Origin of the sequence: Paenibacillus sp. FSL M7-1414, from assembly GCF_038003195.1 — a bacterium.
Lineage (GTDB): Bacteria > Bacillota > Bacilli > Paenibacillales > Paenibacillaceae > Paenibacillus > Paenibacillus amylolyticus.
In genome coordinates, this window is record NZ_JBBOOS010000001.1 from 6055505 (window position 1) to 6113175 (window position 57671).

At 46.0% G+C, this 57671-nt stretch carries 61 protein-coding genes, 13 tRNA genes and 4 rRNA genes (2 of these 78 running past the window's edge); 3 read left to right on the forward strand and 75 right to left on the reverse strand.

What is annotated here, in order from left to right; all coding sequences use genetic code 11:
• The 10 genes from MHH92_RS26455 to ppc form a co-directional block, all read right to left on the reverse strand.
• Positions 1–43 carry the 5' end (the start) of an amino acid adenylation domain-containing protein gene (locus MHH92_RS26455; RefSeq protein WP_340907163.1) on the reverse strand. The gene continues 15020 nt to the left of window position 1, outside the view, so only the first 43 of its 15063 coding nucleotides appear in the window; the start codon lies at positions 41–43; the stop codon falls past the left edge of the window.
• Positions 44–168: 125 nt separating this feature from the next.
• Entirely contained in the window at positions 169–291 is a 123-nt protein-coding gene (locus tag MHH92_RS26460; RefSeq protein WP_301291299.1) for a hypothetical protein, read from the reverse strand.
• Between the two features lie 440 nt (positions 292–731).
• Positions 732–2015: a diaminobutyrate--2-oxoglutarate transaminase gene (ectB, locus tag MHH92_RS26465; protein ID WP_101314560.1), complete on the reverse strand. Its 1284-nt coding sequence runs from the start codon at positions 2013–2015 to the stop codon at positions 732–734.
• 1200 nt (positions 2016–3215) lie between these two features.
• Complete coding sequence (glmS, locus tag MHH92_RS26470; RefSeq protein WP_036668148.1) at positions 3216–5048, reverse strand: glutamine--fructose-6-phosphate transaminase (isomerizing); 1833 nt, start codon at positions 5046–5048, stop codon at positions 3216–3218.
• A gap of 749 nt (positions 5049–5797) precedes the next feature.
• Positions 5798–7138 carry a phosphoglucosamine mutase gene (gene glmM, locus MHH92_RS26475; protein WP_017692121.1) on the reverse strand — a complete coding sequence of 447 codons (1341 nt, stop codon included), beginning with the start codon at positions 7136–7138 and terminating at the stop codon, positions 5798–5800.
• Between the two features lie 72 nt (positions 7139–7210).
• The gene (locus MHH92_RS26480) at positions 7211–8704 is read right to left on the reverse strand and encodes a CdaR family protein (protein WP_340907164.1); all 1494 of its coding nucleotides are present in this window, start codon (positions 8702–8704) and stop codon (positions 7211–7213) included.
• Entirely contained in the window at positions 8697–9533 is an 837-nt protein-coding gene (gene cdaA / locus MHH92_RS26485) for a diadenylate cyclase CdaA (protein ID WP_017692119.1), read from the reverse strand. The genes MHH92_RS26480 and cdaA overlap by 8 nt, the downstream gene beginning before the upstream one ends.
• A gap of 315 nt (positions 9534–9848) precedes the next feature.
• Positions 9849–10463, reverse strand: coding sequence for a zf-HC2 domain-containing protein (locus tag MHH92_RS26490; RefSeq protein ID WP_036614042.1), 615 nt, complete (start codon positions 10461–10463; stop codon positions 9849–9851).
• 136 nt (positions 10464–10599) lie between these two features.
• Entirely contained in the window at positions 10600–11166 is a 567-nt protein-coding gene (gene sigW / locus MHH92_RS26495) for an RNA polymerase sigma factor SigW (RefSeq protein ID WP_036614044.1), read from the reverse strand.
• A 260-nt stretch (positions 11167–11426) separates the two neighbouring features.
• Entirely contained in the window at positions 11427–14219 is a 2793-nt protein-coding gene (gene ppc / locus MHH92_RS26500; RefSeq protein ID WP_253503530.1) for a phosphoenolpyruvate carboxylase, read from the reverse strand.
• A 577-nt stretch (positions 14220–14796) separates the two neighbouring features.
• Here ppc and MHH92_RS26505 point away from each other — a divergent pair.
• Positions 14797–15144, forward strand: a complete 348-nt coding sequence (locus MHH92_RS26505; protein ID WP_076328832.1) for a WGxxGxxG family protein — start codon at positions 14797–14799, stop codon at positions 15142–15144.
• 234 nt (positions 15145–15378) lie between these two features.
• On the opposite strand, the gene MHH92_RS26510 is transcribed toward MHH92_RS26505, so the two are convergent.
• From MHH92_RS26510 to MHH92_RS26600, 19 genes are all read right to left on the reverse strand, one after another.
• A tRNA-Gly gene (locus MHH92_RS26510) sits at positions 15379–15449 on the reverse strand.
• Between the two features lie 10 nt (positions 15450–15459).
• Positions 15460–15533: transfer RNA gene (locus MHH92_RS26515), tRNA-Pro, on the reverse strand.
• A 15-nt stretch (positions 15534–15548) separates the two neighbouring features.
• A tRNA-Arg gene (locus MHH92_RS26520) sits at positions 15549–15625 on the reverse strand.
• Positions 15626–15633: 8 nt separating this feature from the next.
• Positions 15634–15708 (reverse strand) — tRNA-Gly (locus tag MHH92_RS26525).
• 10 nt (positions 15709–15718) lie between these two features.
• Positions 15719–15799: transfer RNA gene (locus MHH92_RS26530), tRNA-Leu, on the reverse strand.
• A gap of 6 nt (positions 15800–15805) precedes the next feature.
• A tRNA-Lys gene (locus MHH92_RS26535) sits at positions 15806–15881 on the reverse strand.
• A 9-nt stretch (positions 15882–15890) separates the two neighbouring features.
• A tRNA-Gln gene (locus MHH92_RS26540) sits at positions 15891–15965 on the reverse strand.
• Positions 15966–15974: 9 nt separating this feature from the next.
• Positions 15975–16050: transfer RNA gene (locus MHH92_RS26545), tRNA-Val, on the reverse strand.
• A 7-nt stretch (positions 16051–16057) separates the two neighbouring features.
• Positions 16058–16129: transfer RNA gene (locus MHH92_RS26550), tRNA-Glu, on the reverse strand.
• A 10-nt stretch (positions 16130–16139) separates the two neighbouring features.
• Positions 16140–16212: transfer RNA gene (locus tag MHH92_RS26555), tRNA-Thr, on the reverse strand.
• Positions 16213–16215: 3 nt separating this feature from the next.
• Positions 16216–16291, reverse strand: a tRNA-Asn gene (locus tag MHH92_RS26560).
• Positions 16292–16375: 84 nt separating this feature from the next.
• Positions 16376–16492: ribosomal RNA gene (gene rrf, locus MHH92_RS26565) — 5S ribosomal RNA — on the reverse strand.
• Positions 16493–16566: 74 nt separating this feature from the next.
• A 23S ribosomal RNA gene (locus tag MHH92_RS26570) occupies positions 16567–19494 on the reverse strand.
• Positions 19495–19700: 206 nt separating this feature from the next.
• Positions 19701–19776, reverse strand: a tRNA-Ala gene (locus MHH92_RS26575).
• A gap of 22 nt (positions 19777–19798) precedes the next feature.
• Positions 19799–19875: transfer RNA gene (locus MHH92_RS26580), tRNA-Ile, on the reverse strand.
• A 36-nt stretch (positions 19876–19911) separates the two neighbouring features.
• Positions 19912–20028 (reverse strand): 5S ribosomal RNA (gene rrf / locus MHH92_RS26585).
• Between the two features lie 158 nt (positions 20029–20186).
• Positions 20187–21739: ribosomal RNA gene (locus MHH92_RS26590) — 16S ribosomal RNA — on the reverse strand.
• Together the 16S, 23S and 5S rRNA genes with 13 tRNA genes alongside form the textbook arrangement of a ribosomal RNA operon.
• Before the next feature lie 478 nt (positions 21740–22217).
• Positions 22218–22448, reverse strand: a complete 231-nt coding sequence (locus MHH92_RS26595) for a hypothetical protein (RefSeq protein WP_017692114.1) — start codon at positions 22446–22448, stop codon at positions 22218–22220.
• 155 nt (positions 22449–22603) lie between these two features.
• Positions 22604–23221: a stage II sporulation protein M gene (locus tag MHH92_RS26600; protein ID WP_036607221.1), complete on the reverse strand. Its 618-nt coding sequence runs from the start codon at positions 23219–23221 to the stop codon at positions 22604–22606.
• Positions 23222–23343: 122 nt separating this feature from the next.
• On the opposite strand from MHH92_RS26600, the gene pdaB reads away from it, so the two are divergent.
• Positions 23344–24120 (forward strand): polysaccharide deacetylase family sporulation protein PdaB, encoded by a 777-nt coding sequence (pdaB, locus tag MHH92_RS26605; RefSeq protein ID WP_253503532.1) that lies wholly within the window; start codon positions 23344–23346, stop codon positions 24118–24120.
• A 98-nt stretch (positions 24121–24218) separates the two neighbouring features.
• Here pdaB and MHH92_RS26610 read toward each other — a convergent pair whose 3' ends face one another.
• A complete protein-coding gene (locus tag MHH92_RS26610) occupies positions 24219–24851 on the reverse strand; it encodes a KinB-signaling pathway activation protein (RefSeq protein WP_253503535.1) in 633 nt (210 codons plus the stop codon).
• A 125-nt stretch (positions 24852–24976) separates the two neighbouring features.
• Between MHH92_RS26610 and gerD the strand changes: the two genes are divergently transcribed.
• Positions 24977–25729, forward strand: coding sequence for a spore germination lipoprotein GerD (gerD, locus tag MHH92_RS26615; RefSeq protein ID WP_047841116.1), 753 nt, complete (start codon positions 24977–24979; stop codon positions 25727–25729).
• An 89-nt stretch (positions 25730–25818) separates the two neighbouring features.
• Here the strand turns inward: gerD and MHH92_RS26620 are convergent, their stop codons facing one another.
• The 45 genes from MHH92_RS26620 to rpoB all read right to left on the reverse strand — a co-directional run.
• Positions 25819–26919, reverse strand: coding sequence for an Mrp/NBP35 family ATP-binding protein (locus MHH92_RS26620; RefSeq protein WP_301291300.1), 1101 nt, complete (start codon positions 26917–26919; stop codon positions 25819–25821).
• Between the two features lie 79 nt (positions 26920–26998).
• Positions 26999–27754 (reverse strand): N-acetylmuramoyl-L-alanine amidase CwlD, encoded by a 756-nt coding sequence (gene cwlD / locus MHH92_RS26625; RefSeq protein WP_036607212.1) that lies wholly within the window; start codon positions 27752–27754, stop codon positions 26999–27001.
• 68 nt (positions 27755–27822) lie between these two features.
• Entirely contained in the window at positions 27823–28992 is a 1170-nt protein-coding gene (gene sat / locus MHH92_RS26630; protein ID WP_253503538.1) for a sulfate adenylyltransferase, read from the reverse strand.
• Positions 28993–29015: 23 nt separating this feature from the next.
• Positions 29016–29708, reverse strand: coding sequence for a phosphoadenylyl-sulfate reductase (locus tag MHH92_RS26635; protein ID WP_076320297.1), 693 nt, complete (start codon positions 29706–29708; stop codon positions 29016–29018).
• An 809-nt stretch (positions 29709–30517) separates the two neighbouring features.
• On the reverse strand, positions 30518–30910 hold the full coding sequence (gene rpsI, locus MHH92_RS26640; RefSeq protein ID WP_017692105.1) for a 30S ribosomal protein S9: 393 nt from the start codon (positions 30908–30910) through the stop codon (positions 30518–30520).
• Between the two features lie 19 nt (positions 30911–30929).
• Positions 30930–31367 carry a 50S ribosomal protein L13 gene (gene rplM, locus MHH92_RS26645; protein ID WP_024633564.1) on the reverse strand — a complete coding sequence of 146 codons (438 nt, stop codon included), beginning with the start codon at positions 31365–31367 and terminating at the stop codon, positions 30930–30932.
• Positions 31368–31572: 205 nt separating this feature from the next.
• The gene (truA, locus tag MHH92_RS26650; RefSeq protein WP_017692103.1) at positions 31573–32346 is read right to left on the reverse strand and encodes a tRNA pseudouridine(38-40) synthase TruA; all 774 of its coding nucleotides are present in this window, start codon (positions 32344–32346) and stop codon (positions 31573–31575) included.
• Between the two features lie 159 nt (positions 32347–32505).
• Positions 32506–32871: a 50S ribosomal protein L17 gene (rplQ, locus tag MHH92_RS26655; protein ID WP_017692102.1), complete on the reverse strand. Its 366-nt coding sequence runs from the start codon at positions 32869–32871 to the stop codon at positions 32506–32508.
• Between the two features lie 34 nt (positions 32872–32905).
• On the reverse strand, positions 32906–33850 hold the full coding sequence (locus MHH92_RS26660) for a DNA-directed RNA polymerase subunit alpha (protein ID WP_017692101.1): 945 nt from the start codon (positions 33848–33850) through the stop codon (positions 32906–32908).
• A gap of 136 nt (positions 33851–33986) precedes the next feature.
• Positions 33987–34382, reverse strand: a complete 396-nt coding sequence (rpsK, locus tag MHH92_RS26665; protein WP_017692100.1) for a 30S ribosomal protein S11 — start codon at positions 34380–34382, stop codon at positions 33987–33989.
• Between the two features lie 19 nt (positions 34383–34401).
• On the reverse strand, positions 34402–34770 hold the full coding sequence (gene rpsM, locus MHH92_RS26670) for a 30S ribosomal protein S13 (RefSeq protein WP_036607200.1): 369 nt from the start codon (positions 34768–34770) through the stop codon (positions 34402–34404).
• A gap of 20 nt (positions 34771–34790) precedes the next feature.
• A complete protein-coding gene (rpmJ, locus tag MHH92_RS26675; RefSeq protein WP_003333770.1) occupies positions 34791–34904 on the reverse strand; it encodes a 50S ribosomal protein L36 in 114 nt (37 codons plus the stop codon).
• A gap of 152 nt (positions 34905–35056) precedes the next feature.
• Positions 35057–35272, reverse strand: a complete 216-nt coding sequence (gene infA / locus MHH92_RS26680) for a translation initiation factor IF-1 (RefSeq protein WP_017692098.1) — start codon at positions 35270–35272, stop codon at positions 35057–35059.
• 3 nt (positions 35273–35275) lie between these two features.
• Positions 35276–35584, reverse strand: a complete 309-nt coding sequence (locus MHH92_RS26685) for a KOW domain-containing RNA-binding protein (RefSeq protein WP_253503541.1) — start codon at positions 35582–35584, stop codon at positions 35276–35278.
• Between the two features lie 10 nt (positions 35585–35594).
• Entirely contained in the window at positions 35595–36347 is a 753-nt protein-coding gene (map, locus tag MHH92_RS26690) for a type I methionyl aminopeptidase (RefSeq protein WP_036607191.1), read from the reverse strand.
• A gap of 3 nt (positions 36348–36350) precedes the next feature.
• The gene (locus MHH92_RS26695) at positions 36351–36995 is read right to left on the reverse strand and encodes an adenylate kinase (protein ID WP_036607188.1); all 645 of its coding nucleotides are present in this window, start codon (positions 36993–36995) and stop codon (positions 36351–36353) included.
• 90 nt (positions 36996–37085) lie between these two features.
• Positions 37086–38384 carry a preprotein translocase subunit SecY gene (secY, locus tag MHH92_RS26700; protein WP_047841120.1) on the reverse strand — a complete coding sequence of 433 codons (1299 nt, stop codon included), beginning with the start codon at positions 38382–38384 and terminating at the stop codon, positions 37086–37088.
• Positions 38384–38824 (reverse strand): 50S ribosomal protein L15, encoded by a 441-nt coding sequence (gene rplO / locus MHH92_RS26705; protein ID WP_017692093.1) that lies wholly within the window; start codon positions 38822–38824, stop codon positions 38384–38386. Before rplO ends, secY begins: the two co-directional genes overlap by 1 nt.
• Before the next feature lie 43 nt (positions 38825–38867).
• Positions 38868–39053, reverse strand: coding sequence for a 50S ribosomal protein L30 (gene rpmD / locus MHH92_RS26710; RefSeq protein ID WP_017692092.1), 186 nt, complete (start codon positions 39051–39053; stop codon positions 38868–38870).
• Positions 39054–39066: 13 nt separating this feature from the next.
• Complete coding sequence (rpsE, locus tag MHH92_RS26715; protein WP_017692091.1) at positions 39067–39564, reverse strand: 30S ribosomal protein S5; 498 nt, start codon at positions 39562–39564, stop codon at positions 39067–39069.
• A gap of 27 nt (positions 39565–39591) precedes the next feature.
• Complete coding sequence (rplR, locus tag MHH92_RS26720) at positions 39592–39960, reverse strand: 50S ribosomal protein L18 (RefSeq protein ID WP_017692090.1); 369 nt, start codon at positions 39958–39960, stop codon at positions 39592–39594.
• 117 nt (positions 39961–40077) lie between these two features.
• Positions 40078–40620, reverse strand: a complete 543-nt coding sequence (gene rplF, locus MHH92_RS26725) for a 50S ribosomal protein L6 (protein ID WP_017692089.1) — start codon at positions 40618–40620, stop codon at positions 40078–40080.
• A gap of 30 nt (positions 40621–40650) precedes the next feature.
• A complete protein-coding gene (gene rpsH, locus MHH92_RS26730) occupies positions 40651–41049 on the reverse strand; it encodes a 30S ribosomal protein S8 (protein ID WP_017692088.1) in 399 nt (132 codons plus the stop codon).
• A 32-nt stretch (positions 41050–41081) separates the two neighbouring features.
• The gene (locus tag MHH92_RS26735; protein WP_013312154.1) at positions 41082–41267 is read right to left on the reverse strand and encodes a type Z 30S ribosomal protein S14; all 186 of its coding nucleotides are present in this window, start codon (positions 41265–41267) and stop codon (positions 41082–41084) included.
• A gap of 73 nt (positions 41268–41340) precedes the next feature.
• Positions 41341–41883: a 50S ribosomal protein L5 gene (rplE, locus tag MHH92_RS26740; protein ID WP_047841121.1), complete on the reverse strand. Its 543-nt coding sequence runs from the start codon at positions 41881–41883 to the stop codon at positions 41341–41343.
• 32 nt (positions 41884–41915) lie between these two features.
• Entirely contained in the window at positions 41916–42269 is a 354-nt protein-coding gene (gene rplX, locus MHH92_RS26745) for a 50S ribosomal protein L24 (RefSeq protein ID WP_017692086.1), read from the reverse strand.
• A gap of 39 nt (positions 42270–42308) precedes the next feature.
• Positions 42309–42677, reverse strand: a complete 369-nt coding sequence (gene rplN / locus MHH92_RS26750; protein ID WP_017692085.1) for a 50S ribosomal protein L14 — start codon at positions 42675–42677, stop codon at positions 42309–42311.
• Positions 42678–42712: 35 nt separating this feature from the next.
• Positions 42713–42979 carry a 30S ribosomal protein S17 gene (gene rpsQ, locus MHH92_RS26755; RefSeq protein WP_017692084.1) on the reverse strand — a complete coding sequence of 89 codons (267 nt, stop codon included), beginning with the start codon at positions 42977–42979 and terminating at the stop codon, positions 42713–42715.
• 48 nt (positions 42980–43027) lie between these two features.
• Complete coding sequence (rpmC, locus tag MHH92_RS26760; protein ID WP_017692083.1) at positions 43028–43225, reverse strand: 50S ribosomal protein L29; 198 nt, start codon at positions 43223–43225, stop codon at positions 43028–43030.
• Complete coding sequence (gene rplP, locus MHH92_RS26765; protein WP_017692082.1) at positions 43215–43649, reverse strand: 50S ribosomal protein L16; 435 nt, start codon at positions 43647–43649, stop codon at positions 43215–43217. Before rplP ends, rpmC begins: the two co-directional genes overlap by 11 nt.
• Before the next feature lie 2 nt (positions 43650–43651).
• Complete coding sequence (rpsC, locus tag MHH92_RS26770; protein WP_036607182.1) at positions 43652–44317, reverse strand: 30S ribosomal protein S3; 666 nt, start codon at positions 44315–44317, stop codon at positions 43652–43654.
• 15 nt (positions 44318–44332) lie between these two features.
• Positions 44333–44665 (reverse strand): 50S ribosomal protein L22, encoded by a 333-nt coding sequence (gene rplV / locus MHH92_RS26775; protein WP_017692080.1) that lies wholly within the window; start codon positions 44663–44665, stop codon positions 44333–44335.
• 35 nt (positions 44666–44700) lie between these two features.
• Positions 44701–44979: a 30S ribosomal protein S19 gene (gene rpsS / locus MHH92_RS26780; RefSeq protein WP_017692079.1), complete on the reverse strand. Its 279-nt coding sequence runs from the start codon at positions 44977–44979 to the stop codon at positions 44701–44703.
• 71 nt (positions 44980–45050) lie between these two features.
• Positions 45051–45881 carry a 50S ribosomal protein L2 gene (gene rplB, locus MHH92_RS26785; protein WP_017692078.1) on the reverse strand — a complete coding sequence of 277 codons (831 nt, stop codon included), beginning with the start codon at positions 45879–45881 and terminating at the stop codon, positions 45051–45053.
• A 30-nt stretch (positions 45882–45911) separates the two neighbouring features.
• Positions 45912–46202 (reverse strand): 50S ribosomal protein L23, encoded by a 291-nt coding sequence (gene rplW, locus MHH92_RS26790; protein WP_017692077.1) that lies wholly within the window; start codon positions 46200–46202, stop codon positions 45912–45914.
• Complete coding sequence (rplD, locus tag MHH92_RS26795; protein ID WP_017692076.1) at positions 46202–46825, reverse strand: 50S ribosomal protein L4; 624 nt, start codon at positions 46823–46825, stop codon at positions 46202–46204. Before rplD ends, rplW begins: the two co-directional genes overlap by 1 nt.
• A 25-nt stretch (positions 46826–46850) precedes the next feature.
• The gene (rplC, locus tag MHH92_RS26800) at positions 46851–47474 is read right to left on the reverse strand and encodes a 50S ribosomal protein L3 (protein WP_017692075.1); all 624 of its coding nucleotides are present in this window, start codon (positions 47472–47474) and stop codon (positions 46851–46853) included.
• A 46-nt stretch (positions 47475–47520) separates the two neighbouring features.
• On the reverse strand, positions 47521–47829 hold the full coding sequence (rpsJ, locus tag MHH92_RS26805; protein WP_017692074.1) for a 30S ribosomal protein S10: 309 nt from the start codon (positions 47827–47829) through the stop codon (positions 47521–47523).
• 436 nt (positions 47830–48265) lie between these two features.
• Positions 48266–49456: an elongation factor Tu gene (tuf, locus tag MHH92_RS26810; protein WP_017692073.1), complete on the reverse strand. Its 1191-nt coding sequence runs from the start codon at positions 49454–49456 to the stop codon at positions 48266–48268.
• Between the two features lie 95 nt (positions 49457–49551).
• Positions 49552–51630, reverse strand: coding sequence for an elongation factor G (fusA, locus tag MHH92_RS26815; RefSeq protein WP_047841122.1), 2079 nt, complete (start codon positions 51628–51630; stop codon positions 49552–49554).
• 49 nt (positions 51631–51679) lie between these two features.
• The gene (gene rpsG / locus MHH92_RS26820; protein ID WP_017692071.1) at positions 51680–52150 is read right to left on the reverse strand and encodes a 30S ribosomal protein S7; all 471 of its coding nucleotides are present in this window, start codon (positions 52148–52150) and stop codon (positions 51680–51682) included.
• A gap of 87 nt (positions 52151–52237) precedes the next feature.
• On the reverse strand, positions 52238–52660 hold the full coding sequence (gene rpsL, locus MHH92_RS26825) for a 30S ribosomal protein S12 (RefSeq protein ID WP_017692070.1): 423 nt from the start codon (positions 52658–52660) through the stop codon (positions 52238–52240).
• Positions 52661–52813: 153 nt separating this feature from the next.
• The gene (locus MHH92_RS26830) at positions 52814–53062 is read right to left on the reverse strand and encodes a ribosomal L7Ae/L30e/S12e/Gadd45 family protein (RefSeq protein ID WP_047841123.1); all 249 of its coding nucleotides are present in this window, start codon (positions 53060–53062) and stop codon (positions 52814–52816) included.
• A 205-nt stretch (positions 53063–53267) separates the two neighbouring features.
• Entirely contained in the window at positions 53268–56882 is a 3615-nt protein-coding gene (gene rpoC / locus MHH92_RS26835; protein WP_253503545.1) for a DNA-directed RNA polymerase subunit beta', read from the reverse strand.
• Positions 56883–56995: 113 nt separating this feature from the next.
• Positions 56996–57671 carry the end of a DNA-directed RNA polymerase subunit beta gene (gene rpoB / locus MHH92_RS26840; RefSeq protein WP_047841125.1) on the reverse strand. Its footprint extends 2870 nt past the window's final position, so only the last 676 of its 3546 coding nucleotides appear in the window; its start codon lies off the right edge, out of view — the gene reads right to left on this strand; the stop codon is at positions 56996–56998.

Below are 57671 nucleotides of genomic sequence, written 5' to 3' on the forward strand. Positions count from 1 at the left end.
GCTGAAGCAACGCTCCAGCCTCGCTCCTCTCTTTTTCAAACATCTAACAACAATATCAATGGCTTGCGCAACATCACGCTTCGATTGCCCGGTTGATCGCATGCGGCAATCCTCTGCCTAGCAGCTGTACCGCTCGGCTCCCATGCGTAAAGGACAACAAACATCGTTCTACGCAAGAGATGCGGCTGCTTCGGACTCCTCTGCTTCAATATGATTGTCGCGGACGAGCCACCCGAAGACGGGATTTGGTTTAACATGGGTTTCGGAATTGGATTTGGGGATAGACGACAAGGAATGTTCCTCCTGTCGATGTAAGGCTTGCCGCAGGGTTCCGGCCGACCAGCAGGAAGTCGACCGTACCTCCTGATTTGGCACCCGAGCTGCCTTTGACGAAGCCTATGTTTAAGGGGTATTGATACACTCTATGTACGATTTGATCATTCCCCCACAGCCCTGGTGTGGATAAGTAAAGATTCGGCTGCGGGGTAGTGAGCTTTTTTTGACGATTAAATTTAACGAGGGCACTGCATGAGACTCAAGGATTGCTCCGTATGGCACGAACGGGACTGCCCTTGGATTGCGGAGAATTCCATGCTGATTGACGTTACCGCAGGAGCATAAGGAGAAAGCCTTCCACTTAGGTGAAAGCGCTACCTTAACATCAAGTCCGCACACCCTCCGGAAGGCACTTTCATGCCTCTTGCCGGGGGCGGCCATCGGCTTGGCCAAGCTTAGGTCGTTACTAACAAATCCTTGGTCTCCTGAGAGATCACCCGCTGCATACTGGACTTGATAATGTCACAGCCGGCGGCCAGATGCTCCATCGAGACGGTCAGCGGAGGCATGATCTTCAGTACACAGTCTCCTCTGCCGGCTCTTTCAATGATGAGCCCGTTCTCGAAGCTGATATCCGTCACCCGCTTCGCCCCGGCTTCATCCATGAACCCCGAGACGTCAATGCCCCAGATCAGGCCGAGTCCGCGGATGGCGATGGACGGATGCAGAGGCTTGATTTCTTGATCAAGGAACGAGCGCACATACTCTTCCTTCTGCTTCACCTGAGCTTCCAGTTCGGTTCTGTCCCGGAACTCAAGAGCAGCCTTCGCGGCCACAAAAGCCAGCTGGTTGCCGCGGAAGGTGCCGTTGTGCTCGCCCGGCGTCCAGATATCCAGTTCGGGCTTCAGCAGCAGGAGGGACATTGGCAGGCCGTACCCGCTGATCGACTTCGACAGGGTAATGAGATCCGGCTCGATCCCCGCACGTTCGAAGGAGAAGAATTCGCCTGTCCGGCCGCATCCTACTTGAATCTCGTCTGTAATGAGCAGAATATCGTGCCTGCGGCAAATCTGCTGCAGCTCACGTAGCCACTGCGCGTCGACAACGTGAATTCCGCCTTCGGCTTGTACCGTTTCAAGCAGAATCGCGGCCGGCTTGTCGATTCCGGAGTGCGAATCAGTCAGGATATTCTCGATATAACCGAGCGTATCCATTTCTGCGAAAGCCCCGCTCGGGTGCGGCATGAACGTAACTCCGTCCAGAGGAAGCCCCGCCCCTTCTCTCATGGACTTGGAGCTTGTCGCCGACAGACTGCCGAGCGACATGCCGTGGAAGCCACCCATGAATGCGAATATTCCACTTCTCTTCTTCGCCTTGCGTGCGAGCTTCAGGGCCGCTTCCACCGCATTCGTCCCTGTTGGACCGCAGAATTGAAGCTTGTAATTCAGCTTCTTCGGCTCCAGGATCCGCTCGGAGAAGCTCTGGATGAATTCACGCTTGGCCATTGTATACATATCCAGACCGTGCATAATCCGGTCGGAGGTCAAGTAATCGAGAACCCGGTCTTTAATATAATCGTTGTTATGGCCGTAATTGAGTGCCCCGGCACCTGCAAAGAAATCAATATATGCTCTTCCGTCCTCAGAATATAAAAGGTCTCCCTTGGCCCGGTCGAATACCACCGGAAAGCTTCTGCAGTAAGATCTTACGTTGGATTCCAGCTTTTCAAAAATGCTCACTCGCTTCATCCTCCATCGGAATTGGGATAAGGTTGGCTCCATCTTTCTGAACCTTCCTTTCTAAACCTTCTGACGTCATGGAGCAACATATTCTAGGCTGTCATTTTCCACAATTGTTGGTCCCCACATGCCGGCTTGTTGGTAAGCCAGTATACTGGTCTCTCGCACACAGCTTGGATGGGTATAAAAAACCCTACAATTCCATTTATTAGAATAATAGGGAATAAGACCTAGGTTGAATTATATCAAAATTTACAAGAATGTATAGTGAAATTTTTGTTAAATATAGTCATTATATTGTTAAATTTGGTTCATAAAACATTATGTGTTAACATTTTTCGTTAAAAAGAGTGAATGGAGAAGAAACGTTGGGAATGATTTGACATCAATCGAGGAATTCGACGAGTGTTGACATTCAGTCATTTAACAGGTAAATTTGGTACATATTTCCTTTAAATATTCTTTGCCGGTGTTCCAATTCCTTGCACTTTGTAATAACTTAACATGATTACCTGACCAATTTCTGAAAGCCTGGCTGGAAACTGGCCACAGCGTCCACACGGATGGTAGCCGACATAGTTTTGTATCACGCCTTCTTCTCTGCACCTCTGTTAGAGTAAAGGGTGAATATATTTTGCTCCTCTTCATCAAATCGTACGTGAGATTTTCCTTCATACGCTTTCCGATGTCCTTCATTTATTTACATGCAGATTACAATCGCGTTCTGAGTCCGAATTGAACGGTCAGTAATTTTATTTCGCGTAATAAGCTCCTTCATCAAGCGCATTGTTGCTTCTTGGCATACCATTTTGTGAGTTGTTGAAAGATGTACCCGTCACGTTCAGTCATCTTCCTTTACCATTCAAATGATCTTTTATGCCCGATCCGCATCCTTCTTGGGGATATATTTGCACTTACGAGTTGCGAAGGTTAATGATTCTCTTTAAGAAGTTGATTACATTCGTGCACGAAGAATATTTCTCAAATGTGAGAATTACAAAAGGATACTCTTCCTAAGATACTTTATAATCTGATGGATTTTCGTCCAATGAATGACCGCAATTTACAATACACAAACACAAATAAGGTGGTTCTAATATTCAGAACCACCCTCCTGAAACATCAAAAAAGTCCTGATGACTTAGAGTCATCAGGACCATTATTTTGTCCATACTTTATTAGTTTACTGAATTCCTTACCTTACTCAACCGTTACACTTTTCGCCAGGTTACGTGGTTTATCTACATCATGACCCAGTGCCAGGGAAGCATAGTATGCCAGCAATTGCAGCGCAACTACAGACAAAGCAGGGCTAAGCAGTGGCAGCGTCTTAGGAATCGCAAACGCTTGGTCTACGGATTTCAGCAATGGTGCTACGTGCTCTTCATACGTAATTGCCAATACATCTGCGCCACGTGCTTTTACTTCCTTAATGTTGCTCACTGTTTTCTCAAGTACGTTCTCCTGCGTTGCCAGGGCAATAACAGGGATACCATCTTCGATCAATGCAAGCGTACCATGTTTCAACTCACCCGCAGCATACGCCTCGGAGTGAATATAAGAGATCTCTTTCAGCTTCAAAGATCCTTCTTGAGCTACTGCATAGTCAAGACCACGGCCAATGAAGAAGAGATGTTCATGTTTGGAGATTTGCTCTGCATATCCTTTGATTGCTTCCGCTTGCTCCAACATGGATTCCACTTGCTCAGGCAATGCTTGCATTGCTGCCAGCGTGTGTTCAATCTCTTCTGCAGATTGAGTACCACGAACTTGTGCAAGGTACAGACCAAGCAAGTTAAACGCAATCAATTGCGAAGTATACGCTTTGGTAGAAGCTACTGCAATTTCAGGACCTGCCAATGTTGCGATAACATCATCTGCATCACGTGCAATGGAGCTGCCCACTACGTTTGTGATTGCCAGTACATGTGCCCCATTGGATTGTGCTTCACGCAATGCAGCAAGTGTATCGGCAGTTTCACCGGATTGGCTCACTACGATTACAAGTGTATCTTTGTGCACGATTGGGGAACGGTAACGGTACTCGGAAGCCACATCTGTTTCAACCGGAATACGTACCAATTGCTCAATCACTGTACGTCCAACCAGACCTGCATGGTACGCTGTACCACATGCAATGATTTGAACGTTACGGATATTTTTGATTTGTTCTTCAGTCATTTTCAACTCAGGAAGTTGAACTTTTTTGCCTTCATTATCAATGCGACCCAGCATAGTATCACGATATGCTTTTGGTTGCTCATGAATTTCTTTCAGCATGAAGTGCTCGAATCCGCCTTTTTCTGCGGTTACAGCATCCCAATCGACACGAATCATTTCCCGAGAAATAAAGTTACCTTCAATCGTCATCAATTCGACAGCATCATGTGTCAATACAGCCATTTCACCATCATTCAGAATGTACACGTTACGTGTATGTTCCAGAATTGCCGGGATGTCGGAACCAATGAAGTTCTCGCCTTCACCAATACCAATAATCAATGGGCTTGCTTGACGCACAGCTACGAGTTTCTCAGGCTCATGCTCTGTCAATACACCCAGTGCAAATGCGCCACGCAACAACGTGATCACTTTTTGTACTGTTTTGACGATATCACCATTGTATTCACGTGCGATCAGGTGAGAGATAACCTCAGTATCTGTCTCGGAAGTGAACGTGTGACCTTGAGCCATCAATTCATCCTTCAGATCCAGGTAGTTCTCAATAATACCGTTATGCACAACAGAGAACTTCTGGCTTCCATCCGTGTGTGGATGAGAGTTCTCATCCGATGGTTTACCATGAGTTGCCCAACGTGTGTGTCCGATTCCGGCATTACCTACCAGTGGTGCACCATCCAGCTTGGCTTCAAGGTTCGCAAGACGACCAAGAGCTTTCGTGATTTGCAGACCTTCCGGTGTGAATACCGCGATACCTGCAGAATCATAACCACGATACTCGAGTTTCTTCAATCCTTCGACCAATACCGACTGAGTGTTCTTATTACCAATATATCCAACAATACCGCACATAATTTATTTCCTCCGTTTGTATATGAATACTGTGTCACGAAGAGAAACAGGCAGAGGCGGCACATCGGAAAAATGAGTGATTGCCTAGCGTTTCATGAATACTTGGTACTTATTCAATTATCAATGATCAGAGCGACCTCGTGTCGCCCCGCTGTCATCATAAGCTGTTATGAATGCAATCATGAATGTACATCATTTTCCCGTCCGCGTACTGTTTACGCTCTTCACGCACATTCATTTGAATTTTAGTTTAACTCTTGCACCTGCACCGGCGCGTTGTGTGGACAGTCACCTATCCATTTTCCGCAATCCGGTTTACGGCTCTGGTGCTTCACCGGGAGGTCCCCGCCGAACAATCCGAACACCTCCACCTCGTCAGCTTGATTGCCGTTGATCTTAATCAGCCGTTCTTCAACCTAGAAGAAATCCTGATCAACATCATCCCGCGCAACTCCAAGCTCTGGCGCTTGTGTAACTGTAACCTTACGTTCCTCACTTTCTGTGTCTGAATGACGACTCCACTCATTATATGCACGTCAGGTCCATTTTGCAATGGAGCAAAGTACCTGTGACAATTTTAGCATATTTACCTACAATCCCGACCGGATAAACGGACCTATGGTCTCATCAGGCCGGGACGCAGGAATATCCATGCATAAGTCCTAAATCATGTTATATTAAGCCTCGTTCTACACAACAATTCACTTAAGAAAACCGTCTGCAGAAGGTTACTCTTACATCTTCCAGTCCTATACCAGTTCTTTTTGCACTACATCTGCGATTTGAGACACAAATTGTTCAAGTTCGTCTTTATCTGGTCCTTCCGCCATAACACGGATCAGAGATTCAGTACCTGAAGCACGAACGAGTACACGTCCATTATCCCCGAGTTGTTGTTCTACTGTAGCAATAGCTTGCTCGATTGCAGCATTGCCCTCGTATTTACTCTTATCTTCAACACGTACATTCACCAATACTTGTGGGTACTGGGTCATTAGCGCTTTTAGTTCACTCAGTTTTTTACCGGAAGCCTTGAGCGTATCCACGAGTTGAATCGCAGTCAGCATACCGTCTCCAGTTGTATTGTAATCCAGGAAAATAACATGGCCAGATTGTTCTCCACCCAAGTTGTAACCGCCGCGACGCATTTCCTCCATCACATAACGATCACCTACTGCCGTTTTAGCTGTTTTCAGTGCAAGTTTCTCTGTTGCTTTGTAGAATCCGATGTTACTCATAACGGTCGATACAACAGTACTGTCCTTCAACTTGCCTGCACGATTCATCGCATCACCACAGATACACAGAATGAAATCTCCATCCACCTCAGCGCCTGTCTCATCAATAGCAATCAGACGATCCGCATCCCCGTCAAAAGCAAGACCCAGATCTGCTTTATGTTTGAGCACTTCTTGTTTCAGGTTCTCTGGATGAGTTGATCCACATTGCTCATTAATATTCAGGCCGTTAGGCTCAGCGCCAATGGCAATGACTTCTGCTCCTAGTTCACTAAACAATTTTGGTGCCAGTTCATAAGCTGCTCCGTTTGCACAGTCCAAAACAATTTTAAGTCCAGAGAACGATTCATTTACAGTTGTTTTCAGGAAATCAAGATAACGATAACGGGATTCCTCATCTGTTGTTACAGTACCCAGCCCGCCACCAACTGGCCGTGGCAATTGATCTGTCTCCGCATCCATCAGTTCTTCAATCCGGTTCTCTGTTTCATCAGACAGCTTGAAGCCATCTCCACCAAAGAACTTGATTCCGTTATCCTCAACCGGATTGTGGGAAGCCGAGATCATCACGCCCGCGTCAGCTTTCAACAAACGTGCAATATACGCCACTCCCGGAGTGGATACAACGCCCAGACGGATCACATCAGCGCCAATGGACAACAGACCTGCAACCAATGCGGATTCCAACATCAATCCCGAGATACGAGTATCCATGCCAATAACCACTTTTGGTCTTTCCACACCACCTGCAAGCACGTAACCACCACAACGTCCAATGCTGTAAGCCAGCTCTGCCGTTAACTCTTTATTGGCAACCCCTCTTACACCGTCTGTACCAAAATATTTCCCCATGATTTAACTCCTTCTATTCGCATCATATACGAGCACTATTATTATTTTTTGAGAATTTTAAAATTAGAACGTTTACGGATTAGCGCCACTTTTACTGCCAGTACCGCTGTTATTATTATTTAAATTACCTCGACTGCTTGTGCTCCCCTGTTGGCCCTGATCCTGAGTATCCGTATTCGATTCCGTTTCTTCTTCATCAGGAACAGGCTCTGTTTCCCCATTTTCAACCTCGGCTGGTGTTGGGTCAGGTGCTACCGTTCCCTCGTCCGTCGGTTCTTCGCCAGGAGTGGTCGTGGTATCTTCAGCCTTTTCGCTAATTTTGACCGTCGCACTCAATGCAGTGGATGATTCATCCAGTTTGGCATAACGGGGCAGGTCGGCTTCAAGCTTGATCTCATGCGTTCCGACCGCAAGTCCAGCAAGATCCCCGGTTAACGTGAGATCATCACTACTCAGACCCTCAAGCATACTTGCTGAGCCTGTAAGTGTGAGGTTCAGACCGCCGCTTCGAGGCGTAACCAGCGTCCCTTCCAGTCCATTCCCCTCACCGGTAAGTGTGATGGTGACGTTCGGAAAGACTTTGGTTGTCTCCTCTGCCTCGTCAAATGGTGATATGGTTACCTTGATCTGAATCGAACTAGGCTCGATTTTCTCAAAACCGGAAGGCGGCGTCAAGTCCACGTTAACTGTCGATGTACCCGACTGATCAAACTGTGTAAGATCAAGGGTTACTTGGTCGTAGGACTGTATACCTGCAAGCGCATCCTCTGATCCATAAACCGAGACTTCTTTCACGTTTGGCTCTACCGTGGAGAGTACCAGGCCTTCCGGAAGCTGTCCCGAATATTTGATTCTTAAGGGTACAGATGTATAGGGCTGATTGACCGGAACTCGGACTTCAACCGTTTGAGGCGTTATAATCGCATTTTCAAGGACCTTACCTTCAGCATCGTAGGCTTGAAGTTTCACTTTTTTCTGTATGACATCTTCCTTGGCATCTTTCACGCTCACACTGCCCTGGACCTTCGCTACAGCCTCGAGTTGCCCTTCGGGCAGAGTTACCTTAACCGGCGTCGAAGGTTCAGTTACGGGCGTTCCAGCGCTGTATCCGGCGGATGGTTCCCCTTCGGGTACAATATTCACATTGAAGGATTTGGTGCCCAATTTTTCTACGTTCACCGTAACCATTGAAGGTTCCATGCTGACCACTTCTACCCCGGAAGGCAAATCAGGTACAAGTGGCAGTGTATTGGACCCATCTTTCACCTGACTCAGATCGACCAGTACCTTGTAATCATCATTCGTAAAAATCGATGTTAGCATCGAGCGCTGTCCTTTGATCTCCAGCCGGACCTCATCCGTACTTAATGAAGTGAGCACATAGCTAGTGCTGTCTAATCCATAAGGTTGAACAGGCACCGTACGTTCCACAACCTTGTTGGTTGTCCCTGTTGTAATCGTAGGGGTGGTTGGTACTTCATCCAGATGAATCATGAACCAGAGCAGCAGGCTCACTGCAAGTGCAAGTATTTTGGCAAAGTTATTATTGTTAAACCACTTATCCATTGTTACGTCCTCCCTTCCGTTTCCAGAAGGTTGTCCAGCCATTCTTTTTCAGATTGGATGTTGGGCGCAACTCCTCATACAGTTTGGCAATCAGCGATTCTTCCTTAATATCACGAACGACCTGTCCATTCATTGCCAGTGACACTTGTCCTGTCTCTTCGGAGACAACCAAACAGATCGCATCTGCAACTTCGGTAATCCCGATTGCTGCACGGTGGCGTGTTCCCAATTCCTTACTGATAAAAGGATTCTCTGATAATGGCAAATAACAAGCTGCTGCCGAAATCTGTTTTCCCTGTATAATAACGGCTCCATCATGGAGTGGTGTATTTGGAATAAAGATGTTAATCATCAGCTCCGAGCTGACCAGAGAGTGCATCTTAATGCCCGATTCCGTGTAATCGTTCAGACCTGTTTCACGTTCGAATACGACCAAAGCGCCAATTTTACGCCGTGACAAATAATTAACTGACTTAATAATCTCACCAATTAACACCGTTAATTCTTCATCACTCGCAGCCGCTGAACGTCCAAACAGCTTACCGCGTCCCAATTGCTCCAGACCACGACGCAGTTCCGGCTGAAAGATAATGAAGACCGCAACGACACCAAACGTAAACATCTGGTTCATTAACCATTTGAGCGTATACAGATTTAGCCACGTACTTAATGCCCAGATCAACACAAGGAACAGAATCCCTTTCAGGAGCTGAACCGCACGTGTCCCCCGCACAAGCAAAATCAGTTTGTACATAATATAGGTAACGATCAATATATCGATAACGTCCTTAATGGACTCTGTCCACGTTAAGTCAGCAAAATAATTCATAAGCCAGCCCCCGCTATCCCCATTGATGAGTAAACCCTGATCTCATATTAACCCATTAGGATTTTAAATAATCCTTTGTCTCCGCATTTTTGCATTATTTGATTTGTGCAAAATGCTTATCTATATGTAGTAGTATGTTCTCTTTAGTATCTAGGTTATAACGTTAACGTTCAGGTTGCAAGTTACGGCAGTCTCAAACTGCACATAAACATCACATTTACCATGAATTACAAAGTTTGCGTATAAAAAAAGAGTACCCCATGCAATCTGGAGGTACCCTGCTTGGTATATACCATTGAAGAATTTTACCCTGTTCTAGCGATAAGCCACTTCATTTACCATATTGGTTATTTTGTACCAGAACCAGTCCAGCGCCTGATCAATACTTTTCACCTGACCTGAAATATGCGCCGTTGAAGCCTGAAACAGTTGTCCGTCGATAACCGTCAGATTGCCGTTCACATCACCATATACTTGTGCGGTTCCATTTTCTATCGTAAGATCGCCAGCAATTGACTTACCTTCAGGAACAATAACCGTGTTACCCTGAATCACGATCTGGTCCAGATTATTTCCCTTAACAACCATTTCGTTATTCTGATTCCAGAAATTCAAGGCGCTAAAGAGCATCACGACCAAAAAGAAGGCTGCCGCCGTCAGCGCGGGATGTCCTTTGACCCATTTGAGCCATGCTTGCTGTCTCTTGGGCTGGGGCAGAGCATTCATAATTCGATTGGTCAGCTCATCAGAGGCAGACGGTGAATAGTGTTTCATGGCAAAGAGTAACATTTCCGTCTGTTCCAACTCTTTAAAGCGCATGCGACAATCCGGACAGATCACAAGGTGACTTTTCAGTTCAACCTTCTGGGCCGGGGACAACGACTCATCCAAACATTCATGCATTAAAGAGACGGCCGAGTTGCAATCCATATGAGAGCCAATCCTTTCTTAAATCACTTAGTCCATGTGCCATTAAAAAGCACGCATAAGACTTGCATACATTACATACGCATCCGTTTCGGATATGTTTCAAATAATTTCGCCCATATTTAAAGGCGCTTAACATTTATAACTTATACTCCAATTTTTTACGTAGAAAATCACGGCCCCGATGAACGCGTGTCTTGATCGTTGTTACGGGCATACCTGTCACATCACTGATTTCCTGTAGCGACAAGTCCTGTAAATATCTCAGAATCATAACGGACTTATACTTGGCTGGCAAACTGTCAATGGCCTCACGAATGAGTGTCTGCGTTTCTGACAGGAGCGCTTCACTCTCAGGTGTACGATCATCACTCGGGAGCATCGCATAACCATCAGATCCTTCCTGATCATTCAGTTCAGCATCCAAAGAGTATGAAGGTTTCTTTCTGCGCAGTCGGTCAATACACAGATTCGTTGCGATCCGGTATATCCAGGTTGAGAACTTCTGGTTCGGATCGTACTTCTCCATATTACGAAACACACGCAAAAACGTCTCCTGCACAACGTCTTCAGCTTCATGACGATTGTTCAGCATCCGGTATGCCAAATGAAATAGCTTGTCCTTATATAGTTCAACGATTTCTGCAAAGGCTCTCTGGTCGCCCTTGAGCACCAGTTTAATAAGCCTATTCTCCAAATTGTCCACCCTTATTCCCCCAGACATGCTGATGGGTCTTCCGTCTTCTGATACCCGTCCACACTTGTAATTCACCAATCAAATCGTAAATCAACTTTGGTCAAAAATCAAGACTGTATGACAAATATCCGCCAAAAACAGTAAAAACGGGAACTCCCGCAGGAGTCCCGTTTCATCTCTTACTCCGTAGAGCAGAGAATGGAGCTTTTTAGTTAACAAAGTAATGGGTACTTTATTACATATAATCATCATTCACAACAAATTGATAATCAACCTGTATTACGAAGTCCTGCAGCGATTCCATTGATTGTCAGCAACACTTCTCTAAGCAGTTCCGTATCATCCTCACCACGTTCACGCATATCTCTGAGCTCGCTCAGAAGTTGAACCTGCATGTAGGATAACGGATCCACATAAGGGTTACGAAGGCGGATGGATTCTTGAATAACCGGTACATCATCCAGAATTTCAGCTTCTCCGGTAATTTTCAGAATCAGCTCTTTTGTGAGCTTGAATTCGGCTTCAATCTGACCGTAGATGCGATCACGGGCTTCCTTGTTCGAAGTCATGGCTGAATATTCTTTGGCAATGACCAGATCTGCCTTGGCTACGGCCATCTGTACCGTATCAATTAATGTACGGAAGAATGGGAAGCTTGCATACATTTCTTTCAGGACAACCAGATTTTCCTCTTTATCCTGATAGTAACTTTGCAATCCTGTTCCTGCCGCATACCATGCCGGAAGCAGATAACGACTTTGAGTCCAGGCGAATACCCAAGGGATCGCTCTCAAATCTTCAAACTTATCACTATTTTTACGCTTGGATGGACGGGAACCAATATTCAGCTCACCAACCTCCGGAAGCGGCGTTGATTCTTTGAAGAAGGTGAAGAAGTCTGGATCACGGAAAATCAGATCCTGATATTTCGTCAGAGATACTTCCGAAATCTCTTTGATGATGCTGTCCCAATGACGTTCGGATGCTGACTCTTGCGGCTCAAGCCCATTAAGTGCTGCTGTGATTAGAGCCGAAGTTGCCTGCTCCAGACTGCGGTATGCAATTCCCTGAAGGGAATAACGGGAAGAAATAACCTCTCCCTGCTCCGTAATCTTGATGCCCCCACCAATCGTATGTGGTGGTTGAGCAAGAATACTGCGGTTGAGTGGCATGCCGCCACGTCCAAGCGCCCCGCCACGTCCATGGAAGAACTTCAGCTTAACGCCGTGTTCATTACCTACAGCCGTAATTGCATTCATCGCTACGCGCAGTTCCCAGTTGGCAGTAACCACGCCGCCATCCTTGTTACTGTCTGAATAACCAAGCATGATTTCATGCAGTTCATTCCGTCCTTTTACGCTTGCGCGGTATACAGGAAGGTTGAACAGCTTCTGCATAATGTCCGAAGCCGCATGTAGATCATCAATCGTTTCAAACAGTGGTACCGCTTGAAGTGTAGATACAACGTCACCGTTGTGACCTTTGGTGAATAAGCCCACTTCTTTGGCAAATACCATAACCTCCAGCAAATCACTTGCGCCCTGCGTCATACTGATCAGGTAACTTGTGATACAGCCGTTCCCAAATTCGTTCTGGGCACGTTTAATGGTACGGAAGACATCCAGACATTCTTTGGTTCCCTCCGTGTATTGGTGATAAGGAGAAGTAAGCGGACGTGGATCATCCAGCAAACGAGCGAGCAGATCGATTTTACCGTCTTCAGTCAGACGCGCATAATCCTCTACAATGTTCATTTTCGCCAAAATCTCAGACATCGCATTTTCATGTTCCTTACTGTGCTGACGCACATCCAATGCTGCGGTATGGAAACCAAACAACTCGACTTGACGAATCATTTTGCGAATGGTCGTATCTGCTACGTAATCGGCAAAATGATGGCGCAGACTTCGATCAATAATCATCAGTTCATCAATCAAATCCTGTGCGCTATGATAACGGTCAGGCTGACCTAATTTGTTCTCATCCAGTACATTGTTCAGTTTGGCAATCATATAGGCCAATTTGATGCGGTATGGCTCTTTTTCATTCCGCCAGATATCCACTTTTTTCAATGTAACAGAATTACGGTCCTGCTCAATCGACTGCACCAGCTCATCCGATACATGAATGATGTTTGTGCTGAAGCTGAGATGACCCATAAGTTCAATCATAATCCGTTGGTATTCACGCAAAGCGAGCTTGCGTTGCATCAACAACGTCTGCCATGTTACATCTGAAGTTACCGAAGGATTTCCATCCCGGTCTCCACCGATCCAGGAACCGAACCGCAAATACGTCGGCACATGCCAGTCATGGTCAGGATAAAATTTGTTCAGGCAACGTTCCAGCTCCTGATATACATCCGGAAGTACGTGGAACAACGTTTCGTGAAAGTAGTACATCCCGTTCCGCACTTCATCGAGTACAGTCGGTTTGCGGTCGCGAAGTTCATCTGTCTGCCAGAGTGTAATAACCTCATTCAGCAGTTTCTCACGCAACTGTTCACGTTCACGCAACGTCAGCGTAGGATTATCAAGAAGCATGACATCTTCAGATATCCGTTTATGGATGTCCAGAATAACCCGGCGCATGGCTTCGGTTGGGTGAGCTGTCATAACGAGTTCCAACGACAAATCGTCGAGAATCTCTTCCACCTCTGTATGAGACAATCCACGTTCCTTAAGATCCTGTACTGCTTTCTCAATCGATCCTGGCTGCACAGCGTTCCCTGCAGAACGTTCATAATCCCGTTTACGCCGGATCCGATGGTTTTGTTCAGCAATATTAACTAATTGAAAATAAATAGCGAAAGCCCGAATAACCTGATGACGATTGTCCGAGTCTAATTCCTGGATCATCGTTTTGAACTCTGCATACAGTTCTGGCAAAAATTCTGCACGTAACGATTTGCTCGTTTCCCGAATCTTCTCAACGATATCTAGAAGCTCCGTGCCGCCTTGATGGACAAGAACTTCTCCGAGTATATTGCCCAGGAACCGCACGTCTCTACGAAGCAGGTTGTTGGATTGGCTTTTGCTGGCGGTTACCATAGTTTCAGTCATGCTTATCCTCCCATCTGATCGTTCCATTCGTACACGTAAATTTGACACCTTCATAACATCATACAATAAAATGGTACGAAAATCTTTATTTTTCTACTAGAAAAAATGGGGATTATCCCCGATTTACAGCATAAAAACACGCTTTTTTATTCATTTTCTTGTTCTGCTTCATTTAATGGTCATATGCTGTCGCATGATACCTTTTTCACGTACTTTACATAAATCATATGTCTCATACCTATACTTAAAAATTCATAAATATACAGTTCTTTTAGATATGATCCCATGTACCTGATATTAAGGTTAAACCGCATAATTTCATTGTTTGAGAACAGATGATATACAAAGAAACATGACCGGCAAAGCAAGCTTTTGTATACTTTACCACAGTGACGCAATAAATTAAAGATGTAATTATAATTTTCTTCCCACTACAGTCTGCTTACTAGGCAAGTTTCTTATGTATGTTGTTATTCAATTGGACTCAAAGGTATATCTTAACAGACTATTTCTACATATTGTACTTGTCTTCTTGGGCAGATTAATCTGTAGCTCTTACTAAAAAGGAGGAATCCACATGATGAAGAAAGGTACAACAATTATTGCTTCTGTGCTTCTGGTGGCCGCGATGGCTGGCCCTGCTGCTGCTGATGGTCATATGTCCAAAGGAATGGATACAACCGGCTCACGTGTCCGGTCTTATCAGGACACCAACTATATGGACCGCACAAACACTAATTCTAACATGAATATGAACATGGATGGAAACTACCGCAACAATGGTGACTATCGTACCAACAATGTTCGGGCAAACGCCACAACAACCGACCGTGACAACGGCATGGATTGGGGCTGGCTTGGTTTGTTGGGACTGCTTGGATTAGCTGGCATGCGTAAAAGAGTGACGGACCACAACGAACGTTAAATTGTGCGCTCTTCACTATACAATAGCTGCTGCGTCTTAGAGGCAGCTCATCCACAAAGATAAACAGAAGAGCCAAGACCTCCCTATTTGGATAGTAAAGGGGTCTTGGCTCTTTTTTAAATAAACCTGTATTATACTTTACATAAATTATAATATAAAATAACTGCTGATTATTTCGTTAAATAAAATAAAAAAGCCTCTGCATCTGCAAAGGCTCTTTCATTATATTCTGTAAGCGGGTGATGGGAATCGAACCCACGCTATTAGCTTGGAAGGCTAAAGTTCTACCATTGAACTACACCCGCATAACAACAATCGGGATGACACGATTTGAACATGCGACCCCCTGGTCCCAAACCAGGTGCTCTACCAAGCTGAGCTACATCCCGATACTAAAAAAATAATGGCGCGCCCTGAGAGATTCGAACTCCCGGCCTTTTGATTCGTAGTCAAACGCTCTATCCAGCTGAGCTAAGGGCGCAAAAATATTGGAGCGGAAGACGGGAATCGAACCCGCGACCCTCGCCTTGGCAAGGCGATGCTCTACCGCTGAGCCACTTCCGCAAATAAAGGATGCGCGTGGAGGGACTTGAACCCCCACGTCAAAGACGCTAGATCCTAAGTCTAGTGCGTCTGCCAATTCCGCCACACGCGCATATGATGGTGAGTCATGAAGGGCTCGAACCTTCGACACCCTGATTAAAAGTCAGGTGCTCTACCAACTGAGCTAATGACTCATACTAAAATGGCTGGGGATATAGGATTTGAACCTATGCATGACGGAGTCAAAGTCCGTTGCCTTACCGCTTGGCTAATCCCCAATAAAAATATGGTGGAGGCTGAGGGGATCGAACCCCCGACCCTCTGCTTGTAAGGCAGATGCTCTCCCAGCTGAGCTAAGCCTCCAACTATATGACCCGTAGGGGATTCGAACCCCTGTTACCTCCGTGAAAGGGAGGTGTCTTAACCCCTTGACCAACGGGCCCCATTTCCAAAGCTCTCAACCGGGATCGAACCGGTGACCTCATCCTTACCATGGATGCACTCTACCTACTGAGCTATGAGAGCAAATGGCTCCCCGAACAGGGCTCGAACCTGTGACAACTCGATTAACAGTCGAGTGCTCTACCAACTGAGCTATCAGGGAATAATATGCATTTGCAGGGCAAATGCAATTCATCGTACAACGTCCACATGCAGAGCCTGTTTTCTATGTATGATGAAAGAGTTCGCTTGGCGGCGTCCTACTCTCCCAGGACCCTGCGGTCCAAGTACCATCGGCGCTAGAGGGCTTAACGGTCGTGTTCGGGATGGGTACGTGTGGAACCCCTCCGCCATCGCCACCAAACGCGTAGCTTACATTTCAGAGATCGTTCTCTGAAAACTAGATTCGAAACGAAACATGCGAATTATCACTTGCTATTGGATAAGCCCTCGACCGATTAGTACTGGTCAGCTCCATGCATTGCTGCACTTCCACCCCCAGCCTATCTACCTCGTCGTCTTCAAGGGGTCTTACATACTGGGAAATCTCATCTTGAGGGGGGCTTCACGCTTAGATGCTTTCAGCGTTTATCCCGTCCGTACATAGCTACCCAGCGGTGCTCCTGGCGGAACAACTGGTACACCAGCGGTACGTCCATCCCGGTCCTCTCGTACTAAGGACAGCTCCTCTCAAATTTCCTACGCCCACGACAGATAGGGACCGAACTGTCTCACGACGTTCTGAACCCAGCTCGCGTACCGCTTTAATGGGCGAACAGCCCAACCCTTGGGACCTACTTCAGCCCCAGGATGCGATGAGCCGACATCGAGGTGCCAAACCTCCCCGTCGATGTGGACTCTTGGGGGAGATAAGCCTGTTATCCCCAGGGTAGCTTTTATCCGTTGAGCGATGGCCCTTCCATGCGGTACCACCGGATCACTAAGCCCGACTTTCGTCCCTGCTCGACTTGTAGGTCTCGCAGTCAAGCTCCCTTATGCCTTTGCACTCTTCGAATGATTTCCAACCATTCTGAGGGAACCTTTGGGCGCCTCCGTTACTCTTTAGGAGGCGACCGCCCCAGTCAAACTGCCCACCTGACACTGTCCCCGCACCGGATTACGGTACCAGGTTAGAACCTAGATACGATCAGGGTGGTATCCCAACGTTGCCTCCATGCAAGCTGGCGCTCACACTTCAAAGGCTCCCACCTATCCTGTACAGATCGTACCCAAATTCAATATCAAGCTGCAGTAAAGCTCCATGGGGTCTTTCCGTCTTGTCGCGGGTAACCTGCATCTTCACAGGTATTAAAATTTCACCGGATCTCTCGTTGAGACAGCGCCCAAGTCGTTACGCCATTCGTGCGGGTCAGAATTTACCTGACAAGGAATTTCGCTACCTTAGGACCGTTATAGTTACGGCCGCCGTTTACTGGGGCTTCGGTTCACAGCTTCGGGATTGCTCCCTAACCACTCCCCTTAACCTTCCAGCACCGGGCAGGCGTCAGCCCGTATACTTCGCCTTACGGCTTCGCACAGACCTGTGTTTTTGCTAAACAGTCGCTTGGGCCTTTTCACTGCGGCCCCCTCGTGCTATTCACACTACCGGGGCACCCCTTCTCCCGAAGTTACGGGGTCATTTTGCCGAGTTCCTTAACGAGAGTTCTTCCGCGCGCCTTAGAATACTCTTCTCGCCTACCTGTGTCGGTTTGCGGTACGGGCACCTTCACCTGGCTAGAGGCTTTTCTTGGCAGTGTGAGATCATGACCTTCGCTACTATAATTTTCGCTCCCCATCACAGCTCAGCCTTACAATGTGCGGATTTGCCTACACATCAGCCTTACTGCTTAGACGGACATCCATCAGTCCGCGTCACTACCCTACTGCGTCCCCCCATTGCTCATAACGGCTTACGGTGGTACAGGAATTTCGACCTGTTGTCCTTCGACTACGCCTTTCGGCCTCGCCTTAGGTCCCGACTTACCCTGAGCGGACGAGCCTTCCTCAGGAACCCTTAGGCTTTCGGCGGATCAGATTCTCACTGATCTTTTCGTTACTCATACCGGCATTCTCACTTGTATAATGTCCAGCGCTCCTTACGGTACACCTTCAACCCTTATACAACGCTCCCCTACCCCTGATGCAAAGCATCAAGCCATAGCTTCGGTGGTGTGTTTAGCCCCGTTACATTTTCGGCGCAGAGTCACTCGACCAGTGAGCTATTACGCACTCTTTCAATGATGGCTGCTTCTAAGCCAACATCCTGGTTGTCTGTGCAACTCCACATCCTTTCCCACTTAACACACACTTGGGGACCTTAGCTGATGGTCTGGGCTGTTTCCCTTTTGACAATGGATCTTAGCACTCACTGTCTGACTCCCGGAAGTAAGTCTATGGCATTCGGAGTTTGACTGAGCTTGGTAACCCTTGCGGGCCCCGCACCCAATCAGTGCTCTACCTCCACGACTCTGTTTTCCGAGGCTAGCCCTAAAGCTATTTCGGGGAGAACCAGCTATCTCCGAGTTCGATTGGAATTTCTCCGCTACCCCCACCTCATCCCCGCATTTTTCAACATGCGTGGGTTCGGGCCTCCAGTGCGTGTTACCGCACCTTCACCCTGGACAGGGGTAGATCACCCGGTTTCGGGTCTACGTCCACGTACTAAGTCGCCCTATTCAGACTCGCTTTCGCTGCGGCTCCGGCTCTTCACCTTAACCTTGCACGGGAACGTAACTCGCCGGTTCATTCTACAAAAGGCACGCCATCACCCCTAAAACGGGCTCTGACTTTTTGTAAGCACACGGTTTCAGGTTCTATTTCACTCCCCTTCCGGGGTGCTTTTCACCTTTCCCTCACGGTACTGCTTCACTATCGGTCGCTAGGAAGTATTTAGCCTTGGCAGATGGTCCTGCCGGATTCATACGGGGTTTCACGTGCCCCGCACTACTCGGGATCCGTCTCGGAGGGAACAGACTTTCAACTACAGGGCTTTTACCTTCTTTGGCGGGCCTTTCCAGACCTCTTCGCTTAACCGGTTCCTTTGTAACTCCATGTGAGACGTCCCACAACCCCAAAGAGCAAGCTCTCTGGTTTGGGCTTCTCCGCGTTCGCTCGCCGCTACTGACGGAATCACTATTGTTTTCTCTTCCTCAGGGTACTTAGATGTTTCAGTTCCCCTGGTATGCCTCTACACAACCTATGTATTCAGTTGTGAGTAACTGGAAATTACCCCAGCTGGGTTTCCCCATTCGGACACCCCCGGATCAAAGCTTGCTTACAGCTCCCCGAGGCAGTTTCGTTGTTCGCCACGTCCTTCATCGGCTCCTAGCGCCTAGGCATCCTCCGTGTGCTCTTAGTAGCTTAACCATTTTGTTCCGGTTTCGGTCGCTCGCTTCCCTTGTTTTGCTTGCGCAAAGCCAAAAGTCGCTCTCACCCGATACCATCACAAAAGCAATTTAACTACCTTTATACACTTGACTTGTTTGCACAAGTTCAGCTTAAAGGAATGTTCTAATTCGCGTTTGTTTCGTTTCGATATCTAGTTTTCAAAGAACAAACTTGTAAAACATTTTTGGTGGAGCCAAGCGGGATCGAACCGCTGACCTCCTGCTTGCAAGGCAGGCGCTCTCCCAGCTGAGCTATGGCCCCATATAAAGTTTAAAGGTATAGATGGTGGGCCCTGGTGGACTCGAACCACCGGCCTCACCCTTATCAGAGGTGCGCTCTAACCAACTGAGCTAAGGGCCCACATTACATATACTATTTGAACCCAAAATGGGTTACGCTTGGCGGCGTTCTACTCTCCCAGGACCCTGCGGTCCAAGTACCATTGACGCTGAAGGGCTTAACGGTCGTGTTCGGGATGGGAACGTGTGGAACCCCTTCGCTATCGCCACCAAACGTTTGAGAGTTTGAACTCTCAAAACTGAGCAACGAGTGAGTTGCTTGTACTCTTCATTTCATCCACACCGAAGTGAAGGACCGAAATGAATCGCTGTTGCAGGTTCTAAGAACCTGCTTATTTGAATGTTTCCGTTGCAGGAAACGATTCTCCATAGAAAGGAGGTGATCCAGCCGCACCTTCCGATACGGCTACCTTGTTACGACTTCACCCCAATCATCTATCCCACCTTCGGCGGCTGGCTCCTTGCGGTTACCCCACCGACTTCGGGTGTTATAAACTCTCGTGGTGTGACGGGCGGTGTGTACAAGACCCGGGAACGTATTCACCGCGGCATGCTGATCCGCGATTACTAGCAATTCCGACTTCATGCAGGCGAGTTGCAGCCTGCAATCCGAACTGAGACCGGCTTTGTTGGGATTGGCTCCATCTCGCGATTTCGCAGCCCGTTGTACCGGCCATTGTAGTACGTGTGTAGCCCAGGTCATAAGGGGCATGATGATTTGACGTCATCCCCACCTTCCTCCGGTTTGTCACCGGCAGTCTATCTAGAGTGCCCACCCGAAGTGCTGGCAACTAAATATAAGGGTTGCGCTCGTTGCGGGACTTAACCCAACATCTCACGACACGAGCTGACGACAACCATGCACCACCTGTCTCCTCTGTCCCGAAGGAAAGATACATCTCTGCATCGATCAGAGGGATGTCAAGACCTGGTAAGGTTCTTCGCGTTGCTTCGAATTAAACCACATACTCCACTGCTTGTGCGGGTCCCCGTCAATTCCTTTGAGTTTCAGTCTTGCGACCGTACTCCCCAGGCGGAGTGCTTAATGTGTTAACTTCGGCACCAAGGGTATCGAAACCCCTAACACCTAGCACTCATCGTTTACGGCGTGGACTACCAGGGTATCTAATCCTGTTTGCTCCCCACGCTTTCGCGCCTCAGCGTCAGTTACAGCCCAGAGAGTCGCCTTCGCCACTGGTGTTCCTCCACATATCTACGCATTTCACCGCTACACGTGGAATTCCACTCTCCTCTTCTGCACTCAAGTCACCCAGTTTCCAGTGCGATCCGGGGTTGAGCCCCGGGATTAAACACCAGACTTAAATGACCGCCTGCGCGCGCTTTACGCCCAATAATTCCGGACAACGCTTGCCCCCTACGTATTACCGCGGCTGCTGGCACGTAGTTAGCCGGGGCTTTCTTCTCAGGTACCGTCACCTTGAGAGCAGTTACTCTCCCAAGCGTTCTTCCCTGGCAACAGAGCTTTACGATCCGAAAACCTTCATCACTCACGCGGCATTGCTCCGTCAGGCTTTCGCCCATTGCGGAAGATTCCCTACTGCTGCCTCCCGTAGGAGTCTGGGCCGTGTCTCAGTCCCAGTGTGGCCGATCACCCTCTCAGGTCGGCTACGCATCGTCGCCTTGGTGAGCCGTTACCTCACCAACTAGCTAATGCGCCGCAGGCCCATCCCCAAGTGACAGATTGCTCCGTCTTTCCAGTTCTCTTCAGGCGAAGAAAACAATTATTCGGTATTAGCTACCGTTTCCGGTAGTTGTCCCAAACTTGAGGGCAGGTTGCCTACGTGTTACTCACCCGTCCGCCGCTAAGTATCAAGGAAGCAAGCTTCCTATCAACTCCGCTCGACTTGCATGTATTAGGCATGCCGCCAGCGTTCGTCCTGAGCCAGGATCAAACTCTCCAATAAAGTATTGAAAAGAGCGATAAGCTCATTTTGAATCTGACGAGATTAAAAATCTCATTTGTGCTCCAGTCGATTCAAGCCAAGGCTTGTTTCAAACTTTCGCGTTCATTCTGCAAGCAGAATGTTTACTCACTCGTTGTTCAGTTTTCAAAGATCAAACATTCAATTTAGTGCTGTTTTTCATGTTGTCGTCGTTTCAGCGGCGACTTTTATAATATATCATGTTGAAGTTCTCTTTGCAAGCATTATTTTTTGATTATTTTCAATCGCTTTATTTTCACGCTTGTTTCCGTGAACCGCTCCTAAAAAAGGAACGAAAATTAATTTACCATATGAAATTAGAAAGGTCAACCCTTTTTCGACAAAAAGTATGAACCCCTCAGCAATTTCACATTCTCATAGTTCAGAGGTACAGCACCCGCTATGAAGAGCCGCACCTCCCTTCCACTACTGTAAATCGAATATATGACCAGCTTCAGCATTATGGCTTCGACTTTTTCAGCTTCCCACCTCTGGCGTACTTGGACAACTCTTTTGGCGGGGCAAAGCGTGCATACATGCGGAACACAGTCTTATATCGGCTCGCGATAGCATATTTGATCTCTTGGTCAAGACGATTATCACTTAGATCGAAAAGCATCTCATCTAATTCTTTACGCAGCACATAGTCTAGTTCCTTGCATTCCTTCTCGTTAAACAACATACCCAGCATTAGAGTTCTCCTTTTTGTGCATAGCCTCTTTATCACACTTACACAAGTTTCATGCAACACCCCGTGCATTCTCGCTTTTGTGGGTGCTGCTGAAACCCGTTTTATTGTTATGGTCAACTTTCTGAAAATTTATGAATGCCAACCATCACAAAATTTTATCCTCTCACCAGAGTATACGTAAGTGTGCTTTCAATGATTGCTGCAACAAGAAGCAAGATGACAACCCAAAAGGATGCCGTTAGCGTCCTATTCATGAATGCTCTCCACCGGGTACCCATCGTATTTCGCTTGTCACTTCCAAGTTGTGCAAGGCTTTTGATAACCAGACCACCAAACTTCAGTCCGAAGGCGCAAGCAATGATAATGACCGGAATCTCAATAATGCCATGCGGAAGTAAACCTTTAACCACAATGTCATAGAAGCTTGCTCCATAATTCATCGTGGTGTGCACCACAAATCCAAGGACCATCCCATTGATCAGCAGGAAGATGACAGGCAGAATTCCGAAGAATATACCGGCATAGATGACAAGTACACTTTTGATGGCATTATTGAAAAAGATGAACAGAAAGAAGTTCCATTGCACATTGCCCCCCTGCTCCAGCCGTTCACTGACTTCACGTAATCCTCCGATTTGGTTCAACAACAGTTCTTCCAGTGGCCCTGTACTCACCCATCCTGCCCCTATACCAACAGCAAACAAAACTACGGACCAGATTAATGCACTACGGATGGAACCAAGATCTTTAAGAAATGTACTGAATTTTAACATAATAACCTCCTGTAGAATCTAAAATGATGGACAAACAAGGATCAGTGACGAATAACTGGGCAGTACGAGCATACATTGGAGAGTAAACAAGCATTTCTTATGGGAGAGGGGCGCTTATTGAAATGAACTCGTTCTATGTATTTAGCGGCAAAAAGATTAAACGGTTCCTGATTGTCCTCGTTGCTGCCATCTTTGCGATCGGTATTATCTATCTGGAGAGAGGCAATGTCTCCGTATTCTCGGAGGAAGCACCATCCGCCGTCTACAGCGTTCCAACCGAGAAGAAGGTAATCGCACTCACCTTTGACATTAGCTGGGGGGATAAACGGACGGAGCCAATTCTGAAAGTTCTTCAGGAGAATAAAGTGCAGAAGGCAACCTTTTTCCTTTCCTCCCCCTGGAGCAAGACACACCCCGAAATTGTTACTGCCATCAAAGAGGCAGGATATGAAATTGGCAGCCATGGTCACAGACATGAGAACTACAGCAGCCTGACTGAAGAAGAAATTCGCAAAGAAATTTCGACAGCTCATAGCATTTTAACCGATTTAACGGGAAAAGAACCGAAATTACTACGTCTGCCCAACGGGGACTTTGACAAGCGAGTGCTTCAGGTAGCCAATAGTCTGAATTATCAGGTTGTGCAGTGGGATACCGACTCCTTGGATTGGAAAAACCCTGGTGTACAGACCATTGTTGATCGCGTAGTAAGCAAGGCACATCCAGGGGACATCGTACTGCTGCATGCAAGCGATTCCTCCAAACAAACGCATGAAGCACTCCCTGTAATTATCGACAAGTTGAAAAATCAGGGCTATGAATTTGTTACCGTGTCTGAGTTGCTCAACCATTCCAGTGTGGAAGGTAAGGAAGTTCGTGACCAAGCCAGCGGTCAATGATTACTCAATTATGAGCTATAGCTCAAATAGGTGCTTAAAAGTTGAAAAGAGCTAACCAGGTTAGCTCTTTTTGGTATGTTTTTTGTGCAAAATGAATTCTATGCTCGGCTTTCTTTCAACTGTTCTGCCTTTCCACTTACACTCCGGTTCGTCGATACATCCACCAGCCTGTGCAATATCAGCATTTGGTATGCATTACATAGGAGCAAGGGAACCACAATAAATATGGTTGCAGCATTCACATCAATACGTAATACGCCGATCGTCTCCACTATGGTGACGGCAATCATGAAAAAGAGTGTAGGTACAAGCGCGGAGATATGAGTCAGCTTTACTTTAACGTAAGCGGTAACAATTGCAGCTGCCAAAATAATGATACCTAACACAATATCCGATATGCGCTCTCGGTCTCCCCCAACAAACAGGCGTAAAAACATCACGTCAAGCAGGGCTAACACCGTTAGTACAATCTGCACGATCTGCCAACCGCGCTTTGGAAATACACCTTTACCCATATAATTCAATATCAGATATGCAAAGAAACCCATTTGTGAATACACGCTGATCATAACCCCTGATCCAAATAAGATCAAAAGATACAGAAGAAAATCATTCAATCCATTTGTTTTCTCCCCGTTCACCAGCATCATAATCAATCCTGTGCCCAATGCTCCCGTAGCCCCAATAAGCAAGGCTGTCCAAAACAGGAAAAACCATCTACGTAAATTCAAAAGTTTTCCACCCCCGAGTGTTTATTTTACCAACCTTCTCAGCAAAAAACCATCATTGCTCAACATATTTCCCCCTTTCCCATCACATACTACATCCAGTATCTAATCAAGGAGGGATTGTACACATGAAACGGCCTTTGTGGCAGCTATGCTGTGTCGTACTGGGGCTATCCGTCATGCTTGCCGGCTGCGGTTCAGATCAGAGTTCTTCGCCTCCTCAGGGCAGTTATAAAGAGATGAAAACAATGGTTGTAGATATTTTGAAAAGTGACGAAGGCAAGAAAGCGGTGGAGGAAGCTCTTACAGGTCAAAGCTCATCCAGCGGAAGCAGCGGTTCTGAAGAAGGCGGCGGTTCGGGTGGTGCTTCAGGATCCATTGGTATGAAAATGTTAATGCCTGTGCAATCTTCGGAACAAATACGTATTGCAGTAAAAGATACCATCACAGCTCCCGAATATAAGAAGGAATTCGAAAAAATCATGACCGATCCGCAGTTTGCGGGTGAATTTGCCAAAGTGATCAACGCACAAAGTAAACAACTTCATATGCAATTGATTAAAGATCCCACATATCAAAAGTCTGTTGAAGACATCATGAAGTCACCTGAGGTATCCAAGATGTTCATGGATATGACGAAGACTCCCGATTATCGTAAACAGACGATGACTGTCATGCAGGAAGTGATGCAAAATCCTTTGTTCCGCATGGAAGTACTCACTTTGCTCAAGAAGGTAGTACAGGATGAATTGCAACCCAAAGTGGAAAGTGGCGGAAAACAGGGGGAAGAGCAAGGCGGACAGCAAGACGGTCAGGGCGAAGGTGGAAGTGATGGCGGAGATGGTGGAAGTGGAGATTCTGGCAGCGGTGGAGGTTCATAAACAGTAGATGTTGGTATATTACAGAAACTGAAAAGCCTGCATCCGAATGGTGGACGCAGGCTTTATTTGTATTTATAACACTCATACCATTAGAATTTGGATTCAATGGACCGGGCAACTTCATCGTAGATAGCCCCTATACGGGAATCAGCTTTGTATACAGATGGTGAGAAATCAGGCTCGGAAGGATGATTATCCGGCGTGCCTAATGGAATCTGGGCAAGCAGGCTTGTATGCAGACTTTCCGCAAGTCTTCCCCCGCCTCCACGACCAAAGACATAATCCTTCTCTCCGCAACTGCCGCACTCATAATAAGCCATATTCTCAACCACACCAAGTAACTCATGATCGGTCTGAATGGCCATTGCACCCGCACGTGCTGCGACAAAAGCTGCCGTTGCATGCGGCGTGGTAACGATGATTTCCTTGCTCTGTGGCAACATCTGATGCACATCCAAAGCAACATCTCCCGTACCTGGTGGCAAATCCAGTAATATATAATCCAATTCGCCCCACTGGACATCCGTAAAGAATTGACGCAACATCCGACCTAGCATGGGTCCACGCCAGATTACCGGATTGTTCTCCCGAATAAAGAAGCCCATCGACATGACTTTGACGCCAAAACGTTCAACCGGTTGAATAACGCCATCTTCAACGACCGGATATTCTTCAATCCCCATCATGTCGGGTACACTGAAGCCATAGATATCCGCATCAATTAAGCCCACTTTCTTGCCTTGACGTGCCAAGGCTGCAGCCAGATTAACGGTTACCGTTGATTTACCAACGCCACCTTTACCACTGGCCACAGCAATAAAACGAACACCTGATTCAGGACTTAACAGCTCATGTCCATCCAGACCCGCTGCGTGACCTTTTACGAGCACTTCGTCCCGATCTGGCTCATTATCGGGTTGTCCCATATTCAGGCTCTCACGATCATGCTCAGAAGCTGCACGCACACGAATATGTACATCCTTCAGTCCATGCTGGGACAACAGATTACGCGCTGCATCACTCAAGGCCGTTGTATCCTCAGGTCGATTTTCCAGTGTCACTATGGTCAGAGACACATGATTTTCTTTCACCATAATATCTCGAAACCATTCCAGTTCGGTCAGACTTACTCCCAATTGTGGTTCTTGTAATGGCTGTAACAGTTCAAGTATCTGTTCTTTTGATAACATCAGACAGCACCTCAGCTTTATCTATTGGCATGTAATTAGGTATGCTGATCCAATTATATCATTAGCTTTCTTGTTCTGACTAACTTTTAGGCCTTTCTCCTGAGGAATATCTGAGAATTCCATTATAGATCGAAGCAGCTACCTTGCGTTGATAAGCTTCGTCGGCAAGCATACGTGCCTCTTCCGGATGAGAAAGGAAACCCACTTCTACCAGCGCTGAAGGGATCTTCAGAGCCTGTAACAGATAAACCGTATTCACCGTTTTGGCGATTCGATCTGTATTCTCCAGATTACGAACCATCTCTTGTTGTAGCAGATTAGCCAAACCTTCGTTATCCGGATGGTTAGTTGTATAGAAAACCTGCGCTCCACTCCATCGGTTGGATGGGACACTGTTCATGTGAATGCTAATAAAGAGATCTGCTTGCTTATCCTCTATCCGCCGTACTCTTTGTTTCAGATCTTCCGTCTTGCGTTTGGAGTAACCCTTGGTGTCTGATTCCGCCAAATCAGTGTCTATTTCTCGTGTCATAACCACTAAGGCCCCTGCCTGTTGCAAATAATCTCTCACATACAGGGCGATAGACAGGTTGATATCTTTTTCAATAACCCCCTGTTTACTTACCGCTCCTCCATCTGGACCTCCGTGTCCTGCATCAATGGCAATGACTTTACCCGCCATCGGCAAACTCCAATAACCTGACGTCTTAGCGGAAGGCAGTTCATAGGACATTACCGCCACTAACATGGCCAGTAGACAGAGACTCAGCATGACCCTTTTGATTGTTTTTAGCCTAATCCAGACTACAAAGTGTTTCCCCATATTTTTACGCATAAAAAAACCACCTCGTCCCTATAAATGACTCTAATCATCTATATGGGACAAGATGGACAAATATACCGCTAGGAGCGGACTTGCTCCGCCATTCCTTCAATCAGCACCTCAGCTACTTCAGGACGTGTAAATTCAGGTGGAGGGCACTGGCCGTCACGGAGCAACCCGCGTACTTTGGTGCCGGAAAGCGCCATATGATGTTCTTTATCATGTGGGCAAGTTTTGCTCGATGCCATGTTTCCACATTTGGTACAGAAGAAACTATGTTCGAAGAACAACGGAGTGATCCCCAGTTCCTCTGCTGTAAAGTTAGTAAAGATCTCCTGTGCTTCATATGTTCCATAATAATCACCAACACCCGCATGGTCACGACCAACAATAAAGTGGGTACACCCGTAATTTTTGCGAACCATCGCATGGAAAATAGCTTCACGTGGACCAGCATACCGCATGGCTGCGGGGAACACACCAAGGAACGCACGATCAGCCGGGTAATAGTTCTCCAGTAATACCAGATAACTCTTCATCCGAACATCTGCAGGAACATCGTCCGACTTTGTCTCTCCAACAAGCGGATTCAGGAAGAGTGCGTCTACAATCTCCATAGCGCTCTTCTGAATGTATTCATGAGCCCGATGGACCGGATTACGTGTCTGAAAACCAACTACCGTCTTCCAACCCTTCTCCTGAAAAATTTTCCGGGTATCTGCAGGATCATAATAGAATTCTTCAAATTTCGAAGGTTTTGGACGGTTCAACACTTGGATTGGACCTCCTACGTATGTTGCAGGACGCTCCAAAAGTTTTTTAACACCCGGGTGCTCGGGATCATCTGTTTTGAATACACGCCGGGCTTCTTCACCCTGATCCACCTGGTATATACTTTGGACTTCGAGCAATCCATAAGTGACTCCATCTTGATCACCAACAAGTTTCACACGTTCACCAATCTGGAGGGATGCGGCTTGTTTATCGTCAACAGCAAGTGTAATCGGTATACTCCAGACTGTTCCATCGGCAAGACGCATGCGAGACACCACCGAAAGGTAATCTTCCTCATTCAAGAAACCTTGAAGTGGTGAGAACGCACCTACACCAATTAGATCCAAATCTGAAATCGTCCAGGTATTAATAAGCAAAGAGGATAAGTTTTTACTGTCTTGCAACAATTGCTCCCGTTCTTCTCCTTGTACGATACGCTGAACCAGCGTACCTCCATGAGGCAGAATCGATGTCATCTTGTCAGCTCCTTGTATATCTATTATTTATGAAGGCCACATTCCGTTTTATCATTACCAGACCAGCGTCCAGCACGAGGGTCCTCACCAGGCATAACCTGACGTGTACAATGCTCACAACCAATACTTGGGTAGTTCTGGTCATGAAGAGGGTTATATACAACGTTATTGTCACGAATATATTGCCATACATCCTCAGTCGTCCAGTGCGCAATCGGATTAAATTTCATCAGGCCAAATTTGGAATCATATTCAACCTTCTTTGAGTTTGCACGAGTTGGTGCTTGATCTCTGCGGATACCTGTAATCCATGCATCATACTGAGAAAGAATACGTGTTAACGGTTCGACTTTGCGAATGTTACAGCACCCATTGGGATCAGACTTCCACAACTCTTCACCGTGCTCAGCTGCCTGCTCTTCCGGAGTAATCTTAGGTGACACGCGTACAAATTCAAGGTTGTAGTTCTCCTGCATCTTATCACGTGTTTCGTATGTTTCTTTAAAGTGAAAATCTGTATCCAGATAAAAAATATCTGTGGATGGGCTGATTTTCTGCACCATATCTACAAGTACAACATCTTCTGCACCAAAGCTACATGCAAAAGTGATATTTGGGAATGTTTCAATAGCATACCGAATAATATCCTCTGGACTGGCATGTTCCAGTTCCTCTGCCTTCGTCCGTGCCAAATCTTCTTTCTCCAACAAGTTCATCTGTGAATTTCCCCCATTCTGCATTTCAACACACCTAAAGCCGACTAATCTAATATGAATTATGTTTAGTATAAATCTTTCATTGGGGATGTCAATGCCTGCCATATGGTAAAATAAATCAGTTTTTGTCCATTTTTGATCGTCGCTCTCAAACAATATTTTGGTTCAATTTATCCATTTCTCTGTTAATGAGATAAAAACAATGATGTTGGCCCAGGTCACTAGGCAAGTAAAAATACATCTCTTACCCCGGAAAACCTTTGCTGTTACTGGGTTTGGACAGTTCTTGTCGTCAAGAACAACATCCAAAAATCACTAGGTGATTGAAAATGAAGGAAGAAAAGCTAAAGTTTTAAGGGGAGCAACGTTGCGAATTTTAGCTGTTGATATGTAAGGGACTTTTATCGTTTCCATAAGAAATACTGATAAGGTTTGCAATAAAGAATTAAGTGCAAAAACAGTAAGCCGAGTGCATTCAAGAAATCACGCATGAGTTCTAATCGATGATTATAAAAGAGCTGTTATAAAATGTGTGGTGAGTGGTGAGCGATGGGTATGAGCATATTCAATGATCGAAACGATTAGAGAGGTTCAGTAAAATGTGGATGTATTAACGTACATATTATAGGACTGTATTGAGGGACATTAAGGGCACATTGAAAAGGCAATGAAGGAAAAATGCAGAAGCATGGGGAGAGACATCAGAGACATCAGAGATATAAGAGCTATCGCATAAACTAAAATAATATATGGCGTAATAGTCATGATTATATAAAAAAGCCTTTGACCGAGGCCAAAGGCTTTTAATATTAACGTTTGGAGAACTGAGGTGCGCGACGAGCCGCTTTAAGACCGTATTTTTTACGCTCTTTCATACGTGGGTCACGAGTCAGGAATCCTGCTTTTTTCAGGGATGCACGGTATTCCGGATCTGCTTTGAGCAGAGCGCGGGAGATACCATGACGGATTGCGCCGGCTTGACCGGAGATTCCGCCACCATGAGCAATAACAAGAACGTCATAGTTGTTGAGCGTTTCTGTCAAGTTCAGTGGTTGTTTTACGATCAGTTTGAGTGTTTCCAAACCGAAGTATTCATTAATATCACGTTTATTGATGACAATGCGTCCTTCACCCGGTACAAGGCGAACACGTGCTACCGAATGTTTACGACGACCTGTCCCATAGTATTGTACTTGTGCCATGAAACTGTCCTCCTTTTAATTAACCGCGAAGTTCGTAAACTTCTGGTTTTTGTGCTGCATGTGGATGCTCAGTGCCTCTGTACGCTTTAAGTCTCAACTTCATTTTCTCGCCCATGCGAGTTTTAGGAAGCATACCGCGAACAGCCAATTCCAACATACGCTCAGGTTTGTTTTTAACCATCTCTTCAGCTGTAGTTACTTTCAAACCACCTGGGTGCATTGAGTGACGGTAGTATTTTTTACCTTGCATTTTCTTACCAGTCAATACGATTTTCTCAGCATTGATGATAACAACGAAATCGCCAGTGTCCACATGTGGAGTGAATTGTGGCTTGTGTTTGCCGCGAATCAAAGCTGCTGCTTCGCTCGCCAAACGTCCGAGGGTTTTGCCTTCAGCATCAATGATGTGCCATTGGCGCTCAACTTCGTTAGGCTTCGCCATGTACGTAGTACGCATGAAAAGTTCCTCCTTAAAATGTTCAAAATCATCATTTTCATTTATCTTCGTTCGTTAAGTTATAACTTTAGGTGTTGATGGATTGTAAATTTGATGTGAACCTCTTAATTGGGGCTGTGGGAAAGCCATTAAGAAAACACAACTTTTATATTACATGATAGGCGATTAAATCGCAAGTGTTAATTAAGCTTTTCACTCACCAAATTTAATCTTTTTTGTATTCAAGATCCCAGAGCATTAAACCGCAGCTAACTGCAGTAGGTCCTGCAGCAGATCGATTACATGCAGCAATCATATTTGGTACATCAGAGGCTTTCCGTTTGCCCTCTCCGATCTCCAGCAGTGTCCCTACAATGATACGAACCATATGCTGCAAAAAGCCGTTACCACTCACATAAATGTGAATGACACCCTGATCGCGCGGATGGTCTCTGCACATTGATCGGTCCACTTCCATCCATGCTTCGTACACCGAACGGACATGATTCTCTTTCTGAGACTTGCGTGAAGCAAAAGAGGTAAAATCATACGTCCCTATGAAATGTCGTAAGCCCTCCTGCATTGCCATAATATCAAGCTTCGCATGATGATGATATTGCAGTCTTCTGTTGAATACATCCGGAAATTGATTCGCATTGACTGTATAACGATACGTTTTCTTTTTCGCTGCATAGCGAGAATGAAAATCAGCCGAAACTTCAATCGCATCAATAACGACAATATCGGAGGGTAATCTGGAGTTGAGTGCAATACACCAACGTTCAATCGGGATCTGGGACTCCGTAGGAAAATTGAAGATTTGTCTGCGGGCGTGAACACCTGCATCTGTTCGGCCTGAACCTGTAATTTTAACCTTCTCACCGGTTAAAGCACGAATCGCATCTTCAAGATGATCCTGAATGGTATTCCCACCCGGCTGTACTTGGAAGCCGAAATAGGCAGTGCCATCATAAGTTAACGTCATACATAAGTTCCGCATTATTACCACACCTTTGTTCCATACTATACATATCCCTATCCCGAACAGCAAAAGAAGCCCCTTACGGAGCTTCTATTACAGCACGAATTCCGAAATGAAGAGAAAAAAAGGGTTAATCCAGAATCGTTGATTCTGTCCCCTTTCCTCATCTCATCTGTTTTACGCGCGGTCTACCAGTTCCAAGTAAACCATTGGCGCTGCGTCACCACGACGAGGTCCCAGTTTCAAGATACGAGTGTATCCACCTGGACGCTCAGCGTAACGACCGGACAATTCGCTAAACAGTTTTTGGATTGCATCTTGCTCACCATCGATAGTTTCGCGGCGAACATAAGCTGCCACTTGGCGACGGGCATGAAGATCTCCCTTTTTCGCTTTAGTGATCAGTTTTTCAGCAATAGAGCGAACCTCTTTTGCTTTCGCTTCAGTTGTCTGAATGCGTTCGTATAAGAACAGGTCGGTTACCAGGTCACGGAACAAAGCTTTACGTGCGCTGGAATTACGGCCCAACTTTTGGTATGCCATTGTTTTCCCTCCTTCACTTCAAGCACTCGGCTGTCTATTCTTCTGTACGGAGTCCCAAACCAAGTTCCTCAAGCTTCTCTTGAACTTCTTCCAAAGACTTGCGTCCGAGGTTACGGACTTTCATCATGTCTTCTTCCGTTTTCGTAGTCAGCTCTTGCACGGTATTAATACCGGCGCGTTTGAGGCAGTTGTAGGAACGAACAGAGAGATCCAGCTCTTCGATCGTCATTTCGAGTACTTTTTCTTTTTTGTCTTCTTCTTTTTCGACCATGATTTCTGCATCTTTCGCTTCGTCTGTAAGACCCACGAAGAGCATCAAATGCTCAGTCAAAATTTTAGCGCCGAGGCTTACAGCCTCTTCAGGACGAATACTTCCATCAGTCCAAACTTCCAACGTGAGCTTGTCATAGTTGGTCACTTGACCGACACGCGTATTTTCCACAGCGTAGTTAACGCGACTGATCGGGGTGAAGATGGAATCGACTGGGATGACGCCGATCGGCTGGTCATCGCGTTTATTCCGATCTGCCTGGACGTAGCCGCGACCGCGATTGGCAAAAATACGCATGTGAAGTCTCGAACCTGGTCCGAGCGTAGCAATGTGTAAATCCGGATTAAGGATTTCCACATCGGAGTCAGCACGGATATCTCCAGCCGTAATTGCTCCTTCGCCTTCAGCATCAATCTCGAGCACTTTCTCCTCGTCTGAATGAATCTTAAGCGACAAAGCTTTCAGGTTAAGAATAACCTCCGTTACATCTTCCATTACGCCAGGAACTGTAGCAAATTCATGCAGAACGCCATCGATTTGAACCGAAGACACTGCCGCACCCGGCAGTGACGAGAGCAAGATTCGGCGAAGCGAGTTTCCAAGCGTCGTACCGTATCCGCGCTCAAGCGGTTCTACTACGAATTTCCCATAGGTGCCATCATCGTTGACGTCTACCGTCTCAATTTTCGGCTTTTCGATTTCAATCACTGCAATACCCCTCCTTCAAAACGTCGGTCCTCTATGAAACATTTACCTTCTCTTGCGAAAACATGTAGTAGTATGCCTAAACAACCATTATTAGCAGATTGTGCCGGAAATATACCACACGCAGGGGCAAATCTCATTAGACACGACGACGTTTTGGAGGACGGCATCCGTTATGCGGGACTGGAGTTACGTCTTTGATCAGGTTAACTTCAAGACCAGCAGCTTGCAAAGAGCGGATCGCTGCTTCACGGCCTGCGCCTGGTCCTTTAACCATAACCTCAACGGCTTTCATCCCATGTTCCATTGCAGCTTTGGCAGCAGTCTCAGCAGCCATTTGTGCAGCAAACGGAGTCGATTTACGGGAACCTCTGAATCCGAGGCCGCCGGAGCTTGCCCACGAAATTGCGTTTCCGTGAGGATCCGTAATAGTAACGATAGTGTTATTGAAAGTGGAACGGATATGCGCCACGCCAGATTCAATATTCTTACGGTCACGACGTTTAGTACGTACGACTTTTTTCGGTTTAGCCATTTTCTCTTATCCCCCCTTATTATTTCTTCTTGTTCGCTACTGTACGACGAGGACCTTTACGAGTACGAGCATTCGTTTTCGTACGTTGTCCACGAACAGGCAGACCACGACGATGACGAACTCCACGGTAACAACCGATCTCCGTCAAACGTTTAATATTCAAAGAGATTTCTCGACGCAGGTCACCTTCTACTTTGACCTCTTTATCGATACTTTCACGCAATTTGCTGACTTCATCTTCCGTCAAATCACGAACACGAGTGTCCGGATTGATGCCTGTTGTGCTCAGAATTTTCTGGGAAGTCGTTTTACCGATTCCGAAAATATAAGTCAAGGCGATCTCAACGCGCTTATCACGTGGCAAATCCACACCAGATATACGTGCCATTTTACGCTACACCCCCTTCTTTAACCTTGTTTTTGTTTGTGTTTCGGATTTTCACAGATAACCATAACATTCCCTTTGCGGCGAATGACTTTGCACTTTTCGCAAATCGGCTTGACCGAAGGTCTTACCTTCATGTGAATTACCTCCTCAAAGTTTTGCTAAGCAAAACCCTCTTCGTAAGCATTGACCTTGTTCTACTATTGTAAAACCGGCTTCGAAGCTTTCGCAAGTTTTGCCGGGCAAAACCCGCTACATAAGCTTCACAGTTCATTGCAACTGTCTACTACTATTTACGGTAAGTTATGCGACCTTTTGTTAAATCATAAGGCGACAACTGAACAACTACTTTGTCTCCAGTCAGGATACGGATAAAGTGCATCCGCAGTTTTCCGGAAACGTGAGCGAGAATTTGATGACCGTTCTCAAGCTCAACCTTGAATGTTGCATTCGGTAGCGGTTCGAGAACCGTACCTTCCACTTCAATGACATCTTCCTTAGCCATTAGTCAGTCTCCTTTCTCTTCAGCTTGAATGTTGGTGGATTCCAGAAATGAATGAACCGCGTAACGGAGCTTTCCATTTGTCACCCGACCACTCTCGTTTAAACTGTTCACAACCTCGCTGCTAATCATGGGCTGGAGTTCAAGATGAAGAAGATTCTTCTTCTTTGGTTGATCAAACTTACGTTTGTCTCCATCCGCAATATATACGAACTTACCGTCCGCTATAGCAACAATTACTGCGGCTTGGTCCGCATTGCGGCCTTTACGGATCTTCACAAGTTGACCGAGCTGCGGATTAGACTGACTTTTCATGCCTCATCACCTACGCATTCAGTTTTGTGAAAATTTCCATACCATCTGGTGTAACTGCTACGGTGTGTTCAAAGTGTGCACATAACTTACCATCAACCGTGACGACAGTCCAGTTATCTTCCAACGTTTTCACATACCGTCTACCTACGTTAACCATCGGCTCTATGGCCAGCACCATGCCCGCTTTAAGCCGTGGTCCCCGATCGGGAAGACCATAGTTCGGAATCTGTGGTTCTTCGTGCAGATCTGCGCCTATGCCGTGACCGACATATTCACGAACTACGGAGAACCCTTCATCTTCAATATATTTCTGAATTGCATGAGATATTGTAAACAAGCGAACGTCCGGTTTTACCAGCGCCAGACCTGCGTATAACGAAGCCTCGGTAACGTCCAGAAGACGACGGGCTTCTTCGGAAATACGGCCGACCGGATAAGTCCAGGCGGAATCTCCATGATACCCCTGGTACTGCGCGCCAATGTCAAACGTAACGATATCGCCCTCGTTCAACTTGCGTTTGCCGGGAAATCCATGTACCAACTCTTCATTGACTGAAGCGCACACACTGGCAGGGAAACCGTTATAACCTTTGAAAGACGGCACAGCTCCTTGACTGCGGATATATTGATCAGCCATATGGTCAAGTTCTCCAGTCGTAATACCGGGAGCGATATGCTCTGCCAAGAGACGATGCGTTTCCGCAACAATTCTCCCTGCTTCCCTCATCAAGCCCAGTTCCGTTTCGGACTTACCAATGATCATCAATTAACCTCTCAGTAAGGACACGATTTCTTGAGAAACTTGATCGATATCCTGTTCTCCGTTCATTTGACGAAGAAGACCTTTAGTCTCATAGAACGTGAGGAGTGGTGCTGTTTTGTTGATATACTCGTCCAGTCGTGTACCTACACTCTCTTCATTATCATCAGAGCGTTGATACAACTCACCAGCGCATTTATCACAAATACCTTCCTGCTTAGGCGGATTGAATACCACATGATAAGTGGAACCACAGTTTTTACAAATTCGACGACCCGTCAAACGAGCGAGCAATTTGTTGCGATCCACTTTCAGGTTGATTACATGATCGAGACCTGAGTTCAATCGATCCAGAATGCCATCGAGCGCTTCTGCTTGGGAAAGGGTTCTTGGAAATCCGTCCAAGAGGAAACCTTCTCTGCAGTCAGGCTGCTGCAAACGTTCTTCAACGATGCCAATGGTTACATCATCTGGTACAAGCAATCCTTGATCCATATATTCCTTGGCTTTCATGCCAATGGGAGTTCCCTGTTTGATCGCGAGACGAAATGCATCGCCTGTTGAAATATGGGGAATACCGAACTCTTTCACGATGACGTCTGCTTGCGTTCCTTTTCCTGCCCCCGGAGGGCCCATGAATAGGATGTTCACGTTATGTCACTCCCTCCAAGACTACCCTACATCAACAAACAGCACAATAGGTGCCGGCAAGTAAATCTTCACTCGACCGGTACCTATTGCCTATTTATTGATAAAACCTTTGTAGTGGCGTTTGATCAATTGGCTTTCGATTTGCTTCATCGTATCCAGCGCAACACCGATAACGATCAGGAGGGATGTTCCTCCAATTTGCGCAGATTGAGGCAAACCAGAAAGTGCCCCTAAGAATACAGGCAGAACGGAAATGACTGCCAAGAAGATGGCTCCGGCCATTGTCAAACGAGTCATGACACGGGTCAGATATTTCTCGGTTGCTTTACCCGGGCGAATGCCTGGGATGTAACCGCCGTTCTTTTTCATATTGTCAGCCATCTGCTGTGGATTCATCTGTACAAAAGTATAGAAGAATGTGAAACCGAAGATCATCACGACATACAGCAACATACCAAGAGGTTTGTGTGTAGTCAGATTCTGTCCGATCCACTGTGCCCAGAGGCGATCTGCCCAGAAGTTGGCGATGATCGTTGGGAACATCAACAGCGATGAAGCAAAGATGACAGGGATAACACCTGCTGCATTAATTTTCAGCGGGATATGTGTATTCTGTCCACCGTACATTTTGTTACCTACGACACGTTTAGCGTACTGTACCGGAATCTTCCGAATCGCCTGCTGAATGTAAATGACTCCTATGATGATCAACACAATAACAATTGCGATGATAACACCTTTAAGAATATTCATAAACAGTTGGTCAGGTTGAATGAAGTCAGATTCGATCGTTTGTTTGATAATGTTAGGCACCGTAGATAGGATACCCGCAAAGATCAAGATCGAAATCCCGTTTCCTATGCCCTTCTCGGTGATCTGCTCACCAAGCCACATCAGGAATGAAGTACCGGCCGTAAGTACAATCGCGATCAAGATATAATCTGCAAATGTAGCGTTAGGCACCATCTCTGTATTGTACAAGCGGTTGAATCCGATCGACGTACCAAACGCTTGAATCAATGCCAGCCCGATGGTTAAATAACGGGTCAACTGTGCAGATTTCTTCTTACCTTGTTCACCTTGCTTTGCCCATTCCGCTAATTTAGGAATAACGTCCATGGAAAGCAACTGTACTATGATAGACGCAGTGATGTAAGGCACGATCCCGAGCGCAAATATCGAGAACTGGAAGAGCGCTCCACCCGAGAACGTATTGAGAAGTCCAAAAACTTCTTTACCCGCAGAATTTGTCGCTTCGAACACATCTTTGTTAACTCCCGGCACGGGGACAAAGGAGCCGATGCGGTAAATGATCAGTACAAAAAGGGTAAATAATACCCTTTTGCGCAGATCTTCAACCCGCCAGATATTCTTTAGGGTCTTGAACATTAAATCACCTCAGTTGTACCGCCGGCAGCTTCAATTTTCTCAATAGCAGATTGAGAAAACTTGTTAGCTTTAACAGTCAGCTTCACAGTGACATCACCGTTACCCAGGATTTTGATTCCGGATTTAGCGTTTTTAACTACGCCATTCGTCATCAAGAATTCTGGAGTTACTTCAGTACCCGCAGCAAAACTGTTCAGGTCTTCAGTATTCACAACTGCATATTCTTTGCGAGTTGGGTTTACAAAACCACGTTTTGGCAAGCGACGATACAATGGATTTTGTCCACCTTCGAAGCCTGGACGAACTCCACCGCCAGAACGAGAATTTTGTCCTTTGTGACCGCGACCTGATGTTTTACCTGTACCACTACTTGGACCGCGACCAAGACGTTTACGTTCTTTGCGGGATCCAGGAGATGGTGAAAGCTCATGTAACTTCATCGTTCGTTGCACCTCCTTAAAGATTTGTGGGATTAACCCGTTATTAAGCTTCTACTTCTTTAACAGCAACCAAGTGGCTTACTTTGTTAATCATACCACGGATGGCAGGATTATCGTTTTGTACCACTTTGCTATTGATTTTGCGCAAACCCAATGTTTTCACAGTTGTTCTTTGCGTCTCCGGACGTCCGATCAAGCTGCGGACGAGGGTAATTTCTAATTTAGCCATGAGAATTCCCTCCTTAACCCAGAAGCTCTTCGACGGATTTTCCGCGCAGTTTAGCCACGTCTTCAGCACGCTTCAAACGGGACAAACCTTCCAAAGTCGCATTGACCATGTTCATGGAATTCGAAGAACCCAGAGATTTTGTCAAAATGTCACCTACACCAGCAAGTTCGAGAACCGCACGTACAGGACCACCAGCGATAACACCAGTACCTTCAGATGCTGGTTTCAACAGCACGCGTCCTGCGCCGAACTTACCTGTTACCAAGTGAGGAATCGATGTTCCTACGAGTGGAACGTGTACAAGGTTTTTCTTAGCGTCTTCAATACCTTTGCGAATTGCATCAGGTACTTCGCCCGCTTTACCGATACCAGCTCCAACCCAGCCGTTGCCGTCGCCGACTACAACCAGTGCGCTAAAGCTGAAACGGCGTCCGCCTTTTACTACTTTAGCTACGCGATTAATATTTACAACTCTTTCAGTCAGTTCCAAAGTATTCGGATCTACACGCAAGTCGTTAACCTCCTTTTGAAAAATATCTTAAAACTCAAGTCCTGCTTCACGAGCCGCTTCAGCCAATGCTGCGATACGACCATGGTACAGATAACCGCTACGGTCAAATACGATGTTGGAAACACCTTTGTCTTTAGCACGTTTAGCAACGAGTTCGCCAACTTTACGAGCTGATTCAACAGATGCACCATTTTTGATGTCAGTGCTCAATTCTTTGTCTACGGTAGACGCGGAAGCGATTGTTACACCAGCAACATCATCGATGATTTGAGCATACATATGTTTACCAGAACGGAATACGTTCAAACGCGGACGTGCTGCCGTTCCTTGGATTTTCTTACGAACACGAAGGTGTCTTTTCAGACGAGCCTTATTTTTATCTGGTTTCGTAATCATCTCAAAGATTCACTCCTTTCAGGTTACCTCGCTGGCTTCAAAGCAGAAGCCACGGGGTATATTAGAAACACACGAAGCAAGCAAGCCGAAAGCCGCGCAAAGGCGGTAAGAGAAATCTTATTTCTTCTTACCGGCTTTACCTTCCTTACGGATGATACGCTCGCCTTCATATTTAATACCTTTACCTTTGTACGGCTCAGGTTCACGTACGGAACGGATTTTAGCAGCGTAAGCACCTACACGCTCTTTGTCAATTCCGCGAACGATGATTTTTGTATTCGAAGGTACTTCGAATTCGATTCCCGCTTCCGGTGTAATTTCAACCGGGTGAGAGTAACCAACGTTCAGAACGATTTTATCTCCGGATTTGCTTGCACGATATCCGACCCCAACCAATTCCAGAGATTTCGCGAATCCTTCAGTAACGCCGCTCACCATATTGTTTACAACGCTACGCGTTGTGCCGTGCAAAGAACGGTGAGTTTTGTTATCGGAAGGACGCACAACTGTGATTTCGTTATTTTCAACTGTAACCTTCATGTCTTTATGAAGCTCACGAGTCAAAGTTCCTTTAGGTCCTTTTACCGTAATAACGGTGTTGTCCAGGGTGATGTCTACACCACTTGGTACTGTGATTGGTTTGCGACCAATACGAGACATATGTTGCACCTCCTATCTTGTGACGTTATATTACCAAACGTAGCAAACGACTTCTCCGCCGGATTTCGATTGACGAGCTTCTTTGTCCGTCATGATACCTTTAGATGTCGAGATGATCGCGATTCCTAGGCCACCAAGTACACGAGGTACTTCGTTGCTTTTCGTGTAAACACGAAGACCAGGTTTACTGATTCTTTTCAGACCAGTGATAACGCGCTCGTTATTTTGACCGTATTTCAGGAAAACACGGATAATCCCTTGTTTGTTATCATCGATAACTTCAGCGTCACGGATGAAACCTTCACGCTTCAGGATATCGGCGATTTGTTTTTTCATTGTCGAAGCAGGCATTTCTACCGTTTCGTGACGAACAGTGTTCGCGTTACGAATACGAGTAAGCATATCTGCAATTGGATCAGACATAGTCATTGTGAGTTAACCTCCTTCCCGTTCAGGACTTTTTACCAGCTTGCTTTTTTCACGCCAGGGATCTGGCCTTTATAAGCTAATTCACGGAAACAAATTCTGCAAATTTTGAACTTTTGCAGGACCGAATGTGGACGTCCGCAACGCTCACAGCGTGTATATGCACGTACTTTAAACTTAGGTGTACGTTGTTGTTTAACTTTCATCGAAGTTTTTGCCACTTAGCCTGACACCTCCTAAATAATTTCGGAGAAAAGGGAGTCTTTCCAGACACCCGGAAACGTTATGCCAACATTACTTAACGAAAGGCATTCCCATTTGCGTGAGCAATTCGCGGGACTCTTCGTCTGTTTTCGCCGTTGTTACGATGACAATATCCATACCGCGGACTTTATCAACTTTATCATACTCGATCTCTGGGAAGATCAGTTGCTCTTTCAGACCCAGTGTGTAGTTACCACGTCCATCGAAAGCTTTACTCGATACACCGCGGAAGTCGCGGACACGAGGAAGCGTTACGTTGAGCAATTTATCTAGGAAGTAGTACATACGCTCACCGCGTAATGTTACTTTCACACCGATAGGCATATTCTCACGCAGTTTGAAACCTGCGATAGATTTTTTAGCACGAGTGATTACAGGTTTTTGACCTGCGATCAGTTGCAAATCGTTTACTGCAGAATCCAACACTTTAGAGTTTTGGACAGCGTCGCCCACACCCATGTTGATAACGATTTTCTCGATTTTCGGCACTTGCATTACCGTTGTATAGTTAAACTTCTGCATCAAAGCAGGAGCGATTTCTTGCAGGTAACGTTCTTTCATTCTTGATGCCATGAATCATAGCCCTCCTTTCTCATTCGGTTCAATTAGTCGATAATTTCTCCGGAACGTTTAGCAACGCGCACTTTCTTACCGTTATCCAAAACTTTGTAACCTACACGGGTTACTTTTCCGCTCTTCGGATCGATGTGCATTACGTTGGAAACGTGAATCGGAGCTTCCTTCTCGATAATGCCGCCTTGCGGATTTTGCTGGTTAGGCTTCTGGTGTTTTTTCACCATGTTAACACCTTCCACAAGGACGCGGTTCTCACGAGGATAAGCAGCGATGACACGGCCTTTTTTACCTTTGTCTTTACCGCTGATCACCATAACCGTATCTTCCTTTTTAACGTGAAGTTTGTTGTTATGGGATTCCAGAACTTTTTTCACTCTTGGCATTTCGTACACCTCCTGTTTCTAACATCACGAGATTAAGCTTTAGATAACTTCTGGAGCCAAGGAAACGATTTTCATGAAGTCTTTATCGCGAAGTTCGCGAGCAACTGGTCCGAAAATACGTGTTCCACGTGGGCTTCTGTCGTCTTTTACAACAACCGCTGCATTTTCATCAAAACCGATGTAGGAACCGTCTTTACGACGTACAGAACGTTTCGTACGAACGACAACCGCTCTAACTACATCACCTTTTTTGACAACGCCGCCTGGTGTTGCTTGTTTAACAGAACAAACGATCAGATCACCGATTTGAGCTGTACGACGTCCCGTACCGCCGAGTACGCGGATACACATCAGTTCCTTCGCACCGGAGTTGTCGGCCACAGTCAAACGTGTAAATGGTTGAATCATTTAGTATTCCTCCTTTCAGCAATGCTGCTGATGCATTAGATGATAACCGCTTTTTCTACGATCTCAGTAAGTCTCCAGCGTTTATCTTTCGAAAGCGGACGAGTCTCCATGATTTTCACCGTGTCACCGATTTTCGCAGTGTTTTCTTCGTCATGCGCTTTGAATTTTTTAGTAACCTTAATGCGTTTATGGTACAAGTTGTGTTTTTTGTAAGTTTCTACAGCAACAACAATCGTTTTGTCCATTTTATCGCTGACCACTTTACCAGTTTGCACTTTACGTGCGTTACGTTCTTCGCTCATTGTTGGCCTCCTTCCTGATTACGGACGGATTGTCCATCCTATCCCTAATTAACCGATTCCCAATTCTCTCTCACGGATAATGGTTTTAGCACGAGCTATTTCTTTCCGCACATCACGGATGCGAGTCGGGTTATCCAGCTGACCGGTAGCTAATTGAAAGCGGAGGTTAAAGAGTTCTTCTTTAAATCCGGCAATCTTTTGCTCGATTTCAGCAGAGGTTAGGTTGCGAAATTCACTAGCTTTCATTTGCTTCACCACCCAATTCTTCACGTTTCACGAACTTCGTTTTGATTGGCAGTTTGTGAGCGGCAAGACGCATTGCTTCGCGTGCAATTTCCTCCGGTACACCAGCAAGTTCAAACATGATCTTACCTGGTTTCACTACTGCAACCCATTTTTCTACGTTACCTTTACCGCTACCCATCCGAACCTCGAGAGGCTTTTGAGTGATTGGTTTGTCTGGGAAAATTTTGATCCAAACTTTACCACCACGTTTGATGTAACGAGTCATCGCAATACGAGCCGCTTCGATCTGACGGTTCGTAATCCAAGCCGGTTCCGTAGCTTGCAGACCGTATTCGCCAAAGTTCAGAGTCGTTCCGCCTTTAGCTTGGCCTTTCATATGTCCACGTTGTTGCTTACGGTGTTTTACGCGTTTTGGTACCAACATGATTAGTTGCCTCCTTCCTTAGCAGCTTGTTTCTTAGCCGTAGGAAGAACCTCTCCACGATAGATCCATACTTTTACGCCGATAAGTCCGTAAGTAGTATGAGCCTCTGCTGTACCATAGTCAATGTCAGCACGCAGTGTGTGCAGTGGAACAGTTCCTTCGCTGTAGCCTTCAGAACGTGCGATCTCAGCACCGCCAAGACGTCCGCCTACTTGAGTTTTGATACCTTTAGCACCGGAGCGCATAGTTCTTTGAATTGCTTGTTTCAGAGCACGACGGAAAGAAACACGACGTTCCAATTGTTGTGCAATGCTTTCAGCTACAAGAACAGCGTCCAAGTCTTGGTTCTTAATTTCAGAAATGTTGATGTGTACTTTTTTACCGCCAGCAATTTTCGTAATTTGGTTACGAAGATTTTCAACTTCCGAACCACCCTTACCAATAACCATACCTGGTTTAGCAGTGTGAATCGTTACGTTTACGCGGTTAGCCGCTCTCTCAATTTCTACACGAGATAAAGCGGAGTCTTTCAATTTATTTTTCAGGAATTCACGAATTCTCACGTCTTCCATCAAAAGATCACCGAAGTCTTTGCCTGCATACCACTTAGATTCCCAGTCACGGATAATTCCGACACGGAGTCCGACTGGATTTACCTTTTGGCCCACACATTTCCCCTCCTTCTACTTCTCAGATACCACCAAAGTAATGTGGCTAGTACGTTTGTTAATACGACTTGCACGTCCCATTGCACGAGGGCGGAAACGTTTCATTGTCGGTCCTTGGTTCACGTAAGCTTGCGAGATAACCAAGTTGTTAACATCCAAAGAATAGTTATGTTCCGCATTCGCAATAGCGGAGTTAAGCAACTTCTCAACGATTGGAGAAGCAGATTTCGGAGTGTGACGGAGAATGGCAACCGCCTCACCTACTTGCTTGCCACGAATCAAGTCAACAACGAGTTGAGCTTTACGAGGAGCAATCCGGATAAACTTAGCATGTGCTTTTGCTTCCATTGTGTAACCTCCTTTCAAACATTAAAGATACTCATTTATCTTCTTGTTTTCTTATCATCAGCAGTATGGCCTTTGTACGTACGGGTTGGAGCGAACTCACCCAGTTTGTGTCCGACCATGTCCTCAGTTACATACACTGGCACGTGTTTACGACCATCGTAAACGCCAAATGTGTGTCCGATGAATTGCGGGAAAATTGTAGAACGACGGGACCAGGTTTTGATCACATTCTTCTTACCTGAAGCTTCCATCTCTTCTACCTTTTTAAGCATGTAGCCATCAATGAATGGCCCTTTTTTCAAACTGCGACCCATGTGGAGATCCTCCCTTCAAACATAGCTATTATGCATCCGCAGATGCCTCACGAAGTTATGCACAGTGTGTATTACTTCGTGCGGCGGCGAATGATGTATTTATCAGAAGCTTTATTTTTCTTACGCGTTTTGTAACCAAGTGTAGGTTTACCCCATGGTGACATTGGCGATTTACGTCCGATTGGAGCACGACCTTCACCACCACCGTGTGGGTGATCGTTAGGGTTCATTACTACACCACGAACCTCAGGACGTTTACCCAACCAACGGCTACGACCGGCTTTACCGATTTTGATGAGCTCGTGGTCTTGGTTACCTACAGATCCGATTGTCGCGCGGCAAACTTTCAAAATACGACGAACTTCTCCGGAAGAGAGACGAACGGAAACGTATTTTTCTTCTTTACCAAGCAATTGAGCTTCTGTACCAGCAGCACGAACCAATTGTCCGCCTTTACCTGGTTTCAACTCGATGTTGTGGATAACGGTACCTACTGGAATGTTTTCGAGTGGCAGTGCGTTACCGATTTTGATGTCTGATTCAGGTCCGGAGAATACTTGATCTCCAACTTTCAAACCTTTAGGAGCGATGATATAACGCTTTTCACCATCAGCATAGTGAATCAGAGCGATGTTGGATGTACGGTTCGGGTCATACTCAATCGTAGCAACGCGGCCCGGTATTCCATCTTTAGTACGTTTGAAGTCAATGATACGGTATTTACGTTTGTGTCCACCACCATGGTGACGAACTGTAATTTTACCTTGGTTGTTGCGGCCTGCTTGTTTGCTCAACGGGGCCAACAACGATTTCTCCGGCTGATTTGTGGTGATTTCCTCAAATGTAGAAACGGACATGTTCCGTCTTGCCGGGGATGTTGGTTTATACTTTTTGATTGGCACTGGGTTTCCCTCCTTACTTCAAAAATTCAATTATACAGTTTCAAAGAACTCAAGCGTTTTGCTGTCTTTTGTCAACGTTACAAACGCTTTTTTCCATTCGCTAGTATATCCGGAATAACGTCCGTACCGTTTCGGCTTAGCTGGAACACGAAGCGTGTTCACGTTTTTCACTTTTACATTGAAAATAGCTTCTACTGCCTTTTTGATCTCGGTTTTGTTTGCACGGATATCGACTTCAAATACATATTTCAAGTCGTTCATCATGTCAGCAGTACGTTCCGTAATAATCGGACGTTTTACAATATCACGAGGATCCTTCATTACGCGAGCACCTCCTCTACCTTCTGAACTGCTTCTTTCGTAATGATCAATTTGTCGTGCGAAAGCACGTCAAGAACATTAATACCGTCAGCAGCTACGAATTTCACGCCTGGAATATTCCGTGCGGAAAGAGCTACATTATCATCATAGCTAGGAGCTACGATCAAAGCTTTACGTCCCACTTTGAGGTTACTCAAGATGGCTGCAAATTCTTTAGTTTTAGGCGTACTCAACGTGAGAGCGTCCAAAACGATAATGTCATTGTCAAGCACTTTGGATGAAAGGGCTGATTTGATCGCCAAGCGGCGAACTTTCTTAGGCAGTTTATACGCATAGCTCCGTGGTGTTGGACCAAATACGATACCGCCGCCTTTCCATTGTGGTGAACGAATTGAACCTTGACGAGCGCGACCTGTACCTTTTTGTTTCCAAGGCTTACGTCCACCGCCACGAACTTCAGAACGTCCTTTTACTTTGTGGGTACCTTGACGAAGGGAAGCGCGTTGCATAAGAACTGCATCGTACAGAACGTGTTGGTTCGGCTCAATTCCGAAAACCGCATCGTTCAATTCAACTTCGCCTACTTGGCTACCATCTACATTGTAAACTGATACTTTTGGCATTTTGTGTTCCTCCTTTCTTCAGTGGTTATTTTTTCACCGTTTCTTTAACTCTGATGAGACTGTTTTTCGGTCCAGGAATGGAACCTTTCACGAGCAACACGTTACGCTCAGCGTCTACTTTAACTACTTCAAGACGTTGAATTGTAATAGTATCATGTCCCATGTGTCCTGGCAGGCGTTTGCCTTTAGGAACGCGGTTAGCTTGAATCGAACCCATTGAACCAGGGCCACGGTGGTAACGCGAACCGTGTGACATAGGTCCAGTGCTTTGTCCCCAACGTTTGATAACGCCGGCAAAACCTTTACCTTTAGAAATACCCGTTACGTCAACGAATTCGCCTTCAGCGAAAATGTCAGCTTTCAGTTCTTGGCCAACTTCATATTCTGCGATGTTGATACCGCGAACTTCACGAACGTAGCGCTTAGGGGCAGTGTTCGCTTTTTTAGCGTGACCTGCTTCTGGCTTGTTAGCATTTTTCTCTTTCTTATCGGAGTAACCGATTTGAATTGCTTCGTAGCCATCGTTCTCAATGTCTTTCTTTTGCAAAACAACACAAGGGCCTGCTTCGATAACCGTTACTGGAACGACGTTACCTTCAGGAGTAAATACTTGAGTCATTCCGAGTTTTTTTCCTAAGATTGCTTTCATGTTGACACCTCTTTTCCTTTATACATGGTCTTTGTTGTAGCTTGTATTACAATTTAATTTCGATATCTACACCGGACGGCAGATCCAAGCGCATCAAGGCATCCACAGTTTGTGGAGTCGGGTTAACGATGTCGATCAAACGTTTATGTGTACGTTGTTCGAATTGTTCCCGAGAATCCTTGTACTTGTGCACCGCACGAAGAATAGTAATGATTTGTTTTTCAGTAGGAAGCGGAATCGGACCGGATACACCAGCACCCGAACGTTTTGCTGTTTCAACAATTTTCTCCGCGGATTGATCAAGAATTCTGTGGTCGTAAGCTTTCAAACGAATACGAATTTTTTGCTTTGCCATTTTAGTCCCTCCTTCTATCGCCCAATTTTTTATCGGACATACTCCGTGAAAATTTTCTAGCCACTCTCCCATGGCAAAGGGGCCGGGTGTGCCAGTAACCTCTCACATCATCGCAACGTCACAGAACAACATTCATTATTATATAGAAAAGATAGGCGTATTGCAAGCATATTTAAGAAAAACATTTAAACTTATCTTTTCTGATGAAATGACTTCGTTTATTGCAGTGTTAATCTTCAATATCCAGGCTGCCTTGCCAATCCTTCTAAACTCGTAAATGATGTTCATTTCGTATGACGCAGGTTCCGAACTTTAAACATAATAAAAGAGTTCTCTATCCGATGTCGGATAAAGAACTCTTCCGAAGCTTCGTTACAATACAATGTTACTCGTTCCAGTACACTGTTACATATGCTTTATTCAGCGTTAAGCCGAATTATTTTTGGATAGATGCTACGGAACCGGCACCTACTGTACGTCCGCCTTCACGAATGGAGAATTTAGTTCCTTCTTCAATCGCGATTGGGGAGATCAGGGAAACAGTAACAGTGATGTTATCACCAGGCATTACCATTTCAGTACCTTCAGGCAAGTTGATGATGCCTGTTACGTCAGTTGTACGGAAGTAGAACTGTGGACGGTAACCAGTGAAGAATGGTTTGTGACGTCCGCCCTCTTCTTTAGTCAGAACGTAGATTTGAGCTGTGAATTCTGTGTGCGGCTTAACAGAACCTGGTTTTGCAAGTACTTGACCACGCTCGATTTGAGTACGGTCAACACCACGCAACAATGCACCGATGTTGTCACCCGCTTGAGCGGAATCCAACAATTTACGGAACATCTCAACGCCTGTTACAACAGATTTCTTAGTTTCTTCAGTGATACCAACGATTTCGATCTCTTCGCCGACTTTAACAGTACCACGCTCTACACGGCCAGTAGCAACAGTACCACGACCAGTGATGGAGAATACGTCCTCGACAGGCATCAAGAAAGGTTTGTCAGTTTGACGCTCAGGCAGTGGGATGTAAGTGTCGATCTCTTTGAACATCTCAACGATTTTTTGAGCCCATTCGCCATCTGGGTTTGCCAGAGCTTCACGAGCGGATCCACGAGTGATTGGAGTATCGTCACCTGGGAACTCATATTCGTTAAGAAGGTCGCGAACTTCCATCTCAACCAATTCCAACAACTCTTCGTCTTCAACCATGTCACATTTGTTCAAGAATACAACAATGTAAGGTACGCCTACTTGACGGGAGAGCAAGATGTGCTCACGAGTTTGTGGCATTGGGCCGTCTGCTGCGGATACTACCAAGATAGCTCCATCCATTTGAGCCGCGCCAGTGATCATGTTTTTAACATAGTCGGCGTGACCTGGGCAGTCAACGTGAGCGTAGTGACGAGTGTCAGTTTCGTACTCAACGTGTGATGTGGAGATTGTGATACCGCGTTCGCGCTCTTCTGGAGCTTTGTCGATTTGGTCGAATGCAATTGCAGCACCACCGTAAGTTTTGGACAATACAGTTGTGATTGCAGCAGTCAGAGTTGTTTTACCGTGATCGACGTGACCAATAGTACCGATGTTAACGTGGGGTTTATTACGTTCGTATTTAGCCTTTGCCATTTGAACGTGGCCTCCTTAAAATTATAATTTTATGTTTTCACTGAATGAAGTGCTCCGAATTGAATTCTTATGCACTTGCATCCAGTGTGAGAAAACTACTCGGTGCCTTTTGTTTTGGCAACGATTTCTTCAGCGATGCTCTTAGGAACTTCTTCATAGTGAGAGAGTTCCATGGAGAATACGCCGCGTCCTTGAGTACCGGAACGAAGAGTTGTAGAGTAACCAAACATTTCAGACAAAGGTACCTTAGCACGGATGATTTGAGCTCCACTACGGGAATCCATACCTTCGATGCGGCCACGACGGGAGTTCAACATACCCATTACGTCACCCATGTACTCTTCTGGAACAGTTACTTCTACTTTCATGATAGGCTCAAGCAGAACTGGTTTACACTTGTCTTTAGCCGCTTTAAGCGCCATAGATCCGGCAATTTTAAATGCCATCTCATTGGAATCGACATCATGGTAAGATCCGTCTACGATTGTAGCCTTAACGTCAACAAGCGGGAAGCCTGCAATAACGCCGTTTTTCATTTGCTCTTCAATCCCTGACAGTGCAGGTTGAATGTATTCTCTTGGTACGGAACCACCGACAACCTTACTTTCGAACTGGCTGCCTGTACCCGGCTCGAGAGGTTCGAATTCAACCCATACGTGACCGTATTGACCACGACCACCGGATTGACGTACGAATTTACCTTCAACGCGCGCTGGAGCACGGAATGTTTCACGGTAAGCTACTTGTGGTTTACCCACAGTAGTTTCAACCTTGAACTCACGACGCATACGATCGATGATGATATCAAGGTGAAGCTCACCCATACCTGCCAAGATCGTTTGGCCTGTTTCTTCGTCAGTATGAGCACGAAGAGTTGGATCCTCTTCAGTCAACTTACCGAGAGCAACACCCAGTTTATCTTGGTCAGCTTTGGTTTTAGGTTCAACAGCGATTTCGATAACCGGATCAGGGAAGTTCATTGACTCCAGGATAACCGGATTTTTCTCATCACATAGTGTATCACCTGTACCTGTATCTTTCAAACCTACGGCAGCTGCAATATCACCGGAGTAAACTACAGTGATTTCTTGACGGCTGTTCGCATGCATTTGAAGGATACGACCGATACGCTCACGTTTGTTTTTAGTGGCATTCAATACATATGATCCGGATTGAAGAACACCAGAGTATACGCGGAAGAATGTCAATTTACCAACGTAAGGGTCAGTCATAATTTTGAATGCCAATGCGGAGAATGGCTCTTCATCGGATGACTTACGAATTGCTTCAGTTCCATCTTCAAGATGTCCCGTGATCGATGCAACATCTGTTGGAGCTGGCAAGTAGTCGACAACAGCATCCAACATCAGTTGAACACCTTTGTTACGATATGAGGATCCACAGATAACTGGGAAGATCTTAACATCTACAACACCTTTACGGAGTACGGTTTTGATCTCATCAATTGTGATCTCTTCGCCTTCCAGGTATTTCATTGTCAATTCTTCATCCAGTTCAGCAACGCGCTCAATCAACTCGTTGCGAAGTTCTTCAACTTGATCTGCAAATTCTGCAGGAATGTCGGTTTCTTCGATATCTTGCCCAAGGTCATCTTTGTACATATGAGCTCTTTGTGCAACGATATCAATGATACCTTTGAAATCATTTTCAGCGCCGATTGGAAGTTGAATCGCAACAGCGTTCGCTTGAAGGCGATCACGCATGTCAGATACAACGTTCAGGAAGTCAGCACCGATGATATCCATTTTGTTTACATATGCGATACGAGGTACGCCGTACTTGTCAGCCTGTCTCCATACGGTTTCGGACTGAGGCTCAACGCCTTCTTTCGCACTGAATACACCAACTGCTCCGTCCAATACACGAAGGGAACGTTCAACTTCAACAGTGAAGTCAACGTGTCCCGGGGTATCAATAATATTAACGCGGTGGCCTTTCCAAGCAGCGGTAGTTGCAGCGGAAGTAATCGTAATTCCGCGCTCCTGTTCCTGTTCCATCCAGTCCATTGTCGCAGCGCCTTCGTGTACTTCACCGATTTTGTGCGTACGTCCTGTGTAAAACAGGATCCGCTCAGTTGTCGTGGTTTTACCCGCATCAATATGAGCCATGATCCCGATATTACGTGTATTTTTTAAGGAGAACTCTCTAGCCATGAAATGGGTCTCCCTTCAAAATTGAAGTTTTTTTATTGTGAACTGAATCCTACCAACGGTAGTGAGCAAACGCTTTGTTCGCTTCAGCCATTTTGTGCGTATCTTCACGTTTTTTAACGGAAGCGCCTGTGTTGTTGGAAGCGTCGATGATCTCAGCCGCCAAACGCTCTTCCATTGTTTTCTCACCGCGGTTGCGGGAGTAGTTCACGAGCCAACGTAATCCCAGAGCAGTACGTCTCTCTGGTTTCACCTCGATTGGTACTTGGTAGTTGGCACCGCCGACACGGCGAGCTTTAACTTCCAGGACTGGCATGATGTTCTTGATTGCTGCTTCAAATACTTCCATAGGGTCATTACCCGTACGTTCTTGAATCAACTTGAACGCATTATACAGAATGCTTTGAGCAACACCGCGTTTTCCGCCGATCATGATGCGGTTGATTAAACGAGTAACCAACTTGCTGTTGTATAACGGATCAGGCAACACGTCTCTTTTCGTAACTGGACCTTTGCGTGGCATGGATATCCCCCTTTCTTTCTTGTTCAGCAGACCCTGTACCTTCCAGACCTAAGCCAGAAGGCTTTCAGGTTCTCTGCTTATAATGGTTTAGGCTTTTTTAGCTTTTGGACGTTTTGCACCGTATTTCGAACGAGCTTGCATACGGTTGTTTACGCCTGCAGTATCGAGAGCTCCACGAACGATGTGATAACGAACTCCTGCAAGGTCTTTAACTTTACCTCCGCGGATCAATACCACACTGTGCTCTTGAAGGTTATGTCCAATTCCCGGGATATAAGCAGTAACCTCGAGACGGTTCGTCAAACGAACACGGGCATACTTACGAAGTGCAGAGTTTGGTTTACGTGGAGTCATTGTACCTACACGAGTGCAGACACCACGTTTTTGTGGGGCACTGATGTTAGTAGATTCACGTTTCAAAGCGTTGAATCCTTTTTGCAAAGCTGGAGATTTTGACTTCTCAACTTTTGCTTGACGTCCTTTACGAACCAGTTGATTAATAGTTGGCATGTGATTGCCACCCCCTTCCTCAAATATTCATGTTTCTTTATAAACCTCTTTTCGCTAAGTCCACAGACCCAGGCGGTTCATAAAAAGACAAATGAAAAGTTTTTGCCTTGGAGAATCCTTAAAAGTTCTCGGACAAAAACGTTCCTTACACTATCATTTTACGACAGCAGCCATAGCTGCTCCCACTCCAATCCCGCAAGCTTTGCCGAGATTTTTCATTGTATCCACTTTCGTGTACTTCACATTGTGTTGTTCACACAAAGCAATGATTTTGGAAGTGAGCTGCGGATCACTATCTTCTGCGACATAGACTTCAGAAGCCATACCTGTCTGCACCATCCGCATGGTCTGTTTGGTACCTATTTTGACATGAGCATCTTGCAAGGCTTTTTCATTAGACATTGTGTATTCCTCCGAATAGAACCATGTACAATCAGCTGCCCACGCACCTTTGATATATTAGCATCTAGCGCAAGCATTGTCAATGCTAATCCTAAAACATTTTTTAAAAGTTTACGTACATCAGGATTCGTCCGCCTGCATTATACAAGCGTCCGCCTCCTGACGCACAAAACTTTCATTCCCCTCTAAATGAGGAGGAATCTATTTAATCAACCGAAACTGGCTCAAGTTCTTCTACTGAAGATTGGCCATCTTCTGGCTCAGCAAATTTGATGCTGCGGTAACGGTGCATACCTGTACCAGCAGGGATCAATTTACCGATGATTACATTTTCCTTCAGACCGAGCAACTGATCGACTTTACCTTTGATCGCTGCATCTGTCAGTACACGTGTAGTTTCTTGGAACGAAGCCGCCGAGAGGAAGGAGTCTGTTTCCAGGGATGCTTTCGTAATACCGAGCAGGATTGGTTTAGCAACCGCTGGCTCTTTATCACTAAGAATCGCAATTTTGTTAGCTCTTTCGTACTCATGCATATCTACGAACGATCCCGGCAACAGCGTTGTATCTCCTGCATCTACGATGCGGATTTTACGCAGCATTTGACGGATCATAACTTCAACGTGCTTATCGTTAATTTCTACGCCTTGGTTACGATATACGCGTTGTACTTCCTGCAGAATGTAGTTTTGTACACCACGTATGCCTTTAATCCGTAACATCTCTTTTGGATCAATGGAACCGTCTGTCAACTCGTCACCCGCTTCAACTTCCGCGCCTTCGCTTACGCGCACACGGGAACCGTAGGTAACGGAGTAAACTTTGGATTCCGCCTCACCTTGAATTTCGATTTCACGACGATCTTTCGCTTCGCGAATCTCTTTAACTACACCATCAATCTCACTGATTGTTGCTTGACCCTTAGGATTACGAGCTTCAAACAACTCCTGGATACGCGGCAAACCTTGCGTAATATCGTCTCCGGCTACACCACCGGTGTGGAATGTACGCATTGTAAGCTGTGTTCCCGGCTCACCAATGGATTGTGCTGCAATAATACCAACTGCTTCACCAATCTCCACGTGTTTACCAGTCGCGAGGTTGCGACCATAACACTTCTTGCAGACACCATGACTTGCACGGCAGCTGAGGACGGAGCGGATTTGCAATTTAGTAATACCTGCTTTGATGATCGCTTCTGCTTTATCGGAGTCAATCAATTCATTGCGACCTACAATGATTTCTTTCGTTTCCGGATGACGAAGTGTCTCGAAGCAGTATCTGCCTTCAATACGGTCGTAGAGATCTTCGATAACCTCTTTACCATCCTGAATACGACTTACCGTAAAGCCTTTATCTGTACCACAATCATCATCACGTACGATTACGTCTTGGGCTACGTCTACGAGACGACGAGTCAGGTAACCTGAATCGGCTGTACGCAGGGCTGTATCCGCCAAACCTTTACGCGCTCCGTGAGTGGAGATAAAGTACTCGAGTACCGTCAGACCTTCACGGAAGTTCGATTTGATTGGGAGTTCGATAATTCGACCGGATGGGTTGGCCATCAGACCACGCATACCGCCCAATTGGGTGATTTGCGATTTGTTACCCCGTGCTTTGGAGTCTACCATCATCATGATCGAGTTGTAACGATCCATGGACTTCATCAGAATCTCAGTGATATCATCTTTGGATTTTGACCAGATATCAATGATACGGTCATAGCGCTCTTCATTCGTAATCAGACCACGACGGTACTGATTCGTAACGATTTGTGCTTTTTCCTCAGATTGTCTAAGAATTTCAAACTTCTCAGGCGGAACGATAACATCAGATACCGCAACCGTAATACCGGCACGTGTAGAGTATGTGAATCCAAGTTGTTTGATTTTATCCAAAATAACGGCTGTTTCCGTTGTGTGATAAATTTCAAAACAACGTGCAATGATGGAGCCGAGGTATTCTTTACCGACACCGCCAGCCAGAGGAGCATTCATAATAGCTTCTCTGAGATCAGCACCTTTTTCATATACAAATGAGTGATCTGCTGTACCTTGGTACAGGTTAGCACGAGTCGCATCATTGATATACGGGAAGCTTGCCGGGAAAATTTCATTGAAGATAATTTTACCGATAGTTGTCAGCAACATTCCTTCTTGCTGTTCTTCCGTGAAGCTTGTTTTACCAAGCGCCTTAACCGGAATAGCTACACGCGCATGCAGACCAGCAGTACCACGTTGGTATGCCGATACAGCTTCGTTAACTGTACGCAAGATCATACCTGTGCCCTTTTCTTCCTTGTTGTCCATAGTGAGGTAGTAAGAACCAAGCACCATATCCTGGGAAGGAGTAACAACTGGTTTACCGTCTTTCGGGTTCAAAATGTTACCCGATGCAAGCATCAGGATACGTGCTTCCGCTTGAGCCTCAGCGGACAACGGAACGTGCACAGCCATTTGGTCACCGTCAAAGTCGGCATTGTATGCCGTACATACGAGCGGGTGAAGACGAATTGCTTTACCTTCAACGAGAATCGGTTCAAATGCTTGAATACCGAGTCTGTGAAGCGTAGGGGCACGGTTCAACAGAACCGGATGCTCCTTGATTACTTCTTCAAGAACATCCCATACTTCAGGACTTACACGCTCAACTTTACGTTTCGCGCTCTTGATGTTGTGGGCAAGCCCTTTATTCACAAGCTCTTTCATAACAAAAGGCTTGAACAATTCAAGTGCCATATCTTTTGGCAGACCACACTGATACATTTTCAGGTAAGGTCCAACAACGATAACGGAACGACCAGAATAGTCAACCCGTTTACCGAGCAAGTTTTGACGGAAACGTCCTTGTTTACCTTTCAGCATGTGGCTGAGAGATTTCAATGGACGGTTACCAGGACCCGTTACAGGGCGGCCACGACGACCATTATCGATCAATGCGTCAACAGCTTCCTGCAACATCCGTTTTTCATTTTGCACGATAATATCTGGCGCGCCCAGATCAAGCAGACGTTTCAGACGGTTGTTCCGGTTGATTACACGACGGTACAAGTCATTCAGGTCAGACGTTGCAAAACGTCCACCATCCAACTGTACCATTGGACGAAGTTCCGGCGGGATAACAGGAAGTACATCCATGATCATCCACTCTGGCTTGTTGCCGGAGTTGCGGAATGCTTCGATAACTTCCAGACGTTTGATTGCACGATTACGACGTTGTCCTTGCGCAGTCCGGAGCTCTTCTTTCAGGAACTCGAGCTCTTTGTCTATGTCAAGGTCTTGAAGCAATTTTTTAACCGCTTCTGCGCCCATGCCAGCATGGAAACCATAGCCGTATTTTTCACGGTAGCTGCGGTATTCTTTCTCGGACAACAGCTGTTTTTTCTCCAGTGGAGTTTCTCCTGGATCAGTTACAACATATGATGCAAAATAAATAATCTCTTCAAGAGATCTTGGAGACATATCCAGAGCAAGACCCATACGGCTCGGAATACCTTTGAAGTACCAGATATGCGATACCGGAGCAGCGAGCTCAATATGGCCCATCCGTTCGCGGCGTACTTTCGCACGTGTTACTTCAACGCCACAACGATCACAGACAACGCCTTTATAACGGACGCGTTTGTATTTACCGCAATGACATTCCCAGTCTTTTGTAGGGCCAAAAATCTTTTCGCAGAATAGCCCTTCTTTTTCCGGTTTCAACGTACGATAGTTGATCGTTTCCGGTTTTTTCACTTCTCCGCGGGACCAAGAACGAATTTTCTCTGGGGAAGCAAGCCCGATCTTCATGTATTCGAAATTGTTGACGTCCAACAAGGAGCAACCCTCCTTAACCAATTCCTGTAATCTAGGTTACGCCCACTCCGGCCGAAGCCGGAGCAAGACGTGAGCCTGATGAAAAACGCCGGTCATCATGCGCTCGAAGCGGTTTATTCCGCTCCGACCTCTGTACCCTCAAGGTTGAGGCTGAGCTTATCGCTCGCAGCGTCATCTTCATCGTCCATTTCTCTCATTTCAATCTCTTGCTCATCTTCACTCAAAATCTTAACGTCCATACCCAAGCTTTGCAGCTCTTTGATCAATACTTTGAATGACTCAGGAACGCCTGGTTCCGGAACATTCTCACCTTTGACGATGGATTCATACGTTTTAACCCGACCAACAACATCATCGGATTTAACAGTCAAGATTTCTTGCAGTGTATAAGCAGCACCGTATGCCTCAAGCGCCCATACTTCCATCTCCCCGAAACGCTGTCCACCGAATTGAGCTTTACCACCCAATGGTTGTTGCGTAACAAGTGAGTAAGGACCTGTGGAACGGGCATGGATCTTATCATCAACCATGTGTGCCAATTTGATCATGTGCATGACACCTACGGTAACTTCACGTTCAAACTCTTCACCTGTACGACCATCATACAGGACAGTTTTACCATTACGTTGCATACCCGCTTCTTCCATCGTATCGAAGACGTCATACTCCTTCGCTCCGTCGAATACAGGAGTTGCTACGTGAATACCCAGTTGCATCGCCGCCATACCCAAGTGAACCTCGAGTACTTGACCGATATTCATCCGGGAAGGTACGCCCAGTGGGTTAAGA

Excerpts from the sequence above, each read along its gene's own strand:
- glmS (WP_036668148.1), bottom strand. The coding sequence starts at position 5,048 with ATGTGCGGTATTGTTGGATATATTGGTAATAAGAACACTCAGTCGGTA.
- glmM (WP_017692121.1), bottom strand. The coding sequence starts at position 7,138 with ATGGGGAAATATTTTGGTACAGACGGTGTAAGAGGGGTTGCCAATAAA.
- MHH92_RS26480 (WP_340907164.1), bottom strand. The coding sequence starts at position 8,704 with ATGGATAAGTGGTTTAACAATAATAACTTTGCCAAAATACTTGCACTT.
- cdaA (WP_017692119.1), bottom strand. The coding sequence starts at position 9,533 with ATGAATTATTTTGCTGACTTAACGTGGACAGAGTCCATTAAGGACGTT.
- MHH92_RS26490 (WP_036614042.1), bottom strand. The coding sequence starts at position 10,463 with ATGGATTGCAACTCGGCCGTCTCTTTAATGCATGAATGTTTGGATGAG.
- ppc (WP_253503530.1), bottom strand. The coding sequence starts at position 14,219 with ATGACTGAAACTATGGTAACCGCCAGCAAAAGCCAATCCAACAACCTG.
- MHH92_RS26505 (WP_076328832.1), top strand. The coding sequence starts at position 14,797 with ATGATGAAGAAAGGTACAACAATTATTGCTTCTGTGCTTCTGGTGGCC.
- MHH92_RS26595 (WP_017692114.1), bottom strand. The coding sequence starts at position 22,448 with ATGCTGGGTATGTTGTTTAACGAGAAGGAATGCAAGGAACTAGACTAT.
- MHH92_RS26600 (WP_036607221.1), bottom strand. The coding sequence starts at position 23,221 with ATGTTAAAATTCAGTACATTTCTTAAAGATCTTGGTTCCATCCGTAGT.
- pdaB (WP_253503532.1), top strand. The coding sequence starts at position 23,344 with ATGAACTCGTTCTATGTATTTAGCGGCAAAAAGATTAAACGGTTCCTG.
- gerD (WP_047841116.1), top strand. The coding sequence starts at position 24,977 with ATGAAACGGCCTTTGTGGCAGCTATGCTGTGTCGTACTGGGGCTATCC.
- MHH92_RS26620 (WP_301291300.1), bottom strand. The coding sequence starts at position 26,919 with ATGTTATCAAAAGAACAGATACTTGAACTGTTACAGCCATTACAAGAA.
- cwlD (WP_036607212.1), bottom strand. The coding sequence starts at position 27,754 with ATGCGTAAAAATATGGGGAAACACTTTGTAGTCTGGATTAGGCTAAAA.
- sat (WP_253503538.1), bottom strand. The coding sequence starts at position 28,992 with ATGACATCGATTCTGCCTCATGGAGGTACGCTGGTTCAGCGTATCGTA.
- MHH92_RS26635 (WP_076320297.1), bottom strand. The coding sequence starts at position 29,708 with ATGAACTTGTTGGAGAAAGAAGATTTGGCACGGACGAAGGCAGAGGAA.
- rpsI (WP_017692105.1), bottom strand. The coding sequence starts at position 30,910 with ATGGCACAAGTACAATACTATGGGACAGGTCGTCGTAAACATTCGGTA.
- rplM (WP_024633564.1), bottom strand. The coding sequence starts at position 31,367 with ATGCGTACTACGTACATGGCGAAGCCTAACGAAGTTGAGCGCCAATGG.
- truA (WP_017692103.1), bottom strand. The coding sequence starts at position 32,346 with ATGCGGAACTTATGTATGACGTTAACTTATGATGGCACTGCCTATTTC.
- rplQ (WP_017692102.1), bottom strand. The coding sequence starts at position 32,871 with ATGGCATACCAAAAGTTGGGCCGTAATTCCAGCGCACGTAAAGCTTTG.
- rpsK (WP_017692100.1), bottom strand. The coding sequence starts at position 34,382 with ATGGCTAAACCGAAAAAAGTCGTACGTACTAAACGTCGTGACCGTAAG.
- rpsM (WP_036607200.1), bottom strand. The coding sequence starts at position 34,770 with ATGGCACGTATATCTGGTGTGGATTTGCCACGTGATAAGCGCGTTGAG.
- rpmJ (WP_003333770.1), bottom strand. The coding sequence starts at position 34,904 with ATGAAGGTAAGACCTTCGGTCAAGCCGATTTGCGAAAAGTGCAAAGTC.
- infA (WP_017692098.1), bottom strand. The coding sequence starts at position 35,272 with ATGGCTAAGGAAGATGTCATTGAAGTGGAAGGTACGGTTCTCGAACCG.
- MHH92_RS26685 (WP_253503541.1), bottom strand. The coding sequence starts at position 35,584 with ATGAAAAGTCAGTCTAATCCGCAGCTCGGTCAACTTGTGAAGATCCGT.
- map (WP_036607191.1), bottom strand. The coding sequence starts at position 36,347 with ATGATCATTGGTAAGTCCGAAACGGAACTGGGCTTGATGAGGGAAGCA.
- secY (WP_047841120.1), bottom strand. The coding sequence starts at position 38,384 with ATGTTCAAGACCCTAAAGAATATCTGGCGGGTTGAAGATCTGCGCAAA.
- rplO (WP_017692093.1), bottom strand. The coding sequence starts at position 38,824 with ATGAAGTTACATGAGCTTTCACCATCTCCTGGATCCCGCAAAGAACGT.
- rpmD (WP_017692092.1), bottom strand. The coding sequence starts at position 39,053 with ATGGCTAAATTAGAAATTACCCTCGTCCGCAGCTTGATCGGACGTCCG.
- rplR (WP_017692090.1), bottom strand. The coding sequence starts at position 39,960 with ATGATTACGAAACCAGATAAAAATAAGGCTCGTCTGAAAAGACACCTT.
- rplF (WP_017692089.1), bottom strand. The coding sequence starts at position 40,620 with ATGTCTCGTATTGGTCGCAAACCAATCACAGTACCAAGTGGTGTAGAC.
- rpsH (WP_017692088.1), bottom strand. The coding sequence starts at position 41,049 with ATGACTATGTCTGATCCAATTGCAGATATGCTTACTCGTATTCGTAAC.
- rplE (WP_047841121.1), bottom strand. The coding sequence starts at position 41,883 with ATGGCATCAAGAATGAAAGAACGTTACCTGCAAGAAATCGCTCCTGCT.
- rplX (WP_017692086.1), bottom strand. The coding sequence starts at position 42,269 with ATGCCAAGAGTGAAAAAAGTTCTGGAATCCCATAACAACAAACTTCAC.
- rplN (WP_017692085.1), bottom strand. The coding sequence starts at position 42,677 with ATGATTCAACCATTTACACGTTTGACTGTGGCCGACAACTCCGGTGCG.
- rpsQ (WP_017692084.1), bottom strand. The coding sequence starts at position 42,979 with ATGAGCGAAGAACGTAACGCACGTAAAGTGCAAACTGGTAAAGTGGTC.
- rpmC (WP_017692083.1), bottom strand. The coding sequence starts at position 43,225 with ATGAAAGCTAGTGAATTTCGCAACCTAACCTCTGCTGAAATCGAGCAA.
- rplP (WP_017692082.1), bottom strand. The coding sequence starts at position 43,649 with ATGTTGGTACCAAAACGCGTAAAACACCGTAAGCAACAACGTGGACAT.
- rplV (WP_017692080.1), bottom strand. The coding sequence starts at position 44,665 with ATGGAAGCAAAAGCACATGCTAAGTTTATCCGGATTGCTCCTCGTAAA.
- rpsS (WP_017692079.1), bottom strand. The coding sequence starts at position 44,979 with ATGGGTCGCAGTTTGAAAAAAGGGCCATTCATTGATGGCTACATGCTT.
- rplW (WP_017692077.1), bottom strand. The coding sequence starts at position 46,202 with ATGAAGGATCCTCGTGATATTGTAAAACGTCCGATTATTACGGAACGT.
- rplD (WP_017692076.1), bottom strand. The coding sequence starts at position 46,825 with ATGCCAAAAGTATCAGTTTACAATGTAGATGGTAGCCAAGTAGGCGAA.
- rplC (WP_017692075.1), bottom strand. The coding sequence starts at position 47,474 with ATGAAAGCAATCTTAGGAAAAAAACTCGGAATGACTCAAGTATTTACT.
- rpsJ (WP_017692074.1), bottom strand. The coding sequence starts at position 47,829 with ATGGCAAAGCAAAAAATTCGTATTCGTTTGAAAGCTTACGACCACAGA.
- tuf (WP_017692073.1), bottom strand. The coding sequence starts at position 49,456 with ATGGCAAAGGCTAAATACGAACGTAATAAACCCCACGTTAACATCGGT.
- fusA (WP_047841122.1), bottom strand. The coding sequence starts at position 51,630 with ATGGCTAGAGAGTTCTCCTTAAAAAATACACGTAATATCGGGATCATG.
- rpsG (WP_017692071.1), bottom strand. The coding sequence starts at position 52,150 with ATGCCACGCAAAGGTCCAGTTACGAAAAGAGACGTGTTGCCTGATCCG.
- rpsL (WP_017692070.1), bottom strand. The coding sequence starts at position 52,660 with ATGCCAACTATTAATCAACTGGTTCGTAAAGGACGTCAAGCAAAAGTT.
- MHH92_RS26830 (WP_047841123.1), bottom strand. The coding sequence starts at position 53,062 with ATGTCTAATGAAAAAGCCTTGCAAGATGCTCATGTCAAAATAGGTACC.